General features: G+C 42.2%; 48 protein-coding genes (1 of these 48 cut by a window edge). 39 read left to right on the forward strand and 9 right to left on the reverse strand.

Going from position 1 to position 57,671, the window contains the following annotated elements:
• Positions 1 to 93 precede the first annotated feature (93 nt).
• The 5 genes from G628_RS18295 (at position 94) to G628_RS0113555 (ending at position 6,227) form a co-directional block, all read left to right on the forward strand.
• Positions 94 to 624 carry a hypothetical protein gene (locus G628_RS18295; protein ID WP_051199218.1) on the forward strand — a complete coding sequence of 177 codons (531 nt, stop codon included), beginning with the start codon at positions 94 to 96 and terminating at the stop codon, positions 622 to 624.
• Positions 625 to 655: 31 nt separating this feature from the next.
• Positions 656 to 1,375 carry a response regulator transcription factor gene (locus G628_RS0113540; protein ID WP_026667205.1) on the forward strand — a complete coding sequence of 240 codons (720 nt, stop codon included), beginning with the start codon at positions 656 to 658 and terminating at the stop codon, positions 1,373 to 1,375.
• Between the two features lie 271 nt (positions 1,376 to 1,646).
• Complete coding sequence (locus G628_RS0113545; RefSeq protein ID WP_196803768.1) at positions 1,647 to 2,612, forward strand: sensor histidine kinase; 966 nt, start codon at positions 1,647 to 1,649, stop codon at positions 2,610 to 2,612.
• A 136-nt stretch (positions 2,613 to 2,748) separates the two neighbouring features.
• On the forward strand, positions 2,749 to 4,593 hold the full coding sequence (locus G628_RS0113550) for a diguanylate cyclase domain-containing protein (RefSeq protein WP_026667206.1): 1,845 nt from the start codon (positions 2,749 to 2,751) through the stop codon (positions 4,591 to 4,593).
• Between the two features lie 2 nt (positions 4,594 to 4,595).
• Positions 4,596 to 6,227 carry an alpha-amylase family glycosyl hydrolase gene (locus G628_RS0113555; protein WP_027209361.1) on the forward strand — a complete coding sequence of 544 codons (1,632 nt, stop codon included), beginning with the start codon at positions 4,596 to 4,598 and terminating at the stop codon, positions 6,225 to 6,227.
• Here the strand turns inward: G628_RS0113555 and yihA are convergent.
• On the reverse strand, positions 6,219 to 6,824 hold the full coding sequence (gene yihA / locus G628_RS0113560; RefSeq protein ID WP_026656825.1) for a ribosome biogenesis GTP-binding protein YihA/YsxC: 606 nt from the start codon (positions 6,822 to 6,824) through the stop codon (positions 6,219 to 6,221). The genes G628_RS0113555 and yihA overlap by 9 nt on opposite strands.
• A gap of 210 nt (positions 6,825 to 7,034) precedes the next feature.
• Between yihA and G628_RS0113565 the strand changes: the two genes are divergently transcribed.
• From G628_RS0113565 to clpB, 8 genes are all read left to right on the forward strand, one after another.
• Complete coding sequence (locus tag G628_RS0113565) at positions 7,035 to 7,859, forward strand: hypothetical protein (protein WP_026667209.1); 825 nt, start codon at positions 7,035 to 7,037, stop codon at positions 7,857 to 7,859.
• 118 nt (positions 7,860 to 7,977) lie between these two features.
• The gene (locus G628_RS0113570) at positions 7,978 to 8,187 is read left to right on the forward strand and encodes a hypothetical protein (protein WP_026656827.1); all 210 of its coding nucleotides are present in this window, start codon (positions 7,978 to 7,980) and stop codon (positions 8,185 to 8,187) included.
• A 106-nt stretch (positions 8,188 to 8,293) separates the two neighbouring features.
• Complete coding sequence (locus G628_RS0113575; protein WP_026656828.1) at positions 8,294 to 8,806, forward strand: hypothetical protein; 513 nt, start codon at positions 8,294 to 8,296, stop codon at positions 8,804 to 8,806.
• 686 nt (positions 8,807 to 9,492) lie between these two features.
• Positions 9,493 to 11,976 (forward strand): efflux RND transporter permease subunit, encoded by a 2,484-nt coding sequence (locus G628_RS17545; RefSeq protein ID WP_034500978.1) that lies wholly within the window; start codon positions 9,493 to 9,495, stop codon positions 11,974 to 11,976.
• A gap of 1 nt (position 11,977) precedes the next feature.
• Entirely contained in the window at positions 11,978 to 15,691 is a 3,714-nt protein-coding gene (locus G628_RS0113585) for a GLUG motif-containing protein (protein ID WP_027209362.1), read from the forward strand.
• A gap of 118 nt (positions 15,692 to 15,809) precedes the next feature.
• The gene (locus tag G628_RS0113590; RefSeq protein ID WP_027209363.1) at positions 15,810 to 16,886 is read left to right on the forward strand and encodes a hypothetical protein; all 1,077 of its coding nucleotides are present in this window, start codon (positions 15,810 to 15,812) and stop codon (positions 16,884 to 16,886) included.
• 24 nt (positions 16,887 to 16,910) lie between these two features.
• A complete protein-coding gene (locus G628_RS19210; RefSeq protein ID WP_242827234.1) occupies positions 16,911 to 18,029 on the forward strand; it encodes a cob(I)yrinic acid a,c-diamide adenosyltransferase in 1,119 nt (372 codons plus the stop codon).
• A 327-nt stretch (positions 18,030 to 18,356) separates the two neighbouring features.
• Entirely contained in the window at positions 18,357 to 20,948 is a 2,592-nt protein-coding gene (gene clpB, locus G628_RS0113600; protein WP_027209365.1) for an ATP-dependent chaperone ClpB, read from the forward strand.
• Between the two features lie 812 nt (positions 20,949 to 21,760).
• Here the strand turns inward: clpB and G628_RS0113605 are convergent.
• A complete protein-coding gene (locus G628_RS0113605; RefSeq protein WP_027209366.1) occupies positions 21,761 to 21,943 on the reverse strand; it encodes a DUF4250 domain-containing protein in 183 nt (60 codons plus the stop codon).
• 104 nt (positions 21,944 to 22,047) lie between these two features.
• Between G628_RS0113605 and G628_RS0113610 the strand changes: the two genes are divergently transcribed.
• The 12 genes from G628_RS0113610 to G628_RS0113665 all read left to right on the forward strand — a co-directional run bounded on the left by G628_RS0113610 (position 22,048) and on the right by G628_RS0113665 (position 33,461).
• Positions 22,048 to 23,016 carry a hypothetical protein gene (locus G628_RS0113610; protein WP_027209367.1) on the forward strand — a complete coding sequence of 323 codons (969 nt, stop codon included), beginning with the start codon at positions 22,048 to 22,050 and terminating at the stop codon, positions 23,014 to 23,016.
• A gap of 215 nt (positions 23,017 to 23,231) precedes the next feature.
• Complete coding sequence (locus G628_RS0113615; protein WP_027209368.1) at positions 23,232 to 23,957, forward strand: CpsB/CapC family capsule biosynthesis tyrosine phosphatase; 726 nt, start codon at positions 23,232 to 23,234, stop codon at positions 23,955 to 23,957.
• A 60-nt stretch (positions 23,958 to 24,017) separates the two neighbouring features.
• Entirely contained in the window at positions 24,018 to 24,731 is a 714-nt protein-coding gene (locus G628_RS0113620; protein WP_026656839.1) for a YveK family protein, read from the forward strand.
• 18 nt (positions 24,732 to 24,749) lie between these two features.
• A complete protein-coding gene (locus tag G628_RS0113625) occupies positions 24,750 to 25,583 on the forward strand; it encodes a polysaccharide biosynthesis tyrosine autokinase (protein ID WP_026656840.1) in 834 nt (277 codons plus the stop codon).
• 54 nt (positions 25,584 to 25,637) lie between these two features.
• Complete coding sequence (locus tag G628_RS0113630) at positions 25,638 to 26,099, forward strand: hypothetical protein (RefSeq protein ID WP_026656841.1); 462 nt, start codon at positions 25,638 to 25,640, stop codon at positions 26,097 to 26,099.
• A 54-nt stretch (positions 26,100 to 26,153) separates the two neighbouring features.
• Positions 26,154 to 27,170 (forward strand): LCP family protein, encoded by a 1,017-nt coding sequence (locus G628_RS0113635; RefSeq protein ID WP_242827235.1) that lies wholly within the window; start codon positions 26,154 to 26,156, stop codon positions 27,168 to 27,170.
• Positions 27,145 to 27,951: a class B sortase gene (locus G628_RS18300; RefSeq protein WP_196803769.1), complete on the forward strand. Its 807-nt coding sequence runs from the start codon at positions 27,145 to 27,147 to the stop codon at positions 27,949 to 27,951. Before G628_RS0113635 ends, G628_RS18300 begins: the two co-directional genes overlap by 26 nt.
• A gap of 72 nt (positions 27,952 to 28,023) precedes the next feature.
• Positions 28,024 to 28,923 (forward strand): hypothetical protein, encoded by a 900-nt coding sequence (locus G628_RS0113645; RefSeq protein WP_027209370.1) that lies wholly within the window; start codon positions 28,024 to 28,026, stop codon positions 28,921 to 28,923.
• 178 nt (positions 28,924 to 29,101) lie between these two features.
• Positions 29,102 to 30,157 carry a histidinol-phosphate transaminase gene (gene hisC / locus G628_RS0113650; protein WP_027209371.1) on the forward strand — a complete coding sequence of 352 codons (1,056 nt, stop codon included), beginning with the start codon at positions 29,102 to 29,104 and terminating at the stop codon, positions 30,155 to 30,157.
• Positions 30,158 to 30,203: 46 nt separating this feature from the next.
• Complete coding sequence (locus G628_RS0113655; RefSeq protein ID WP_081670737.1) at positions 30,204 to 30,674, forward strand: small multi-drug export protein; 471 nt, start codon at positions 30,204 to 30,206, stop codon at positions 30,672 to 30,674.
• Between the two features lie 33 nt (positions 30,675 to 30,707).
• A complete protein-coding gene (locus G628_RS0113660; RefSeq protein ID WP_027209373.1) occupies positions 30,708 to 31,643 on the forward strand; it encodes a class I SAM-dependent DNA methyltransferase in 936 nt (311 codons plus the stop codon).
• A gap of 105 nt (positions 31,644 to 31,748) precedes the next feature.
• Positions 31,749 to 33,461 (forward strand): LIC_10190 family membrane protein, encoded by a 1,713-nt coding sequence (locus G628_RS0113665; protein ID WP_027209374.1) that lies wholly within the window; start codon positions 31,749 to 31,751, stop codon positions 33,459 to 33,461.
• Between the two features lie 514 nt (positions 33,462 to 33,975).
• On the opposite strand, the gene dapF is transcribed toward G628_RS0113665, so the two are convergent.
• Positions 33,976 to 34,890 (reverse strand): diaminopimelate epimerase, encoded by a 915-nt coding sequence (gene dapF / locus G628_RS0113670; RefSeq protein WP_026656849.1) that lies wholly within the window; start codon positions 34,888 to 34,890, stop codon positions 33,976 to 33,978.
• A gap of 813 nt (positions 34,891 to 35,703) precedes the next feature.
• On the opposite strand from dapF, the gene G628_RS0113675 reads away from it, so the two are divergent.
• From G628_RS0113675 to G628_RS0113700, 6 genes are all read left to right on the forward strand, one after another.
• Complete coding sequence (locus G628_RS0113675) at positions 35,704 to 36,513, forward strand: hypothetical protein (protein ID WP_027209375.1); 810 nt, start codon at positions 35,704 to 35,706, stop codon at positions 36,511 to 36,513.
• A 115-nt stretch (positions 36,514 to 36,628) separates the two neighbouring features.
• On the forward strand, positions 36,629 to 37,855 hold the full coding sequence (locus G628_RS0113680) for an LL-diaminopimelate aminotransferase (protein ID WP_027209376.1): 1,227 nt from the start codon (positions 36,629 to 36,631) through the stop codon (positions 37,853 to 37,855).
• 47 nt (positions 37,856 to 37,902) lie between these two features.
• Positions 37,903 to 38,661, forward strand: a complete 759-nt coding sequence (locus G628_RS0113685) for a sulfite exporter TauE/SafE family protein (RefSeq protein ID WP_027209377.1) — start codon at positions 37,903 to 37,905, stop codon at positions 38,659 to 38,661.
• A gap of 126 nt (positions 38,662 to 38,787) precedes the next feature.
• Complete coding sequence (locus G628_RS0113690) at positions 38,788 to 39,294, forward strand: SEC-C metal-binding domain-containing protein (RefSeq protein WP_026656853.1); 507 nt, start codon at positions 38,788 to 38,790, stop codon at positions 39,292 to 39,294.
• Between the two features lie 195 nt (positions 39,295 to 39,489).
• The gene (locus G628_RS0113695; RefSeq protein ID WP_026656854.1) at positions 39,490 to 41,373 is read left to right on the forward strand and encodes a threonine--tRNA ligase; all 1,884 of its coding nucleotides are present in this window, start codon (positions 39,490 to 39,492) and stop codon (positions 41,371 to 41,373) included.
• Positions 41,374 to 41,458: 85 nt separating this feature from the next.
• Complete coding sequence (locus G628_RS0113700; RefSeq protein WP_034500984.1) at positions 41,459 to 42,055, forward strand: hypothetical protein; 597 nt, start codon at positions 41,459 to 41,461, stop codon at positions 42,053 to 42,055.
• Positions 42,056 to 42,071: 16 nt separating this feature from the next.
• Here G628_RS0113700 and G628_RS0113705 read toward each other — a convergent pair whose 3' ends face one another.
• The gene (locus tag G628_RS0113705; protein WP_027209379.1) at positions 42,072 to 42,614 is read right to left on the reverse strand and encodes a flavodoxin family protein; all 543 of its coding nucleotides are present in this window, start codon (positions 42,612 to 42,614) and stop codon (positions 42,072 to 42,074) included.
• A 689-nt stretch (positions 42,615 to 43,303) separates the two neighbouring features.
• On the opposite strand from G628_RS0113705, the gene trkA reads away from it, so the two are divergent.
• The 3 genes from trkA (at position 43,304) to G628_RS0113725 (ending at position 46,840) form a co-directional block, all read left to right on the forward strand.
• Positions 43,304 to 44,665, forward strand: coding sequence for a Trk system potassium transporter TrkA (gene trkA / locus G628_RS0113715; protein WP_026656859.1), 1,362 nt, complete (start codon positions 43,304 to 43,306; stop codon positions 44,663 to 44,665).
• A 3-nt stretch (positions 44,666 to 44,668) separates the two neighbouring features.
• Positions 44,669 to 46,114, forward strand: a complete 1,446-nt coding sequence (locus G628_RS0113720; protein WP_026667225.1) for a TrkH family potassium uptake protein — start codon at positions 44,669 to 44,671, stop codon at positions 46,112 to 46,114.
• 138 nt (positions 46,115 to 46,252) lie between these two features.
• Positions 46,253 to 46,840, forward strand: coding sequence for a hypothetical protein (locus G628_RS0113725; protein ID WP_026656861.1), 588 nt, complete (start codon positions 46,253 to 46,255; stop codon positions 46,838 to 46,840).
• Between the two features lies 1 nt (position 46,841).
• On the opposite strand, the gene G628_RS0113730 is transcribed toward G628_RS0113725, so the two are convergent.
• From G628_RS0113730 to G628_RS0113740, 3 genes are read right to left on the reverse strand one after another with little or no spacing between them, the layout of a single operon-like run.
• Positions 46,842 to 47,612, reverse strand: coding sequence for a TraX family protein (locus tag G628_RS0113730; RefSeq protein ID WP_026667226.1), 771 nt, complete (start codon positions 47,610 to 47,612; stop codon positions 46,842 to 46,844).
• 18 nt (positions 47,613 to 47,630) lie between these two features.
• Positions 47,631 to 48,482 (reverse strand): thymidylate synthase, encoded by an 852-nt coding sequence (gene thyA, locus G628_RS0113735; protein ID WP_026656864.1) that lies wholly within the window; start codon positions 48,480 to 48,482, stop codon positions 47,631 to 47,633.
• A gap of 26 nt (positions 48,483 to 48,508) precedes the next feature.
• Positions 48,509 to 50,113, reverse strand: a complete 1,605-nt coding sequence (locus G628_RS0113740) for an MBL fold metallo-hydrolase RNA specificity domain-containing protein (RefSeq protein ID WP_026656865.1) — start codon at positions 50,111 to 50,113, stop codon at positions 48,509 to 48,511.
• 115 nt (positions 50,114 to 50,228) lie between these two features.
• On the opposite strand from G628_RS0113740, the gene G628_RS0113745 reads away from it, so the two are divergent.
• Genes G628_RS0113745 through G628_RS0113755 form a run of 3 tightly spaced genes read left to right on the forward strand, consistent with a single transcriptional unit; the run spans position 50,229 to position 52,829 of the window.
• A complete protein-coding gene (locus G628_RS0113745) occupies positions 50,229 to 51,356 on the forward strand; it encodes a DUF3048 domain-containing protein (RefSeq protein ID WP_081670739.1) in 1,128 nt (375 codons plus the stop codon).
• A 59-nt stretch (positions 51,357 to 51,415) separates the two neighbouring features.
• Positions 51,416 to 51,904: a dihydrofolate reductase gene (locus G628_RS0113750; RefSeq protein ID WP_026667229.1), complete on the forward strand. Its 489-nt coding sequence runs from the start codon at positions 51,416 to 51,418 to the stop codon at positions 51,902 to 51,904.
• A gap of 22 nt (positions 51,905 to 51,926) precedes the next feature.
• Entirely contained in the window at positions 51,927 to 52,829 is a 903-nt protein-coding gene (locus G628_RS0113755; RefSeq protein ID WP_026656868.1) for a diacylglycerol/lipid kinase family protein, read from the forward strand.
• A gap of 167 nt (positions 52,830 to 52,996) precedes the next feature.
• On the opposite strand, the gene araA is transcribed toward G628_RS0113755, so the two are convergent.
• On the reverse strand, positions 52,997 to 54,493 hold the full coding sequence (araA, locus tag G628_RS0113760; protein WP_026656869.1) for an L-arabinose isomerase: 1,497 nt from the start codon (positions 54,491 to 54,493) through the stop codon (positions 52,997 to 52,999).
• Positions 54,494 to 54,648: 155 nt separating this feature from the next.
• Entirely contained in the window at positions 54,649 to 55,737 is a 1,089-nt protein-coding gene (locus tag G628_RS0113765; RefSeq protein ID WP_026667230.1) for a GntR family transcriptional regulator, read from the reverse strand.
• A 167-nt stretch (positions 55,738 to 55,904) separates the two neighbouring features.
• On the opposite strand from G628_RS0113765, the gene G628_RS17555 reads away from it, so the two are divergent.
• Complete coding sequence (locus G628_RS17555) at positions 55,905 to 56,828, forward strand: leucine-rich repeat protein (protein ID WP_207637990.1); 924 nt, start codon at positions 55,905 to 55,907, stop codon at positions 56,826 to 56,828.
• Between the two features lie 15 nt (positions 56,829 to 56,843).
• Positions 56,844 to 57,671 carry the 5' portion of a VWA-like domain-containing protein gene (locus tag G628_RS17560; RefSeq protein WP_034462177.1) on the forward strand. 555 nt of this gene lie beyond the right edge of the window, so the window shows 828 of its 1,383 coding nt (coding positions 1-828); the start codon lies at positions 56,844 to 56,846; its stop codon lies off the right edge, out of view.

Raw genomic sequence — 57,671 nt, forward strand, 5'->3', positions numbered from 1 at the left:
TAATCTTTCTCAAAGGATTGTTTAATTTGGGACCTTTATATTGATTACTGTAAACAAAAGAAAACATTCTTACAAAGAGAAAGGGAATACACCATGGATGAATTTGAAAAGATTGAAAAATTAAGAGCTAGAGCAAACGTAACATATGAAGAGGCTAAGGCGGCACTTGCTGAGGCAAACGGAGACCTTCTTGATGCGATGATCGTTTTGGAAAAAGAGGGCAAGGTTGCAAAGCCTGAGCAGCAGGTACATTCCACAGAATATACACGTGAGCCCGGATATGAGATGGTTCCCGTAGGTGATGGTAAGGACTGCGGTGAGAGTTTTGGAACCAAGTTCAAAGAAATCGTTAAGAAAGTGATCGACTATCTTTCAAACAATCATATGAAAGTTTCGCATCACGATGAGCAGGTGATCGACCTTCCTCTTTGGACGGCGGTTTTGATATTGGTACTCGGCTGGTGGTTTGTATTTGTACTTATTGTAATTTCATTGTTCTTTGACTGGAATTATAAGTTCTATGGAAAAAATAATCTGCAGGGCGCAAATAATGTGATGGATAAGGCGAAAGAGACTGCAGAACAGGTTAAGGAAGAATTTCATCACAATTCTTCGGAATCATAACAGTTTTGACTAAATACGACAGGAGTATTAAATGGCGGCACATTTACTTATAGTTGAAGATGAGGACAAACTTGCAAGGTTTGTCGAACTTGAATTGCAGCATGAAGGGTATGAAGTGAGCAAAGCGGCCGATGGCCGCGAAGGCCTTAGGATGGCAACCGAAGGAAACTACGACCTTATTTTGCTTGATATCATGCTGCCGGGTTTAAACGGACTGGAAGTACTAAGGCGATTGATGCAGGATAATCCGACGCCGACGATTCTTTTGACCGCACGTGACGAAGTCATGGATAAAGTATCGGGACTCGATGGCGGGGCTGTGGACTATATCACAAAGCCTTTTGCCATTGAGGAACTTCTTGCAAGAGTCAGGGTTGCGCTTAAGCTTCACGGAAAGGTGAGCGCTGAGAGCGCAGCTAAAGGCACTTCCGACGCAAATGAAGAAGGCGTTTATACCTGGCAGAAACTAAAACTTGATGAGAAAAAGCGGGAGGTTACTTATGACGGCCATATAATTTCGCTTACAAACCGTGAGTTTTTGATGCTTGAAATGCTTCTAAAGAATAAAGACATTGTGCTTTCGAGGGACACTCTTCTTGAGAAAGTGTGCGGCTATGACTATGTCGGTGAAACCAATATGATCGATGTATATATAAGATATCTGCGCTCAAAGATTGATGATGCGTTTGATGTTAATATGATCACGACCGTGAGGGGAGTAGGCTATGTCATCAAATCCGATGCAGAATAATGTTCGCCCGTCAAAAAAAATGACGTCTATCGCGCATCATATCGTGGGTCAGATAAGCCTGGCAAAGACGAAAGTATATTTAAAAACGGATCTGCTCATGTTCATCCTGCTGAACGCGGGATGGGCATATATGAAAGAGCTGGAGGTTATCGGGGAATTTTCCCTTTTTAATCATAATCGCAGCTTATATTCGGAAACAGGGCATTTGAGCGATATATGCTATCGTGTTTTTTCAACGGACGGGGAAATGCTTATGTCCGCCGAATTTTTTATGATAGCTTTCAGAATAGCTGTCTTTGTGGCGGCACTTTTTGTATTGCAGATGATAGGACTTATGCTTTCGCTTCCGATCGTGTTTAGAAAGGCACATCGCACGCTCAGACCGATAAGAGAGATTGCGGAGAAAGCGGATGAGCTGAACAGACTCGCTTTTTCGGAGGATAAATTCAGGCATATAGAGGATGCGATAGAACATGCGGATCCGGAGGGAACGATAAACCTTAACGACAGGGACCTTCTTGGAATAGAACAGGCGGTTAATCATCTGATAGCGAGACTTCAGGATTCATACAGGCAGCAGGCGCGCTTTGTAAATGACGCGTCACACGAGCTCAGAACTCCTATAGCGGTTATCAGGGGATACGCAGGAATGCTGGAGCGATGGGGCAGGTCTGATGAAAAAGTGCTTGATGAGTCGATCGCGGCTATATCTAATGAAGCCGAGCACATGAACCACCTGGTTGAGCAGCTTCTTTTCCTTGCGAGGGGCGACAGCGGAAAGACCGTATTGCAAAAAGAGAGCATTCTCTTAAATGAACTGATGAAGGAAATATATGAGGAATCATTTTTAATAGATGAAGAGCATCCGTACAGGTTTAGGGATGCTTCGGAACTTATAACGATCGATGCCGACCGTACGCTTCTTAAGCAGGCGGTGCGCATACTTGTGGATAATGCCGCAAAATATACGAATAAAAACGATGAGATAATACTTGGAGTTGGGCGTACCGAAGACGACAGGCCGTATCTGATGGTGCAGGATACTGGTATAGGTATGACTCAAACAGATGTTGAGCATATGTTTGAAAGGTTCTACAGAGCCGATGAAGCCAGAAGTTTTCAGGGGACGGGACTTGGCCTTTCAATAGCAAAATGGATAGTTGACAGGCATGGCGGACACTTTGAAGTTGTTTCAAGAACGGAACTTGGAACAAGGATAATGATAGTTTTGTCTTAAAAATTGACTTAAAAAAGCATAAAGAATGAAATTGCCCTATTTATAATTATTGAAGATGTGTGTTATACTAAGTGTGTCGGCAAAAAGTACATTTGTCTACGAAGTGGCATTTTGATATTTAGGAGAATAAGGGCTTATGAAGAAAGTTGCTCTGGTAATGGAAAGCTGGGGACGATATATCACTAACGCATGGATAAGTGGAATCCTCAGCAAGATCAAGGAAGCGGATGCAGATGTAAACTTATATGTATTTAACGCTTATGCCAATTGGAGCACAGATGAGCTGTACAATCAGGGAGAACACAATATTTTTGGTCTCCCTGATTTTTGTGATTATGACGGAGTGATCGTTGAACTTAATAACACGGAAGAGCCTTCTGTAAGAAATGACGTGATAGAAAGAGTCAGGGCTTCCGGAACACCGGCTATTCTTATCAATGCAAAGGAAGACGGTTTCTATCTTGTTGGTGTAAATAATTATCAGTGCATGTATGATAATATAAGCTTTTTATATAATGAAAAGAACTGCAAGAGCTTTTGGTTTGTCATGGGACCGGAAGGAAATTATGAGAGTCAGAGACGTGCCAAGGCACTTGTTGACTTTGCAAAAGAAAAGGGCCTTAAAAAGAACAAGGATTATGTTCTTGAATTTAGAGGCTTTGATATAAAGGATGGAAGAGAAGCGTTTAGAAGTCTGTATGGGACAAAAAAGAAGATGCCCGATGCGGTGATCTGTGTCAATGACAATCTTGCGGTCGGCGTACTTGCCGAGGCGGAAGAAGAGGGAATTAAATGTCCTGAGGACTTTTATATAACGGGATTTGATGATTTTGACAAGGCAAGATTTTATTCTCCAAGAATCTCTACCGTAAGCTACAAGAGAGAAGATGCCGGAGAGATGGCAATACAGCTTTTCCTTGATCTATGGAGCGGAAAGCCTGTTGAGCAGGAGAATTATATTAAATCCACCAATATATATTGGGACAGTTGCGACTGCGAGTCAGATATTATAGTTGACAGTCGTGCCCAGATGAAAGGCAATATCCTGTGGAATGAGAGCAGCGTAGAGTTTGCAAATGACTTATTAAAGCTTTCTTCAAGGATCACTCATGCAGACAGCATGAAAGAAATGGTTGATGTTATCCGTGATGTCGTCAAAGTATCCAGATGCGAAGATATCATAATGGTCCTCGATCCCAAGTTCTGGGCGCAGTTTGAGACTGCCGAGGAAGAGTGGATATTTGATACGGCTTATATTAATGAAGATTGTATAAAAAATGTTTTTCCGACTTTCGAAGGAACAGGCAGGGGCGATTGCTATCTGTTTATCCCCATTCACTTCAGGGAAAAGAGCGCGGGATATCTTGCAATGAAGAACCCGATATATCTTATGGAGCAGCAGTTCCTTTTTGATCTTATCAATACATTTTTATCAGGAATGGAGATCCTTTATCAGAAAGAATGTCTTGCAAGAGCCAATGAGAAGCTCTCGGATCTTTCTGTAAAAGATGCTCTTACGGGGCTTTATAACAGACTCGGATTTGGTGAATATGCAGAGAAGCTTATCGCTGACGGACACAAAGAAGGAAGACAGATGCTTATCCTTTATTCCGATCTTGATATGCTTAAGTATTTGAATGATACTTATGGCCATGAAGTTGGTGACAAAGCTATAATATGTGCTTCCAATGAGTTAAAAGAGCATGTTACCCCGGAGGGAATGTGCTTTAGACTTGGCGGTGATGAATTCCTTATAATTGATAAATTCATGAGTGAAGAGATTGTAAAGGATTGCATCATTGAGATAAGAGAAAATTTAGTCAGAGATTCCAGAAAGATAGAGCTTCCTGTAGATCTGTCGCTTAGTTTTGGATATGTTGTGACGGAAGGCAAAGGAAAAGTTTCTTTGGATGAGTACATAAGCAGAGCAGATACCTTGATGTATGAGGATAAGAGAAGGAGACGGAAAGGTAGGATATAGCAATGCCCGGTTGGCTTAAGAATGCAGTATTTTACGAGATCTATCCGCAGAGCTTTTATGATACCAACGATGACGGAATAGGAGATATTGGGGGAATCATAGAGAAACTTGATTATATCAAGGACCTTGGGGCAAATGCGCTTTGGATCAATCCGTGGTACGACTCTCCGTTCAAGGATGCGGGCTACGATGTGAGAGATTACAAAAAAGTGGCTTCAAGATACGGAACTAACGAGGATGCAAAGCGCCTTTTTGAGACGGCGCACAAAAAGGGCATCCGCGTACTTTTAGATCTCGTTCCGGGCCATACATCCGAAGAACATGAGTGGTTTAAAGAAAGCGGGAAAGCAATTCCCGTTGTAGACGGAGTGCCCAAGAAAAACGAGCATTCCGACAGATATATCTGGACTGAATACTGGCTGTCAGGTATTGGCGGCCATCCTTACATAAGCGGGGAATGTGACAGAAACGGCGTGTACATGCTGAATTTCTTTAAGTCGCAGCCCGCTCTCAATTATGGTTTTGCCGCTCCGACCGAGAGCTGGCAAATGTCTTACAAAGATCCCGAACCGCAAAAAACGCTGGAACTTATGATGGATGTTATGAGATTCTGGCTTGATATGGGATGCGACGGCTTTAGAGTGGATATGGCTGATTCTCTTGTAAAAGACGATGATGACAGAAAGTCATGCACGTGCTCGCTTTGGAAGAAAGTAAGAGCAATGCTTGATAAAGAATACCCCGAAGCTGCGATGGTCTCTGAGTGGTCAAATCCCGAACTGTCTCTAAATGACGCCGGATTCCACATGGACTTTTACCTTGATCATGCGGGAAACGGATATAACAGACTTTTCCGTGACTACGAGACACTTGAGAAGTATCATGTATTTCCGATTGCAGAAGACAGGAAGAACACCGAAGGCAGGGACAGAAGCTATTTCAGAAAAGACGGTGACAGCGATGCCACGGCTTTTCTTAGTGACTATATTCCAAAGTATGAAAAGACAAAAGATGCGGGTTACATATGCTTTATGACCTGCAATCATGATACGCCAAGACCTGCAAGGACACTGGACGAGACAGAACTTAAGATTGCTTACGCCACGATTTTTACGCTACCCGGAGTTCCGTTTATCTATTACGGTGATGAGATAGGCATGAAATATATTGAGAACCTTCCGACTAAGGAAGGCGGATATACCAGAACAGGCAGCAGGACTCCCATGCAGTGGGACGGAGGTGCTGTTAATATGGGATTTTCCGCCGCATCCAAGGATAAACTCTATCTTCCCGTTGATGAAAACGGTCCGAGCGTTACGGGACAGCAGAATGATAAGACTTCTTTGTATAATGTTGTAAAAGAGATCCTTGCAATCAGGGGAAAAGAAAAAGAGCTGTGCGCAGATGCTTCGTTTGAAGTTCTGTGCAGCGGAAAAGATAAGCCTTTTGTCTATAAGAGAGGCAGTCTTGTGATTATGGTTAATCCCGGTGAAAAAGATATTGAATATACAGCGGACTATCCCGCGATAGAAAACGGCGACTATGAAGAAGTCTATTCAATCGGCAGGATAGAGCGCAGTGGTTCAAAGATTGTGCTGAAGGCACAGAGCTTTGCAATGATCAGATTAAAGTGATGATTCTTTTGCCTCAGCTAAGAGTTCATCCATGAAATCATAAATATCGTCGCGGCCGTCCTTACTTAGGGCTGAGTAAGGGAAAATCCTTACATCATCCGGAAGACCGAGCCCGTTTCTGAGCATGTTCAGGTGCTTTTCGTGCTGGCTTTTCTTGATCTTGTCGGATTTGGTCGCGATTATGACAGGCTGGAATCCCTGATGTACGATCCATTTGTACATCTGAACGTCGTTTGCAGAGGGCTCATGTCTTATATCTATCAAAAGAAAAACTCGAAGGAGCTGTTTGGAAGTGTGAAGGTAGTTCTCTACCATCTTTCCCCACTGCTCCTTTACTTTTTCGGGAACGCGCGCAAAGCCGTAGCCCGGAAGGTCTACGAGATAGAACTCGTTGTTTATGTTGTAGTAGTTTATTGTCTGGGTTTTACCCGGTTCCTGCGAAGTCCTCGCATAATTTTTTCTATTCATTATGCCGTTTATAAGTGAGCTCTTGCCGACATTACTTTTTCCCGCAAAGGCAAATTCGGGGTACGGATTGTCCGGAAGAGTACTTGTGATACCGCATACTGTCTCGAGGTTTACATTCTTTATTACCATCTTGTATTGTCTCCATGATCAATTGAATTCGATTTTTGGTTCCCGTATATTCTACACTATATGCTTCAAACAGGCAAAAAACGCTTGCACATAAGGGAAAACGTCCTTTGCTTAACTTGGAAAAACGGCGACGTATAGTTATAATGGGGGAATAAATATTAACAGAGGATTAATGAAGAAAGGGATTGTTTTATACAGAAGGGAGTTTATATGAAAAAACAGATTGTTGGTTGCATTGCCATGGCGCTTGTGTTGACAGGGTGCATGGCCGGAAAGGATGTGGCATCTGATGATGTCATGGGAACTGCGGAGGTTTCTGCTATTGCAAGTACTGATGTGGCAGGAGAAAGTTCTTCCGAAGAAAGCTTGGGGGCATCAAAAAGTGATAGTGTGTCAAGCGAACCTTATGGTGTATATGCCAGAATAAACAAAGAGGAGCATTATGAGGGAAATGACGTATTTGAACGAGAGTTTATTTATGCTTTACATGAAGATGGAACAGGGCTTGTGCGTGGTAATGATGATTTTAGGATTACATGGGATGATAAAAATATATATTGGGAAGTTCCGACAGAGGAAGGCATTGAATCTCATGAATATAAACTTGAAGGGAATATCCTGAAAGTAAAAGAGGTTGACGGCTGGCAGGAATATACTAAAAAGCCCGGAGACGATCCGATAGAGAATGGCGATTTGGTTGAGTTTGCAGGAGTTTATAGTAAGATAGAAAATTCAGAAGCTGAAAAGGAAAATGCAAAGACGTATGGTGATATGTATTTTAGCTATGGAGGAATGATCGGAGGCGGAGAAGGTTATCCTCAGGTTTGGCCTGATAAGATTACCAAAAATGAAGATGGCTCATATCTTTGCGAATATGATAATTATGACTTTGAGTATACTATCTATCCCAAGGGTGTGATTGGTGAGAAAGAAGCAAGTGATCCGGAGCTTAAAGATAAGCTATATATTAAAGTGGCGATTAAAAAAGACGGCGAAACTAAGGATATTGTGTTTTACAGAAGCGCGCAATTTTGATATAGTACAAAATAAATATAAATTGTTAAAAAAATACTAATAAAATTCATTGCTGTGACTAGAGGGATGGAGTAATATAGGTTATTATTAAATTAACATTCTGAAAGGAAACGAGTAGATGAAAAAGAAGTTTATTTGCATTTTGGCACTTGCTATGGTAATGACCGGATGTTCATCCAAAAATGCAGAATCTGATGCGGAAAAAGAAGCTGCGCTTGAGACTATCAGAACAGGCGGAGAAAGCAGCTTTTCCGAAGAAGATGACCACACTATCACAATAGGTAGTGCAGATAATGCCGACGCTACAGAGAGCGAAATGGCAAACTAATTTTGAAGAGAACACTCGTAAATTACACATAGATATTTGAGTTATGATGATTGTGTTATAATTAACGTTATCGTAACTATTGCTTTGAGAGAAAGGAAATGAGGAGATGAAAAAAAGATTTCTAGGTATTTTAGCACTTGCGCTGGTGTTTACCGGGTGTTCTTTTAATATTCCGGGTTTGGATTCAGATACAGATACGGCCGGTAATCTGGATAGTTTATTTGCAAATGAAGAGGAAATTGATGCCGGATCGGACAGCGCGACAAAGAGCATGTCTTCTGCCGATAATGTAGCAGATGACAGTTCATCAAAGGCTGCTACCAAAGAGAGAAACGGCGCTCCCGGAAGTGACAACGTTGTGAGCGACAAACCTGTAGGTATTTTTTCAAGAGAATACACAGAGGAAATCGAAGGCCAAGAAGTAAAGCAGATCTGTTCCGTTACATTTAATGAAGATGGAACAGGAAGTTTTACACGCCAGGATACAGTAAAAATAACCTGGGCTGATGGCAAGATAACCACAGAAGGTGGCGAAACTTACGAATACGAGTTTAAACCTTCCACCGACGTCCTCAGAATCAAAGAAGAATTCGGATGGGAAGATTACTGCAAAAAGTGATCGAAAGGCATATCGCGATACCGCGGTATGCCTTTACTGTTTCGGGGATAGCAGCCCTTGGGGAGAGGGATATTTGAGCATTGCGCGAGAGCGTAAAGTTTCATGGGAGCCCGAGATCCTTCCTGAAATTCTGCTTTGAGGCTCTTGTTTGACATCCAATCCGCAGGGAATAGGGGGCTACAGGCTTATGTTTTTTCGCAATCACTCCGGCTCACATTTTTATGGGGTTACGACCGTTTTTCTATTATGGCGCATGTTACGACTAAACTCGCATCCCGATGCCTTTATACGCCCGTGTATGCGGGCTATGACACTTCTTATAAAGGCATCGGGATACTCACACAACGTCTCCACATGCGCAGAAAAAACGGTCGTAACCCCATAAAAATGTGGCCTCCCGTGAAATGCTCAAAAACATAAGCCTGTAGCCTCCTATTCCCTGCGGATTGGATGGAGTTTTGAGCCGAAAGAATTTCAGGAAGGATCTCGGGCTCCCCATGAAACTACGCGAAGAAGCAGCTCAAATATCCCTCTCCCCAAGGGTTGCTATCCCCGAAACTGTGGCGGCAAAGGCCTTGGTTGTTAATGATCACTCAGAGGTGTACAATATATAGTGTATATATAAATTAAATAACAAGCAGTGATGCGTGGATATTCATTATGAAGGAATTTTTGAGGGGGCGAAAATGAGTAGTAATGAAAAGGCCGGAAACAGCTTTATGCTTAAGATCTGTACGTTTATCGTGGATAAGCGTAATCTTTTTTTCTTGATATATGCGATCGTGTGCATATTTTCTGTGATATCGAGGGGCTGGGTAGGTGTAGAGAATAAGCTGCCCAAGTATCTTCCGAAAACTTCAGAGACATATAGGGGACTTGAACTAATGGAGGAGCAGTTTACGACTTACGGCTCCGCTAAAGTGATGGTTGCGAACATATCATATGACCAGGCACTTCTGATACAGGAGGATGTTGAGAAAATATCGGGAGTTTTCTCGGCGGAAATTGATGATTCGGATGAGCACTATGCCAACGGGTCTGCGCTCTTTAATATTACCTTTGATTATGATGAGACCAATGATAAATGTCTTGAGCTACTTGATACGGTAAAAGAGTATTTTGAACCGTATGATTATTATTTGACCACGACGCTCGGCGATACGCAGTCTGAACTTATAGATCAGGAGATGAATGTCATCTCGGTTATCGTAGTTATTGTCGTTGTCTTGGTACTTGTGCTTACATCGCAGGCGTATGCCGAGGTTCCGATACTCCTTCTTACATTCGGAAGTGCGGCGCTTGTTCAGATGGGCACGAACTTCCTTCTTGGCACTATTTCTTTTGTCTCCAATTCGGTTACGATAGTTCTTCAGCTTGCACTGTCAGTCGATTATGCGGTCATTTTCCTAAACAGATACAAAGAAGAGCATATGACGCTTGAGCCAAGAGAAGCGTGTATTGTGGCGCTCTCCAAATCAATTCCCGAGATAACGGGAAGTTCCCTGACTACGATCGGCGGCCTTGTTGCCATGCTGTTCATGCAGTTTGGAATCGGCGCGGATATGGGTATAGTTCTTATCAAAGCGATCATTCTCAGCCTTTTGTCGGTATTTCTCTTGATGCCCGGAATCATCATGGTATTTGCGGGACTTCTAGAAAAGACCAAACACAAGAACTTCATTCCGCAGATCCCTTTTGTCGGCAGGTTTGCGTATAAAACAAGATATATCATCGCTCCGCTTTTTGTTGTCGCAATAATTATCGCAAACAGGATCTCTTCGAAAACTCCGTATGTATACGGCTACTCGCAGATCACACCGCCTCTTACCAACGCCGTTCAGAGGGCGGAGAATATCCAGAAGGAGAATTTTGCATCTGATAATATGATGGCGCTTGTTTTTCCGTCAGGTGATTACGACAGGGAAAAGAGGCTGATCGATGAAATACTTTTGGAAGATGATGTTACATCTGTGACAGGTCTTGCAAATACCGAGGCGATGAACGGATATACACTTACGGAGAAGCTTACACCGAGGCAGTTTTCGGAACTTTTAAATATCGACTACGAGGTGGCTGAGCTTGTCTACGCCGCATATGCCGTTAACGATGAGGACTATGCCAAAGCGGTCAACGGTCTTGCCAATTACAAGGTGCCGCTGATCGACATGTTCATGTTTGTGTATAAAGAAATCAAAGAGGGCTACGTCACTCTTGATGACGAGCTGATGAAAAAGCTCGAAGATGCAAACAGGATGATGAACTTTGCGAAGAAACAGCTTGAGAGCGACGAATACTCAAGAATACTTATTTATGTGGATCTTCCTCAGGAGTCGGATGAGACTTTTGATTTTATAGAAAAGCTCCACAGAATAACGGAGAAATATTACGCCGCGAGCAAGATCTATGTGGTGGGAGAATCTGTCAGCCAGTACGATCTTAAGAAGTGCTTTTCAAGGGATAACACGGTGACCGGAGTTATTTCGATACTTGCGGTTCTTGTGGTGCTTCTTTTCACATTCAAATCTGCAGGTATGCCGGTTTTACTTATTGCGGTCATTCAGGGATGTATCTGGATCAACTTTTCGATACCCGCCATCCGGCATGACAATCTCTTTTTCCTCGGATACCTGATAGTAAGCTCCATTCAGATGGGTGCGAATATCGACTATGCCATCGTTATCGCGGGCAGGTACACGGAGCTTAGAGAGAGCATGGGCAAAAGAGATGCGATCATCGATACAATGAATCTTTCATTTCCAACGATAATCACATCGGGAACGATGCTTGCCGTTGCGGGAACACTTATAGGAAATATGACGTCGGACTGCGCGATATACGGTATCGGAAAATGTCTTGGCCGCGGAACTATCATTTCCATTCTTGTCACGATGTTTGTTCTTCCTCAGATACTTCTTGTGGGTGACAGAGTAATAGAGCTCACGGCGTTTGTTATGAATATGCCGCTAAGGCTCAAGCAAAGAACCGGAACCATGCGTATTGACGGATTTATAAGAGGCCGCGTTGAAGGTAATGTGACAGGTGTCATTCACGCCGTTGTAAAGGGCGATGTCAGTGCATATATCGAAAACGGCGATATCACTCCGATGGAGGATGAACCGATTGATGCGGAAGATATTGAATTCTATTACACGGAAGGGGAGGACATCTGATATGAAAAAAAGAGTGTGCATGCTTCTTCCGGGAATAGTTCTTTTTATCAATTCTGCTGTCTGTGTGTACGGAGAGACAGGAAATGACGGGCAGGAGATAATTACGACAGGCACGCAGACGGGAGCTTTGGAAGAGCAAAAAGATGTTGATGCGGATATAAAGGATGATATCGACTTACTCATTCCCGATGATATCGAGGAAATCAAGATCGGAAGCGCTGAAGAATTCCTTAAGTTTGCAGAAAGTTGCAGGCTTGATACATGGTCTGTAAACAAAAAAGTGATCTTATCCAAAGATATATCGCTTGCAGATACTTCTTTTGCGGGAGTGCCGACGTTTGGCGGAGAATTTGACGGTTGCGGACATACGATAAGCGATCTTTCCATAAAGAGTGACATGTCCTACGTGGCTCTTTTTTCCAATGTTCAAAAGACGGGCATTATTAGGAATCTGAACGTGAAAGGAACCGTGATTCCGACGGGGAAACAGGTTATAGTAGGCGGAATCGTTGCGGACAATCACGGGCTTTTGAGTAAGCTGTCATACGAAGGAGTTGTTTCGGGCGATGATTATGTCGGCGGGATTGCGGGCAAAAACGGGCTTGAGGGAAACATAAAGGATTGCACGGCTAAAGGATATATCAAAGGTGTTCATTTTACCGGCGGAATAGCGGGCGAGAACATGGGAAATATATCAGGCTGTGTCAATGAAAGTGCGGTAAATACAACAAATGTCGATTCGCAGATCACCATAGACAGCATGAATACGCTTAATAAAGTTCTTAATATAATAAAGAACGGTGATAAAGGCAGTGATGAAGCAAGTGCTGATATAACAAGCGTGGATATCGGCGGAATTGCCGGAACTTCCATCGGCATCATATCGGGTTGCACAAATAAAGGGCAGGTAGGTTACAAGCACGTCGGATACAACGTGGGAGGAATTGCCGGAAGACAGTCGGGATATGTGTCGAGCTGCATAAATAACGGCGTTATCCGAGGAAGAAAAGATGTCGGAGGAATTGTGGGGCAGGCCGAGCCGTATGTAACGGTCGACCTCAGCAGAGACGTCGCATACCAGCTCAACATAGCGATAAACGATCTCCATAACAAAGTTACAAAGACACTGAAGGACGTCAAATATCAGTCGAATACTATCACGAACAGATTGAATGTGATTCAGGAGTATACGGCGGGAGCCATTGAGGACGTCAGGTTTATTTCTAATGAAACGACGGATTTTGCAAACGGCGTGTCAGGCGCGACATCGGAAGCTTTTTCAAGAGTTCAGTATATTCTTGAAGAGTCTGCCAAGGACGATGGGCTTCTTGATAATACCGATGATGCGATAGAGCACACTTCCGATGCGGTATCAAGTCTTAAAGAAACGGTGAAGGATCTTGATTATGAACAGTATATGTCGGAAGAGGATAAAAAGAAATACGAAAAAGCCAAGGAAACACTTGAGAGTATTGCGAGTCAGTATGCAATCTTAAGTGAACCTGCTTATAAAGCTTATTACAATAAATTTATTGCAGATGCAAAGAATCCGTCGACGTCTGCAGCAGCTCTTTATCCGAATGCTTCGGATCTTGATTATAGCGGAACGTTTGGATCGTATAATCCTTTCACAGATTCGGATACCAAACTTGTTGAATCATACAATGTTCCCGGAGATTGGACACATTTATCCGATGGCAGGGCGTTTCCGGATAAAGAGGATGAGAATGATGTTAATCTGAGTAAGGATGCTTCAAACTATGCAACGGCGCAAGCTGATAATTATGCCAAGAATCATTATCAGAGCGGTGTGGACGGCGGGGAAGGAAGTTTCTATTACACAAGAGATCTTGCGGATGCGAAAGCAGAAATTGAAAGTTTGACAAAGAAGTATATTCGCCTTATGGCAGAAGAGGCAAGAGGTGATGCTCTTGACGCCATGAGTTCTTTGGAAGAGGCAACGGATCATCTGGAAGAAGCCGGAGATCAGGCAAAAGGAATAGTTAGGAATATCGCGGGAAGGGGAGCGATTTCTTTTCCACAGTTCAGCACAGAGTATAAGGCGCATACGGTATCGCTTGCCAACAATATGCAGGGGATGAACGACAACTTCGGGCTCCTTAACAACGAGATGAACAATGCGACGGGGGCAATCGTCGACGACCTTCAGTCTGTGGCGGATCAGTTCAATGTGATAATGAACCTGTATGCGGATGCGATTGACGGTGTTTTGGAAAAAGATTATTCGAATACATTTGAGGATGTGTCTTTGGAGGAGGCTCTTATCTGCACTGATGCGACGATAGATGGATGTATTAACTACGGGGAGGCTTATGGTGACATCGACACATCGGGCATTGCTGGAACGATGGCGATAGAATATGACTTTGATGCAGAGAGCGACATTACGGGAATTAAGGATGCAAAGCTCAATACCTCTTTTATCTCCAAATGCGTTCTGCGCGACAATAAGAACTACAATACCGCGGAAGGTGAAAAGAGCTATATAGGCGGTATCTGCGGACTTCAGGAGATGGGAACCATCATAAACTGCGCAAACTACGGAAATATGAAGTCCAATTCCGGCGAGTATGTCGGAGGCGTATGCGGAAGTTCTTTATCCTACATTGTAAGTTCAAGTTCAAAGGGAATACTTGACGGAATGTCCTATGTTGGCGGTATAGTGGGCGACGGCGCCAATATCAGGGATTGCAGGGCTTTGGTCGATATCAAAGACGCCAACAGCTGGTATGGTGCGATCGCGGGACACGTAAGCGATGAGGGCGAAGTCAGGGGCAACTACTTTGTGAGCGATACACTTGCGGGAATTGACAGGGTAAGCTATTCGTTAAAGGCAGAACCCGTTTCGCATGACAGCAAGGAACTTCCGACTGATTTTGCGGATCTTACGGTTACTTACGAACTTGACGATGATGAAAACGGTGACGGAAAGACAATTGTCAAAAAGAGTAACAAGAAGTATGGCGATAAGCTTGATGAAAAGGGATATCCTATTGTTGAACCCAAGGACGGTTATTATGTTACATGGGATAAATCGTCGATAGATTCGGCTACTTCGGACCAGATCATAACCGCAAAGTATTGCAGATACAGGACAACAATTGCTGAAGAAGATAAAGAGCATGACGACGGCGAGGCTTATCAGAGTGAGCTTCTCGTCGACGGTAAGTTTAAGGCTGAGGACAAACTTGTGGTTGAAAGAAATGACTCTTTTGACGTAAAAAAATTCACCTCGGCAAAAGACTATGATGCGGAAACTCTTAAGAATTATACAACGCTCAAAGTCACCGTTCCCGATGACGGAGAGACTGTTCACACTGTTAGATATAAGCCTTTATCCAAGATAAATGACGCGCTTGGTAGTTTCGAGGTTTACCTCGTAAACGGCGAGGGAGAACAGCTCCTTACAAAGACAGGCGAGATGGGAGAGTACAGCACATACGATATTGAAGGCAATGAGTTTACTTTGAAAGTTAAATTCCCCAAGGCGGGACTTGCGGTATCTAAGTATAAGTACATGGTTATCGCAGCAATCATAATCGGACTTGTATTTATCGCGCTTCTTGTTATTGTCGCTATATGCGGTAGCAAAAAGGCTCCGAAGATATTCAGGCGCATAGCAAGGAAGCTTTCTAAGAGAATCGAAGGCAAAGAGCAGATTTTCTACGACGACAGTGAGGATGATAAGAAATAACATAAACCTGTAAAGAGTTGTAAAAAATGCATCTAACCTGTAAACAGTTGTACAAACCTGTAAAGAGTTATAAAATGATATCAAACCTGTAAATAGTTGTAATGGAGATATAAATATCATGAAGAACCCTTTTACACATACACCGGGCAGAGTTGGAGATGCTAATATTGTCACAACTATCGAAGAAAAAGTGTATGATAATTTTAGATATCAGCAACCGTCAGAATGTGTATATAAGATAACCGGAATTCGAGGATCCGGCAAAACTGTAATATTTGGAAATATATTAAGACATTACAAGACTGCGGATATGAAAGCGGATGGATGGTTGGTTTATGACTTGTCATCTGCCAGAAGGCCTATAAATACGCTTATTTCATATCTTTTGCTTGAGCCTGAAGTAAAGAAAGTATTATTGTCAGAGAAGACCAATTTAAGTGTTTCGATACCGATTGTTGGGATAAGCGCAGGGTTTGATTCTAAAACCGATATCGATGAGGAAGTTCGGCTTGAGCAACTTGTCGGAATACTCATAAAGGCAAAGAAGAAAATTATGATCGGGATAGATGATATCGCAAAGACAGATGAAATGGCGGAGTTCTGTTCAGTATATGCTAAGCTTATAAGAAATGTGATGGATGATGAAATTGCTGCTCCATGGCCTGTATATCTCATATGTTCCGGTGTATATCAGAATTTTTATGAACTCGGAGAAGTTCCGAATCTTACTTTCTTTAAGCGTGCAGTGGAACTAAAAACAGAGGCCTTCCCAATGCCTGCTATGGCTATAAAATATGAGGATAAGACGGGAATGGAAGAAGATATGGCTATTTCTTTTGCTAAAATGACAAAAGGATTTGCATATGCATATCAAGTGTTTGGAAGCGCGTATTTTGAGTATAAAGATAAAGGCGAAGAATATGTGGTAAAGCAGGCAAAAAGCGAGTTGTTTTCGCAATGCTACGAAAAAATCTGGAAAGAGCTGCCTGAAGGTGAACGTGAGATATTGAAGATAGTATCTTCAGGCCCAAAGAAACGTAAAGATGTTATTGCAGAGATGGATGGAAAGGGAAATTACCAGGTGAACAGCAACGCGCTTAAGAAAATGGGGCTTCTTGCAGATAGTGCACAGTCTTATGGAATTGCTGAAATCACCTTGCCTTTTTTTGGCGAATACATTCAAAAATATTGTTGATAGTGTTATTGTGAAAGAAAAAATATGACTTTTGAACCATTATCGGTAGCTCTTGATGAGAGCGGGATTAAGAGCTTCATCAAGCGCTACCATTTTAAAGCAAGTGAGAAAAAAGATATCGTGATGCTCTACAGGCAGCTTCACCCAAGAGTTCATGCAAGCTTTCATCATGTAATCGAGGGTGATACCGTCTATGCTGTCGTGACGCTCGGAGATGCGTTTGACAGCTTTCAGGACAGTTTTTTGCAAAGAGGCGAGATACAGAAAGCCTTCATAATAGACTGCCTCGGAACGGAGATGCTCTCTATTGCTTATGAAGAAGTAGATAAAAAGATATTTGAAGAGACTGGGCTATATGTAGGAAGCTACGTTTTTGCCGGAAGCGACAAGATGCCGCTTGAAGAGCTTGCGGCGGTTATGGCTAAGCTTGGGCAGAAGATCGTAAAGTGCAATGAGTCTTTTGTTCTTGTTCCGAAAAAGAGTGTTGTGTTCTCGGCTAAGCTTCATAAGGAGAGAACCGAGAAGCATTCTGACTGCGCAAGTTGCAGCGCGGTGAGTTGTCCTATGAGGAAAGAACCGCAGAAGAAAAAGAGCGCGTCAAAGCAGGGAACTAAGCGCCAAAAGGGGCTGATACATCTTTATACCGGAGAAGGAAAAGGTAAGACTACCGCTGCAATCGGGCTTGCCGTGAGGGCAGCAGGCGCGGGTCGGAAGGTTGTCTTTTCACAATTCATGAAAGGAAGACAGACTTCCGAGTTAAATAGTCTTTCGCTTATTCCGGGAATTACGATTGTCAGAAGCGACAAGGAACTTGGATGGCTGCACCGTGATGATGACGAGCAGTGTGAGGCTTTTCGCGTTGTGCATAATGAAATCCTTGAAAGAATCTTGGAACTTATTCAGGCGGGAGAATGCGATGTTCTCATAATGGATGAGATCACTTACCCGTACAACTACGGAGTTATTGATAAAAAGAGGCTTGAAGAGCTGATAGATAATAAGCCGTCAGGCATGGAGATTGTCATGACGGGAAGAAATGCCGACGATCTCCTTGCAGACAGGGCGGATTATATAACTTATATGGAAAAAATCCGTCATCCTTATGACAAGGGGATTGAAGCCAGAGAAGGGATAGAGTACTGATACGTTTAGCGAAGGAATATGCAGATTGGCTTGGCAAGTATTGAGTGTATTGGCAATCCGTACGCCCGGCCGCAAAGGTATATATTCGGAAATGCGCTGTGTACGGCTGCGCAGTGATTTTCATACTATAATAAAACCCGAAGATGCTTCCTATCACGTTGTTTAGAGAAGTCAGCATCTTCGGGTTTTTGGCATCGCGGGAGTTGACAATAGAAAATAACGTGTTATAGTTGTAGTAGAACAACTAGAATTATGAAAAATAGTTCCGAAATTTGCGAATAATTATCGGAACTTCCTTGTAAGTGTGCGTTACATGAGGAGGGAATTATGAATATCCAGAAGTTTACACAAAAGTCCATAGAGGCTGTGAGCGGATGCGAGAAGATTGCGGTTGAATACGGCAATCAGGAGATAGAACAGGAACATCTTCTCTATGCCCTTATGACAATAGAAGATAGTCTTATTTCAAGACTTGTGGAAAAGATGGGCGTTGATACTGCATCTTTTATCACAAGGATTGAACAGGGAATCGGCAAGAGAACCAAAGTGCAGGGCGGACAGCCATATATAGGCGCGCAGCTTAATAAAGCTCTTTTATCCGCTGAGGACGAGGCCAAGGCGCTCGGAGATTCGTACGTTTCTGTCGAGCATATTTTTCTGGCTCTTTTAAAGCATCCAAATAAAGAGGTAAAAGAGATCTTTGCTCAATTTGGAATCGACAGGAACAGATTTCTTCAGGTTCTGTCGGAGGTAAGAGGTAACAGGAATGTTACGACCGACAATCCCGAGGCAACATACGATACGCTCAGCAAATACGGCACGGAGCTTGTCGAGAAGGCAAAGCAGCAAAAGCTGGATCCCGTTATCGGACGTGATACCGAGATTCGAAACGTAATAAGGATTCTTTCAAGAAAGAGCAAGAATAATCCCGTTCTCATAGGTGAACCGGGTGTCGGTAAGACTGCGGTTGTTGAGGCGCTTGCGCAGCGAATTGCGAGCGGGGATGTGCCTTCGGCTCTTAAGGATAAAAAGATCTTTTCACTCGACATGGGAGCTCTTGTTGCGGGAGCTAAGTACAGAGGCGAGTTTGAAGAGAGACTTAAGGCTGTACTTGAGGATGTAAAAGGGTCTGACGGTGAGATAATTCTTTTCATCGATGAGCTTCATTTGATAGTCGGCGCAGGTAAGACTGACGGTGCAATGGATGCGGGCAACATGCTTAAGCCCATGCTTGCAAGAGGCGAGCTGCACTGTATCGGTGCGACAACGCTCAATGAGTACAGACAGTATATAGAAAAAGATGCAGCTCTTGAGAGACGTTTCCAGCCTGTCATGGTGGATGAGCCCACGGTTGAAGATACAATCAGTATTCTGCGCGGATTGAAGGAGAGATATGAAGTCTTCCACGGCGTTAAGATTATGGACAGCGCGCTTGTAAGTGCGGCGGTTCTTTCAAACAGGTATATTTCGGACCGTTTCCTTCCCGATAAGGCAATCGACCTTGTGGATGAGGCGTGCGCTCTGATAAAGACCGAGATGGATTCTATGCCTGCAGAGCTTGATGAGCTTAACCGCAAGATCATGCAGATGCAGATTGAGGAAGCGGCACTTAAGAAAGAGGATGATTCTCTTAGTGCAGAGAGACTTGCCAATTTGCAAAAAGAGCTCGCAGATCTAAAGGAAGATTTTGATACCAGAAAGGCTCAGTGGGAGAATGAAAAGCAGGCAGTTGACAGACTTGCCGCCATGCGTGAGCAGATAGATACGATCAATTCCGAGATTGCAATCGCACAGAGAAACGGTGATTACGAGAAGGCCGGAGAACTTCAGTACGGTAAGCTTCCTGCTCTTAAGAAAGAACTTGAAGAAGCGGAGGAACTTGCACATCAAAAAGAAGCAGACACAACGCTTGTTCATGAGAGAGTTTCAGATGAAGAAATCGCGGGAATCATCAGCAGATGGACGGGAATTCCTGTAAATAAGCTGACTGAGAGTGAGAGAAACAAGACACTTCATCTTGCGGATGAACTCCATCAGAGAGTTATCGGACAGAATGATGCGGTAACACTTGTTTCAGAAGCGATAATGAGATCAAAAGCGGGAATAAAAGATCCCGGAAAGCCCATAGGATCGTTTCTTTTCCTCGGACCTACAGGTGTCGGAAAGACAGAGCTTGCAAAGAGTCTTGCTCAGGCACTTTTTGACGATGAGAACAACATGGTCCGTATCGATATGAGTGAGTACATGGAGAAGTACAGCGTGTCACGTCTTATCGGTGCGCCTCCCGGATACGTTGGTTACGAGGAGGGCGGTCAGCTCACGGAAGCAGTGAGAAGAAAACCTTATGCGGTAGTTCTTTTTGATGAGATTGAGAAAGCGCATCCCGATGTGTTCAATATCCTGCTGCAGGTTCTGGACGACGGACGAATTACTGATTCTCAGGGCAGAACCGTAGACTTTAAGAACACGATTCTTATCATGACTTCAAATATAGGTGCGCAGTATCTTCTTGACGGAATAGACGGCGCCGGAAATATCAACGAAGAAGCACAAAAAGCGACGATGGAGGACTTAAGAAGCCACTTTAGACCTGAGTTCCTCAACAGACTTGATGAGACTATCATGTTCAAGCCTCTTACAAAAGATAACATCGGCGGAATCATCAAACTTATCGTTGATGATCTCAACAGCAGACTTTCAGAGCGCGAGATCTCGATAAGACTGACTGATGCGGCGCAGAACTATATAATTGATGAGGCATACGATCCGATCTACGGCGCAAGACCTCTTAAGAGATATGTGCAAAAGTATGTTGAGACCTTGTCCGCAAAGCTCATCCTCGAAGACAGAGTAAAACCTCACGACACCATCGAATTTGATGTGCAAGGCGGCGAACTTATCGCTTCGGCGAAACACTGATGCAAAGAACCACAGTCCTGCTATAAGGGGAGTTTTCGCAGCATTTACATATGTTGATATATTCAAGAGTAATAAAAAAGATGTGCTTTTCATTCTGTTTTTGCTCCAACTGTTTGAGCCCATTAATGGGCGAGTTTTTGGAGCAAAGAACGAAAAGCACATCTTTTTTATACCTTGAATATCAACATATGTAACCGGCAAAAAAACTCCCCTTATAGCAGGACTGTGGTTTTTGATTTATCTATTTAATGATAGCGTCATAACCCAGATAGATTTTGCGGAAGATAGAAGGTTTATCTGTGGATTTAAGGTCTGTTCATGTAAAAAAGCGATGAAACCCAGATAGATTTTGCAGAAGATAGAAGATTTATCTGTGGATTTAAGGTCTGTTCATGTAAAAAAAGCGATGAAACCCAGATAGATTTTGCGGAAGATAGAAGGTTTATCTGTGGATTTAAGGTCTGTTCATAGAAAAAGAGCATGAAATTCCAGATAAGCTGGGTATAAGCTGCTTATCTTATCTGTATTTTTGCGATATGGGTTGAAAAAATAGCCCAAAATCGCAGATAAAAAAGGATAAATGATAAGTTTATCTGGAAAATAGGCAAAATATATCCAATCGCTACAGAGCAGTTCTAATACACTTAGCAATGGCGACTGATAAAAATCTATGCATTCTTGAACATGAAGTTTAAGAATGCATCAACCAAGCCAATTTGAATCGACTTCGTCGATAGGGCTTGGCTGACTCCTGATTCATGTTCTCACAAAATCCGCAGCAAGTGCGGATTTCTGTAATTTCATTTAAGATGTCATGCAAATTGATTTCTTTCAGAATCATACTTATATCCGATTCCTTCGAGCTTGCCTATGATTTCGGCAAGCTCTTCATTATTAATTTCAAGATCGTCGCAGAGCGCATCGAGGCTTGAATATTTGTCTCTCAGTTTCATATTCATATAACTTAATAGCATAACAGGATCTTTCGGTAACATAGTGAACCTCCCGGAGAATGTGCTTTCGCACTGTTAATAGTATTAATTACATGATACGATATTTGAGTTTGAAAACAAGATACAACATGGCAAGGAGACGAAATATGTTTAGAAGAGAGAAACTAATATTGGCAGCAACGGTGTGTTTTTTGCTTACTGCCTGTGGAGAGGCTAAGGCTGATGCAGAGAAGATTTTAGAAAAGACAAAGGTAGGCAACGAATTATTTACTGATGAAAAAGAACAAGGTGATAGTAGTGTTTCAACTTCGATAGAGGGTGAGTCTGACGGTGAATCATCTGCTATTGCAGATACTACGAGTGATGATGCGGCTCTTGATAGTGAATCATCTTCTTTTTCAGATACTGCAATCAATAGTACGGCTTCCGGCAGTGAGACAATAGCTTTATATGGAAAAGAAGGTTCTGCTGACGAGATGTATGATGCATATAAAAAAGCACTCAGAGATTTTGTGGCAAAAGGGAAATGGCTGTGTGAGGAAGAAGAGAATTATATGCATGATATAGATTCATATTCAGATAGTTTTGTTGCAGATTTTAGTGTGTTTGATCTTGACGGAGATGGGTATGATGAATTGATTTTCAGATATAATGCTAGCATTTCTGCCTCTAAGTATGAACAAGTTATTGGATATGATTTTACAAAACATGAATTATATGAAGAATATCATGGATATTATGGGCTTGAATTTTATGAGAACGGTGCTATTGAAGACGGCCTGTCTCATGGTGCTCTGTATACAGGTGATTTTTGGCCTTATAATTTATATGTGTTTAACAAAAATACAGGCAAATATGACAGGGTCGGTTATGCTGAGGCATTATGGTCTGAAGCTTGGCCATCAGATGAAACATCATTTCTCTCAAGTGTGGATAAAGACGGAAATGGTTATGTCTATTTTATTGATTCTTATTATTCTAGTGATAATTTGAAATTTGCAGTAGATGATGATAAATATCAGGCGTGGCTTAAGTGCTATACAAATGGAACTGAGAAATTGGATATTGATTATCACGATTTAACCGAGGAAGAGATATCAAAAATCGGGAAATAATGATAAATCGTCCACCTAAAAATTATGCATTCTTGAACATCAATAATGCATAATTCAGCACATTATGTTGAAAGTGCCTATTTTGTTGGTGTATAATTTAATGTGATATAAGAGTTTATTTTATTTGATTATATCTGATATATTAGCTTTCCTGTTTTGTGTACTTTAATCATATAAGCGGGAAAATTAAGTGATTATTACTGAAAGCGAATGATATGCAAAAATCAATCGATATTCATTGTCATATAATGCCGGGGGTGGATGATGGCTCAAGGGATATTGAGACAAGTCTTAAGATGCTTAAGATTGCGGAAAAGAATGGGATAACTCATGTTATACTTACGCCGCATCATAAGCCCATGCACCATAATGTGAGCCCTTTGCATAACAGAAGTTATACGGAACAGCTCCGGCAGGAAGCATCCAAACTTGGAATAAATATCAGTCTGTATCCCGGGAATGAAGTATATTACAGCGATGAGACTCAAGAAGAACTTGAATCCGGCAAGATAACAACACTTGCAGATTCTGAGTACGTACTTGTGGAGTTTCATCCGACCAATACTTTTAAAGCAATACACAATGCGGTATACAGGATCCAGTGTGCCGGATATATGCCGATACTAGCTCATGTTGAACGATACAGCGATGTTGTTTCACATCCTTCTTATGTGGAAGAACTTCGTGATATGGGATGCTACATCCAGGTTAATTCATCAAGTATTATGGGCAAGTACGGCTTTGGAATAGGTCTTTTTACCAAAAAGCTTCTCAAAAAGGGGCTTATACACTTCGTTGCGACCGATGCTCACGATACGGCAAAGAGAGCGCCTGATATTCTTGATTGCAGAAACTTTGTGGACAGGAAATTTGGGGAGGAATACGGGAGAAAGATTTTTTATGATAATCCCATGAGTGTCATAAACAATGAGGTTATATGAGGGAATACGGATGTAATCGACGGTTCCCTTAATATGAAAAAATGTTTGTTGGAGTAATTGATGGATAAAAGAGACGACATCGTTGAAATTAATCTTGGGGAACTTTTTTCAATCCTTTTAGGGAGAGCGTTTCTCATAATCAGCGCAGGATTGTTTTTTGCCCTGGTAGGACTGTTTGTGAGTAAATTTGTTATTCATCCCGTTTTTGAATCTACGACCAAGATTTACATACTTAATAAAGAGGAAAATCAGACGGTGACATATTCCGATGTTCAGATATCTACGCAGCTTACTTCGGATTATGCGGAACTTATAAAGAGCAGATATGTTTTGGAGGAAGCCATACAGAGGCTTAATCTTGTAGACACAACCTATGAGGACCTTGCAAAAGTAGTCAAGGTTGATACACCTTCCGATACCAGAATCGTTGCCATTACAGCCAAGGATGAAGATCCGCTTATGGCAATGGAGATAGCAAACTGTATCAGAGAAGTTTCAAGTGAACACATTACAAACGTTATGGATATAGACGCCATCAACGTTGCGGAGACGGCCAATGTTCCGACCAAAAAAGCAAGCCCGAGCGTCTTTAGATGGACGATTGTTTCGGGATTTGCGGGAACGGTTATTGTAGCGTTTTTCGTAGTACTGGGATTCCTTATGGATGACACCATTAAGAGTAACGACGATGTCGAGAGATATCTGGGGCTCAGTACCATCGGACTTATCCCTCTTTCTTCGGATGAACAGGGAAAAAAGAAAAAGAAAAAATAAATTTAGAATGGAGATTTTATGCAGACCGCAAAACTTCATTTCAGTCAGGCAGAAAATAATTATCAGGTAAAAGAAGCATATAAGACACTTCGAAGTAACGTAGAGTTCAGTGGACAGAACGTGAGAGTCATCTCTGTTACAAGCTGTACTCCGGGTGAGGGAAAAACAACAGTTGCTATGGCGCTTGCGAGGGCATTTGCCGAGGCGGGCAAGAAGACGATTCTTGTCGATGCCGATATGCGTAAGTCTGTCCTTGTAGGAAGATACAGGACAGGTTCTGTAAGGCTCGGCCTTACGCATTGTCTTGTCGGAAGAGAACGCCTATCAAGTGTTATTTGTGAGACGGATACACCTAATCTCTACGTGATATTCAGCGGCCCTGTTCCGCCGAACCCCAGTGAACTTCTGGGTGGCAGGATATTTGCCAAGGCACTTGAAAATATGAAACAGGTCTTTGACTACATAATCGTTGATACGCCTCCTCTCGGAAGCGTTATCGATGCGGCTGTCGTTGCCAAGCAGTGCGACGGAACAGTTATGGTAATTGAGAGCAATTCAATAAGCTACAGATTTGCACAGAGGGTAAAAGATCAGCTTGATAAGGCGGGGGCAAAGATGCTCGGAGTTGTCCTTAACAAGGTTGATATAAACGGCAAAGGCTATTACGGCCATTACGGTCATTACTACGGCAAATATTACGGTAAGTATTACGGCAAGTATTATGGCAAGTACGGAGAAGGCGAAGCTATGCAGGTGACTCGTCCAAAGACGCAGGAAACTGTTCCGGAGCCTGATGATGACGATCTTGACGAGCTTAATTACCTTGCCGGAGTTACCAGAAAAGACAGATAAGAATTATTACTATCGGCAGCAAAAAGGCTGCATGCAGCACATTCGGAGGAAGAAGTGAGAGGAAATATACTCGGTATATTTTTTACCATATTGAGCGGAGTGATGATCGCTCTTATAGTTTTGGCATACGGAAGGAGCGACAAGATGGCTCCCGAGTTCAGGTTTTCGGCACTTGATCTTATTTATGATTCGGAGACAAAAGACAAAGACCTTATCGTAGGGATCAATGCATATGATGCCAAGGACGGTGACATCACGGACAGAATAGTTGTTGAGAAGGTGGTTCTTAACAAAGATGCGGAAACAGCGGTAGTTTACTATGCAGTGGCCGATCACAGCGGAAACGTAACAAAACAGTCGAGAGTTTTTCCGGCAAATATTGCTGATATAGAATTTAACGGTGATTCCTCTGATAAGATAGAGGACGGTGTGCACCCCAAGCTTTCTTTTGAAGACGGGGACAGCACGACAGCGGCATCATCAGCCGACAGTGAAGAAGAAACAAACGGTAACTAGGAGTCAAGGATGAGGGGAAAAGGAAAGATTTTTCTCATTATATGGGCAGTGCTTATGACGATTATATCGGGGGCGCTACTTGGATTTGAAATAATGAGAGGTTTCGGAAGAGCAAATCTTGATTCGAAATCGGCAACAACAGCACCTGTGATGGCGAAGTCTGCTCTTTATGAGGGCAATACAACAGGCAGTACCAAGTGGCAGGACGACTGGATCAGATATAACGGTGCTGTTTATGATTACAATGAAGATATAATCACTTTTTTAATAATGGGTATCGACAAGGACGATGAGATCGTTACCAAGGTGGCAGAGGGAACCGATGGAGGCCAGGCGGATGCATTGTTTTTGCTTGCTCTTAACCCGCACACTCAGTCGATCAGCATTATCGGCATCAACAGAAATACAATGACCGATGTCGATGTTTACGATGAGTATGGAAGATATCAGACAACCGCTAAGGCTCAGGTTTCGTTGCAGCATGGATTTGGCGATGGAATGGAAGAGTCCTGTGAGTATCAGGTGAAGGCAGTGTCGAATCTTTTTCACCAACTTCCGATTCACGGATATGCGGCTATAAATATGAGTGCGATTCCTACGATAAACGATCAGGTAGGCGGCGTGGACGTTGTTGTGCTTGAGGATCTTACCAAGTTTGATAAAAAGCTTAAAAAAGGCGCAAGGGTTCATCTTGAGGGAGAGACGGCATTTCATTATGTGAAGAGCAGAGATATTTATATTCCAAATTCGAACGGCTCGAGACTTGAGAGACAGCGCCAGTACATAAATTCTTTTATAAACTCCGCAAGGACCATATGCAGGGAGAATAACAATGCGGCGGTGGAACTGTTTACCTCTATCGGAGACAAGATGGTAACAAATATTTCTGCCGATGAGATTTCTTATCTGGCTCCGTATCTGGTTTCATACAAGTTTGATATGGACGATATCGTGACGATTGACGGAGAGACTACAAAAAACGGCAAGTATGAAGAATTTTATGCGGATGAAGATAGTCTGTATGAAGCTATAGTAAATGTTTTTTATGAAAAAATTGATGACGCAAACTAATGTAAGGTATAAAATAAGACGATATATAGATAAGACAGCCGTAAAAGGATTACTTTTTCTGCTGATTGTATTTTCACTTACCGGATGTTCCCAAAAAGCTGGGAATGCCGTAGGAAAAACAGGGTATGAATCAAGTACTTTGCCTACCGATACGGAAAGCGGATTTGACAGTGTTAAAAGAATGAATTCCGACGCTTTTGCGTGGCTGTACATTCCCGACACGAATATCAACTATCCGATACTTCAAAATGCAGAAGGGGATGACACTTTTTATCAGGGGCATAACGAGTTAAAAGAGCCTGATGCAGAAGGCGCCATATATATTGAGGCAGCCAATCTGAATGATATGTGTGACTTTAACGAAGTTATCCACGGGGCGTCACCTGCGGATGGCAACAGGTTTGCAGAGCTTAATAATTTTTTGGACAAAGCTTATTTTGATGAGCACCAATATGCATACGTATATATGGAGGATAACTCCCTTACATATTACATAATCGCCGCTTATACGCGCGATAATACAAGGCTTCTTGAGCAATATGATTTCTCGTATGCTTCGGGATGTTCTGAGTTTATTGATGAGATTTACAGTAAAGCCGGCATGAATGGGATTATCAGAGAAGGTTGTGAAAGCGGGCTTTCTCCCGAGCATTTTCTTATTACGCTTACTACAGACAGTAAGGTAGAACCCGGTAAACAGACGGTGGTTGTAGGATGTCTTGTAGGTGATGCGGCAGGGAAGATAAACCGCGAGATTGATTACGGAAATGAAGAATACTAATGCTTTGATATAAGGCTGAATAGTTGCAGATAAATCAGTAATGTTTAATAAAGGAACGGAGGCAAAAAAATTATGAAAAAGATTCTGGCACTTGCAGTTGCAGGTACACTTATGATGACGAGTTCCGTATGTGTATTTGCTACGGAGGGTATTGGTATTACCGAGGGGAATACAGACACAAATACAAGCGGGGGAAGTACTGCGATTCCAAGCAGACCGACGGTGGATTTACAGGAGCAGCTTAATACTGCCAATCAGAACATAGGAAGACTTGAGTCTGAAAAAGAGAGGCAGGCAGAGGAAATTGCAAATCTTAAGGCTGAGCTTCAGTCTCAGAACGCTAGAAATGAAAGTACGATCAAGACTCTTCAGCAGCAGTTTGAAGCTTTCAGACAGGCACAGGAAAAGAATTATGAAACACTTTCAAACGAAAAAAATTCTCTTTCAAAGCAGCTTGCAAATACTCAGAAGAGCCTTAATGATGCAATAACTGTAAGAGACAAATATCAGGAAAAATATAAAAATGCGACAAAGCACGGTAAGAACGAAGCTCCTTCAAGAGCTGCTCAGCTTAGCAGAAACAATGCGATAGGTGACGGATACGGCGGATATATTGCTCAGGGCGGACACGTTCAGATTAACGGAGGAAAGAGCAATGTGACATTTACACTCGCTGCTCCGACAGCAGGTGTTTTGAGTTCTGCAAGTCAGTATGCAAACAGTGTCGGCGGTACACTTCTTCACTGCGTAACAACAAGCTCACCCGGAGTTTCATTTAAAACTGCGACAGTAAACTTCACTGTTACCGGCGTATATGCGAACGACACTATCGCTGTATATCAGCTCCAGGGCAAAAACTGGGTACAGGTACTTGTTTCATCCGTAACGGATAATCATGTAACCGTAAATCTTACACAGCACGGACCTCTTGCATTTGTGAGAGTTGCAGCGGTTGCCACAGCAACACACTGATAAGATTTTGAAAAAGAATAAAAGATTTAAGGGCGTTTATGCAAAGAAAACTGCATAGGCGCTTTTTAATAAATGGGGAATACGTTCAATGTGCAACGAGTTGCTATGCAACTCGTTGTTCTGTTATAATAGCGTTGCTGTGCATATGTATAAATGCGCATGGCAAGATGAGGAGAATATTATGAGTTGGGAAGAAAATGTACGCAAGGTTGTTCCGTATACACCCGGTGAGCAGCCCAAGATTAAGAATATAATCAAGCTTAATACAAATGAGAATCCTTATCCTCCGGCTCCTGCGGTTGTGGAAGCGCTTAAGAATATGGATTCCGATAGTTTTAAGAAATATCCCGATCCGACATGTGATGTGCTTGTGGAAGCTATAGCTGATTTTTACGAGGTTGATAAGGAGAATGTCTTTGTCGGAGTTGGTTCCGATGATGTGCTTGCAATGGCTTTTATGACATTCTTTAATTCGGATAAGCCGGTTCTTTTCCCGGATATAACATATTCGTTCTATGATGTCTGGGCAGAGCTTTTTAGAATTCCGTACAAGCAGATTCCTCTACTTGATGATTTTTCTGTAAGAATAGAGGATTACTTTGTTGAGAACGGCGGTGTGGTTCTTGCTAATCCCAACGCACCCACGGGCGCACAGCTTCCGATAGATGCCGTTGAAGAAGTTATAAAAAGAAATCCCGACGTGGTTGTCATTGTTGATGAAGCTTACGCTGATTTTGGCGGACAGTCGGTTCTGCCTTTGATAGACAAGTACGATAACCTTTTGGTTGTTCAGACTTTCTCAAAGTCGCGTTCAATGGCTGGAATGAGAATCGGTTACGCATTTGGATGCAAGAAGATCATCAAATACCTTCTTGACGTGAAATTTGCGTATAACTCATATACAATGAATATGCCTGCACTTGAGCTTGGTTCTCTTGCAATAAAGGACAGAGCTTACTTTGAGAAGACTGTGAGTATGATCGTCAACACGAGAGAGCGCGTTAAGAAAGAGCTTCGCGAGCTTGGCTTTGAGTTTGCGGATTCCAAGACTAACTTTGTCTTTGCAAAGCACAAAGAGAAGTCGGGAAAAGAGATTTTTGATTACCTCAGGGCAAACAACATAGTCGTAAGACGCTGGGATGCGCCCAGGATCAAGGATCACCTCAGAATATCAATCGGAACGGATGAGGAGATGGATATCCTTATTGCAAAGCTTAAAGAGTTTCTGGGATGAGATGTATTTTGTAGATTGATTTGATAAGGAGTGTTATTAGTTTATTATGTTGAATTATATAATTGTTTTTTTGATTTCTATGGTTCCGTTGGTAGAACTTAGAGGTGCAGTGCCTTACGCTATCACGATGGGACTTCCTGTACTTCCAAGCTATATTATCGCAATTATAGGTAATATGCTTCCGATGCCTTTTATTTTCTTCTTTGCAAGAAAAGTTCTTGAATGGGGAAAAGATAAGCCGGTAATCGGTGGTTTCTTTACTTTTTGTCTTGAGAAGGGACATAAGGGCGGAGAAAAATTAAAAGAGAAAGCCGGAAATAGCTTATACTTGGCACTTTTCTTATTTGTGGGTATTCCGATTCCCGGAACAGGTGCCTGGACAGGTACGCTTGCTGCTTCAATCCTCGATATGGATTTTAAAAAGAGCGTTAAAGCAGTTATTAGTGGTGTAATACTTGCAGGTATTATTATGGGACTTGGAACAAAGGTAGTACTACTTATAGGCAACTTGTTCTGATTCTGATCATTTAGTTGTGACAAAGGATTAAACATGGAAGCATACACAGATTTTGCAAATGTATATGACACATTCATGGATGAAACCCCATACGACGTATGGGGTGATTTTGTAGTGGAGCTTTTGAATAAATACGGAGTCACTAAGCCTGTGAAGAATGCAGGATGTCCGACATGTTCAAATGATGAAGCTAATAATACAGATGACAATGATATTCCTGAACAGTCTGCAAATGACAAGGTGCAGAATGAAAATGAATGCGTTACATGTGAATATACAACTGAGGAAGATACCGAGCAGGCGCTTGAAGAAGAGAAGAATCTTATCGTGGAACTTGGTTGCGGGACAGGTTCTTTTACCCTGAATATGGCAAAGCGCGGCTATGATATAATCGGGATAGATATGTCACCCGATATGCTGGATATTGCGAGAAAAAAGACTGCGGCCGAAGGACTTAATGTCATGTATCTTGAGCAGGATATGAGAGAGCTTGATCTTTACTGTACCTGCGGAACGGTGCTTAGCGTGTGCGACAGCGTCAATTACCTTCTTGAGGATGAGGATGTTATCGAGACTTTTAAGCTTGTGAATAATTTTCTTTTCCCAAAAGGAGTTTTCATATTTGATTTCAACACGCTTCACAAATACAGAGATGTCATCGGTGATGTGACGATAGCGGAGAACCGCGAGGATTGCAGTTTTATCTGGGATAATTATTATCACGACGAAGAGCATATCAATGAATATGACCTTACGATATTTGCTAAGTGCGGCGAGGGAGATGTGTTCAAGCGCTCTGTTGAGACTCATTATCAGAGAGGATATACGCTCGATGAGATGAAGTCTTTTGTTGAAAAAGCGGGACTTAAGTTTATTTCATGCTACGATGCCGATACACACGAGGCTCCGACGGAGGAGAGTGAGAGGATTTATATTGTTGCGGGTGAAAACGGCAAAGATTCGATGTAAGTGCATAAAAAATTTCGGTAAAAGTAGTGAGCCTGTTCCCACATTAAAGAGATTTATAGAAGTATTGATAAGCAAAGATAAATGCATAACAGAGAGGATTAATATATGGTTGTAGTATTACTCAGCTATATTTATATATTTTTAATCTGCCTTATTGCGGGAGTGGCGATAAGAAAAGCTCTTTCAAGGTTTATTCCCATTCCAAGCGAAGAGAGAATCGGTATTACAGGCATCGTTACCACCGGCATTGTGACGCTAACCGTATATGCCGAGTGTTTCAGTATCTTCTACAAGGTAGGAGCGGTATGTCATGCCTTGATGCTCACGATTCTTGCGATCGGAGCTTATAAGTGTCGCAAGGAAGTAAGCGCGCTTCTTATAAAAGTAAAAAAGAGATTCAGGTCAAAAGAGGGCGTTGTTTGTCTTATAATCGTGCTTATATCCGCTTTTTATGCGTCGAGAGGCGTTTTCCACAGGGATACGGGCATCTATCATGCTCAGGCAATCAGGATAATTGAAGAGTATGGTGTCATAAAGGGTATCGGTAATTTCCAGTTGCATTTTGCATATAACAGCTCGTATCTTGCGCTTTGTGCGCTGTTTACGATGAGCTTTATATTGCCGTTTGCACTTCATACGATGACAGGCTTTATAATGGCTCTTTTCACCTGTTATGCCGCTTGCGGCCTTATGAAATGGACATCTCGCGTAAGTCATACGGCTGATATGGCGAGACTTGCGATAATCATCTACGGCATTACGGTGCTTGAATATCTGCAGTCGCCTGCAACGGACTACGGTGCGATGTACATGGTGCTATATATCATGTGTGCGTGGATCACGCAGGCGGTTGAGAAAAAAGATGATGCCGATGATATTCCTGTCTACGGGTATCTTGCGGTTCTTTCTATATTTACGGTCAGCATGAAGCTTTCCGCGGCAGCGCTTGTTGTGCTTGCAGTTCTTCCTTTTATTCTTCTGGTAAAAAAGAAGATGACAAAAGAGACGATTTCTTTTATCGTGATAGGTTTTTTGTCCTTCCTTCCGTATCTTGTAAGGAACGTGATAATCTCCGGATGGCTCTTGTACCCTGCGGAAGCGATAGATTTGTTTAATGTTGTATGGAAGGTTCCTGCAGAATATATGAAGTTTGATGCCAATCAGATCAAGGTTTGGGGCAGAGAGCTTCAAGATATCACAAGTGTAGAGGAAGGCATAACGGTTGGTATATCCGAGTGGCTTCCAATTTGGTGGGAAAAGAAAAGGTTTTATGAGAAACTTCTTCTCGCGTTTCAGGTGGCGGGAGCGGGGGCGGTGCTTCTTAATCTTATCATCAGGAAAGTTAGAAAAAAGATCCGCGCGGATGTAGCAATGTTCTATATCGCCGTGTTTATCAACATTGCCATGTGGTTTTTTACCGCGCCTTTTATCAGGTACGGACTGGCATTTCTGATGCTTCTTCCGATTTGTGCGGCAATGGATCTTGCAGAGAATATATTTAAGGGGAAAGCGTTCCTTAGATTTGCAATGGTAGCTATCGCAGTTGTATGTTTCGGAAACTGGACGGCTCATTATCTTAAGGTTGATAAGAATCGTTTTTCTGAACATGTGAAAGACGGCTATTATGTAACGCCGATTCCGTTTCCTGATTCTGAGACGGAAAGAATTGATATGAACGGAATAATCGTTTACAACACCGTTCATGAAGACGATGAAGTAAACAGTTATTATAATTGCCCGAGTTCATGCTACGGCGACATGATGAATCGAAGTGAGCCGATAGGTACAACTTTGAAAGAGGGATTTAAAGCAAAGTGACGCGGCGGCACAGCCTTGAGTTAAAGCGAAAGGGCTGAAATAGAACAATACGGGCGTAGAGTGACTAAAACAGACAAAGAAGCATGATTTAGTCACTCAACAGAAGCACGCGAAGAGCAAAATACAGTCGTAGAGTGACTAAATCGAATAAAAAAGTAAGATTTAGTCACTTAACTGAAGCCGCGTGAAGAGCAAATACAGTTGTAGAGTGACTAAAACAGACAAAGAAGCATGATTTAGTCACTCAACAGAAGCACGCGAAGAGCAAAATATAGTCGTAGAGTGACTAAATCAGACAAAAGAGCGCTATTTAGTCACTTGATGAAAATAGCTGTGACTTTAACATGGTGAAAAAAATGACTAAACTCATTAAAAGATGGTGGTTTAGTCATTTTTTGTCTGAAGCAGAATATTTTGGGGTTTATGTAAACTACAGTTTCAATTAAAACTTAAAGTCGAATTATATCTCAAAGTCGCATTAAATCTCAAAATCAAATTAAAACTCAAAGTCGCGTTATATCTCAATCTCACCCTCAAACACAGTAGTTGCGGGGCCTTCCATGATCACGGGAGATTCGGGCTTTTTATCCCAGGAGCACTTGATGTCGCCGCCGAGAACGTGTACGGTAACTTCCGTGTCTGTAAGACCGTTAAGTATGCAGGCAACTGTTGTGGCGCAGCAACCTGTACCGCAGGCAAGAGTCTCGCCTGTTCCGCGTTCCCAGACTCTCATGTGTACGTTGTTTTTGTCATCAATCTTTACAAATTCTGTGTTGGTGCGGTTAGGGAATGCTTTGTGATTTTCGAACAGAGGTCCGACAGCTTCAATCTCAAAAGAAGCAAGATCTTCGCCTTCAGGAAGGAATACAACGCAGTGGGGGTTACCCATTGATACGCATGTCATGTGCCATGTTTTTCCGGCAACTTCAATCGGAACATCTACAGCGAGCCTTCCGTATTTCGGTGAAAGAGCTTCATGTTTTTTATTATCATTCGAAAGAAGTTCATCTGATACTGAAACAGGAACACTTGCAGCATCAAGGATCGGAGCACCCATATCAACTTTGACAGTCTCTACAAGTCCGTCGGATCCGATCTTAAGGTCGATGTATTTCTTTTTACCTGCACTTACTATTGTAAGGGTGGTCTTATCTGTGAGTTTCTTGTCATAGACGTATTTTGCAACGCATCTGATGCCGTTTCCGCACATCTCAGAGCGGGAGCCGTCAGCATTGTACATTTCCATTTCAAAATCAATATCATCGTCCGCAACTGGATTTATGAAGATAATACCGTCAGAGCCGATTCCGAAGTGACGGTCTGAAACCATTTGTGCCACCTTAGATTTTTTCTCGGAAGGAACGTTTTCTTTTCCTCCGTCTACATATACATAATCGTTGCCGCAGCCGTGCATCTTGGTAAATTTCATATTGGGTACCTCGCATTCTGTGTATTATAAAGTAAACCGCAAATGTATTGGCGCTTACTATAGTGCTATCTACATTGTATTATAAGTTCAAAAAGTATGGAATTGGTGCTTTTTATTTTGTAAACGTTGATTAGTGTGCTTTTGTGTGAAGATTGTTTATCAAGAGCAGTGTAGCAGTTTAAGAAAATGCGGGGCATCATCGTAAGATAGAGCAGTGTATCAATATAAGACTGAGTAGTGTATCAGTCGAAGAAAGAGCTTTACTTTTTTGGATTTTTATAGTACATTTTCTCTGTTATTTGTCTTTTTTGAATAATCTAATATGATATCAGGAATGTTGCTTGTTCTTAAGCAGCTATATATTCCCACAATTATAACCTATAATGAACAAATTGTTTAAAATGTCTTTGCGTTGCCAAACTAATGAGTTTAAACGCTTTTATAAAAGCTGAACAGTGGTAATCTCATTGGCGGTTACATAATGAGAAAATTATCTGCTCGCATTTTCAGAAGCTTAGTGATGTATAAAGCATATAAAGTTTGAATACGCAACAGACTTATATGCTACTTGGTAAAAAAATAAAGTGAAGAGCAATAAAATGTATAGGAATTGCGGTTTTTATATGCTTTTCTGAGGTGGGAGTAAGGGAGGATAGCATATAACTTTTTTCATGCTTAGGCTTTTTATATGCCTATTGAATGTGGGAACAGAGGTGAAAAGCATATAACAATGGCAAATCAATTTTGAATTATATGTTTTGTGCGCTTGAATAGGGCGTAATAGGGCAAAGAAGTCTCAAAATCGGAGGAAATATGAAAAGGATAGAAGAGATAGATCAGCAGGAGCAGCTGTTGGAATTGCTTAAAAAAAGAAAAGAAATGTTGAAATACCTGATAAGCGAAAAGGAAAAGGCATTGAAATCAGCGCCGGAAGGGACTCTCAGAGTGCTTAAAAGACCGAATGGATGGCAGTATTACCGAAGGACTGATCCAAAAGATACGAATGGTATTTACATTCCAAAGAAAAGGCAACGGACTGCGCGTGAGCTGGCGCAGAAGGGATATGACAGAAAGGTTTTGGACTTGGCAAAAGAAGAGTTGGAAGTAATTAAGCATTATGAGGACTTCATAAATACAAAATCTATTAAAGATTTATTTGCTTTAATGATGCCCGGTAGAAAGGAACTTATAACTCCGGTATTTGTTACCGACAAGGAATATATAGAAGCCTGGAGAGGGGAGATATATAAACCTATGGGCTTTGAAGGGGATATGTCGGTATATTGTTCAAATGGTGGAGTAAGACTTAGGTCCAAGTCGGAAATAATCATCGCTAACATGCTTGAACAATTCAAAGTTCCATATCGCTATGAATATCCGATAACACTAAAGGGGATTGGAACGGTTCGCCCGGATTTTATGTGTCTTAATATACGAACCAGAAAAGAGTTTATATGGGAACATTTCGGAATGATGGATAACATTGCCTATGCCAATAAGAATATTGCGAAGATAAATGCTTATGAACAGAGTGGGTTTTATCAGGGGAAAAACATGATCATGACATTTGAAACTTCGCAGTATGCTATTAGCTCTTATGTAATAAAGAATATGATAGAGTAGTATCTTCTATAGCGAATTGTAAATAGCTGATTTCATTCCGAAAAGAAAAATGTATACAATTATACAAAAAAGTAGTAAACTTTTTTTATATTCGCATGAAAGTGAGGACGAATCAATGTTTAGACCTAACAGTGACTATTTGAAACTTCCCGGAAGCTACCTTTTTAGCACAATTGCGAAGAAGGTTAATGCTTATCAGCAGGCTAATCCGGATAAAAAAATAATCAGACTCGGAATCGGAGATGTTACACAGCCTCTTTGCCCGGCAGTAATCGAGGCGCTTCACAAGGCTGTTGACGAGCAGGCCGTAGCCGAGACATTCAGAGGATATGCTCCCGATCTTGGATATGATTTCCTTCGCCACGTAATGGCCGAGAATGATTTCAGAAGCAGAGGATGCGATATCGCCGACGATGAGATCTTTATTTCAGATGGAGCCAAGAGCGATTCCGGCAACATTCAGGAGATCTTTTCACAGGATGCAAAGATTGCGGTTTGCGATCCCGTATATCCCGTTTACGTTGATTCTAACGTAATGGCAGGCCGTACAGGTAATTATGATGAGAATACAGGAATCTGGAGCAATGTGATCTACATGCCTTGCACAGCAGAGAACGGATTTGCGCCTGAACTTCCCAAGGAGACACCGGATCTTATTTATCTGTGCTTCCCCAACAATCCTACAGGTAGCGCGATCACTAAGGATCAGCTTCAGGTTTGGGTTGACTACGCAAACAAAGTCGGCGCTGTTATCATATTTGATGCAGCTTACGAGGCATATATTTCAGAGGACAACGTCCCTCATTCAATCTATGAGTGTGAGGGCGCCAAGACTTGTGCTATAGAGCTCAGATCTTTTTCAAAGAACGCAGGATTTACGGGACTTCGCCTTGGAGCAACGATTATTCCTCATGATCTTACAGTTGATTTTGAGGGCAAAAAAGTTCAGATGCACAGCCTTTGGGCAAGAAGACACGGAACAAAGTACAACGGAGCTCCTTACATCGTTCAGAGAGCCGGAGAAGCTTGCTACTCGGATGCAGGAAAGGCTCAGATAAAAGATATGGTCGCACGCTATATGAAGAATGCGAACTATATTCTTAACGGACTTAAAGAGGCAGGATACGACGTTTCAGGCGGTGTAAACTCACCTTACGTATGGCTTCGTACACCCGATAACATGACAAGCTGGGAGTTCTTTGACCACCTTCTTGAGAAGGCAAATGTGGTAGGTACACCCGGATCGGGATTTGGTCCCAGCGGAGAGCACTACTTCAGACTTACTGCTTTCGGAAGCTACGAGAACAGCGTGGAAGCGCTTGAGAGAATCAAAAAGCTCTGATCTGTCAGGAAAAAGAGCTGCGAAAAGGAAAGGCATTATTTTTAGCAATGCTCACTAAGTATTTGATAATATGCCCGCTTATCTTCATTGCGGGATTTATAGATGCGGTAGCGGGAGGCGGCGGACTTGTGTCGCTTCCCGCTTATATGATTACGGGAATTCCCGTACATAACTGCATAGCTACCAACAAAATGAGTTCATTTATGGGAACATCGGTAACTACGGCAAAATATGCGCGAAAAGGTTTTATTCCGTGGAAGATAGGAATAGTATGCGTTCCGTGCGCACTCGCCGGATCTGCGCTTGGAGCAAAGGCCTCACTTCTTGTTCCCGACAATATTCTTAAGACAATCCTTATGATAATCATCCCGCTCACGGGAATCTATGTTATTACACGCAAAGGAAATCTGGAAACAAATACGGTCCGTTCCGACAAAGCGGCCTTATTTATAAGTGCTTTTGTGGCTTTTTTCATCGGTGCATACGACGGCTTCTACGGCCCCGGAACCGGTGTGTTTTTGATACTTCTTTTGACCTACTTTGCGGGAATGAAGCTTACAACAGCCAACGGACTTACCAAAGTGATAAACTTATCCACCAATATCGCTGCACTTGTGGTGTTTCTGATCGATGGACAGGTACTTCTTCCTCTTGGTGCAGTAGCAGGCCTTTTCAACATTGCAGGCAATTATATCGGAGCTACTTGCTTTGAGAAGAACAGCTCCAAGATCGTCAAACCTGTCATGATTGCGGTATTGTCGATTTTCTTTGTTAAGCTGATGCTTGAGACGGCGTTTTTTGATTGAAAAGAAGTATTCTCAATTTTTGACACCCTACTGATAATACGATAGAATAAATTTTACGTATAAAAGTCAGTGGCATTACTATGCCCTGATCACGAATTTTATTATGAAAAAACAGGAGTAACGGATATGGCATTATTGAAAAAATGGCATGATATGGCTTATTCAGAGACTACAGATAAGGGTACCCTCCAGAAATTATGGACAGAGTACTTCCAGAAAGAGCGCGACATCTATGCGCAGCTTTTGAAGAACCCTGATGAGGTTGTTAAGGGAACAGTTAAAGAGCTCGCAGAGAAGTACAAAGTTGACCTTATGACTATGGTTGGCTTCCTTGACGGAATCAACGACAGCCTTAAGGTGCAGAACCCTATTGAAGAGATGGAGGAGGATACTGAGGTTAACCTTGGTTTCGAGAAAGAACTCCTTTACAAGAATATGGTAAATGCCGGCGCAGACTGGCTCTACAACCTTCCTGAATGGGAAGAGATCTTTGATGAGGATAAGAGAAAGGCCCTCTACAAAGAAGAGAAGGCTTCTCACACAATCAGAAAAGAAGTCAAGATCTACCCCAACGATCCCTGCCCGTGCGGAAGCGGAAAGAAATACAAGAAGTGCTGCGGCAAGAACGCATAATACACATTCAAAAATATAATCAATCCATTTGGGGAATGATAAAGAAGTAGTAGATGGCGAAAAGGACCGCTCTGTGGTCATAAGGCAATAATGTGCAAGATTTTGCACATTATGCCGTGACCACAGAGCAGGCCTTTTCGCCTAACAATAAAAAAAGCATGGCTGTACCCGGTAGGTATAGCAGAAGGAGCTGAAATGACAAAAGAAGAATATTTAGAAGTTTACCGCCATTCATTGGCACACATTCTCGCTAAGGCTGTTATCGAGCTTTACGGAAAAGAAGTACAGTACGCAATCGGACCTCAGATTGATGACGGTTGCTACTACGATTTTGTACTTCCCAAGGCTGTGACACAGGATGATTTCAAGACCATCGAAGATAAGATGCGCGAGATCATCAAGAGAAGAGAAGATTTTACACGCAAGGAAGTTTCAAGAGCAGAAGCACTTGAAATGTTCAAAGACCAGAAATTCAAGACCGAGCTTATTCAGGACCTTCCTGAAGATGAGATTTTGACGGTTTACTATACAGGCGATGATTATGTTGATCTTTGCCGCGGACCTCACGTAGGTAACTCGCAGGAGCTTATGAACGCAGCTTATCAGATCAAGGCTGTTTCAGGCGCGTATTGGAGAGGTGATGAGAAGAGAGATCAGCTCTCAAGAATCTATCTCTATGCATTCCCAAGCAAGGATGAGCTTAAAAAGCACATCAAGATGATCCAGGAGGCAATGGAGCGCGATCACAAGAAGATCGGTGCACAGCTTGACCTCTTTATGTTTGATGAGACTGCACCCGGTATGCCTTACTGGCTTCCCAGAGGCTGGAAGATGTATCAGGCACTTCTTAAATATTCAAGAGAAGTACAGGAGAGACACGGATATACAGAAATCGCAGCTCCTCTTGTAAATAATAAAAAGCTTTGGCTTATAAGCGGACACTGGGCTCATTACGTAAATAACATGTTCATGGTTCCCGGTGTTTCGGGATGGCTCAAGGCAGATGCCGAGATTCCCGGAGTTCTTGAGAATATCAACGAACCTACAGAAGAGCCTAAGAATATTAAGATTCAGGCAGGTTCTGTTGTTTATAACCGTGAGCAGGACGACACAATGGCTGCAAAGCCTATGAACTGCCCTAATGCGATGATGACATATAAGAGAACAAATCATTCTTATAAAGAGCTTCCTATCCGTTACAGTGAATATGATGTTCTTCATCGTAAAGAAAAGTCAGGCCAGATGAACGGTCTTTTCCGTGTTCAGGAGTTTCGTCAGGATGATGACCATACATTCGTAATGGAGTCACAGATAAAAGAAGAGATTGCCGATGTTATCGCAATCGCTGATGAGATCTACTCAACATTCGGTGTTACTTACAGAGCCGAGTTCTCAACAAGACCTGAAGACTTCATGGGTGATATTGAAGTATGGAACAGAGCAGAAGCTGCTCTTAAGGAAATCCTCGATGAGAAGTACGGCGAGGGTGGATATGAGATCAACGAAGGTGACGGTGCGTTCTACGGACCTAAGATCGACCTTCAGATCAAGGATGCGCTCGGAAGAGAGTGGCAGTGCGGTACTGTACAGCTTGACTTCCAGCTTCCTCATAACTTTGGCCTTACATACCAGGCGCAGGACGGAACGATGCAGATGCCTGTAGTTATTCACAGAGCTATCTACGGTTCACTTGAGAGATTCATAGGTATCATTATTGAGAACTTCAAGGGAGTATTCCCGTTCTGGCTCAGCCCTTATCAGGTTGGTATCGTACCCATCCGTGTTGAGCACAATGAGTATGCCAAGAAGGTTGAAACTGCTCTTATGAATGCAGGAATTCGTGTTGAGGCTGATTACTCAGACAACAACATGAAAGAGAAGATCAAAAAGTTCAAGAACTACAAAGACCCGTACATCATCGTTGTCGGTGATAAGGAAGCGCAGGAGAATACTGTATCTATCAATGTTCGCGGTTCCAACAAGCAGGTTCAGAATGTTCCTCTCGATGCGCTCGTTGAGATGTGCAAGAAGATGAACGAAGAACATACTCTTGAGCTTATTGACAGTTATGAGGCTTGATAGTTTACATTTTTGGTAAAAGATATTTTGAAGACCTGGCCATGTAATGTGGTCAGGTCATTTAGTGAAACGGGGCGTCATGTTTATGAATAAAAAGAAAATTTTATTCAATGTAATACTTGCGGCATCAATGGCATTTGCTATTTTTGTTACTAACGCTCTATGCCTTGAACTGGCGGCAGGAGAGGAACTTAAGGAAGCGACCGGCTGTACTTTTGTCCTTAATCCCGAATTTGTTCCGGCCGGAGTTAAAGGCTATTATGTAAATAAGTACAGACCTATGGAATCATCTTCCGTAAGCTATGTTGTTCACAATAACAGCAACGATTTTATGCTTACAAACAGGGAAAAAGCTGAGCAGGCAAGCGGCGAAAAGATTATAGACAGCTTGGCTAAGCTTGATAAGCATAAGTACGAAACTCTTGTTTCGGCCGGTTATGCGGCACAATATGGAGGAGATGTAGGTTTTAAAGTGGAATCTTTTGAACGCATAGAAATAGACGGCTATCCCGGTTACAAGATAGACGCCCACTATGAACCCGAAGGCTCTCAAGCTGTTTATCAGACTGTGTATATTATCAGATCCAAGTATCGTACGTTCACAATAACCTATCAGAGAGCTGCCGACGATGAATGCGAAGAAAGCTTTCAGATAAGCGCAAGTACGATAAGAGTTCACTAATATACTCTAGAAAAAATCAGATATAAGCCGCAGTATAATTCTCGGCTTTCACAAGTATTTCATCCGTGAAAAGTCTTACCTGCAAAAGATCCCGGTTATCGGGATGATTTGATGCATCGTCAAGCATACTAAGCATTATATCTATCTGAACATCTTCGCATGTTCCGCGAAGAGACTCATATTTGCTTCTGATTTCCTGACGCATTTTTCCAAGACAAAAGAATGAACCCAGAAAATTATTGTCAGCAGCGAGCCATGCTCTGGCATTTTGCTCAAGAACTTTATGGTACGCGTAGCTGTCACCCAAACCACATGTGCCGAAGAAAACAACGTTTTTGCCATGCAGAGAGGAGATAAGGTCAATTATCTCCAGGCTGCATGAACCTCTGTTAATCCAGAAACCTATAAAATAAAGCTCTGCATCCAGAGTCCCGTTCCATGATCTTATGTCCACAAGCGCTTTATCATCTTTTGGACAAGCTATGGCATTATAAATTTCTTTTGCCAGCATAAGGGTGTTTCCTGTTTCACTGGCGTAAACTACCAGATATTTTTTCATGTTAAGCTTTCTTCTTAAATTCTGTCATACATTTGGGACATCGAACCATAATGTTTCCGGCGCCCCTTGGTATGCGTATCTTTTGTTTGCACTGCGGGCAGGTATAAATGTGATAGTGTCTGTACTGTATAATTTTGTTGTGTTTCTTTCCGAAGAATAAACGGATCTTTTGTTCGGCCTTGATAAAACTCTCATTTTCTTTGTATCTCTTAGTGATATTTTTCGATAAAAGCCTGAAATATGAGTAGATCAATAACGCAAAGGCAACATAGTATAAGAAACCAAATGGTGAACAAAGCGAGACGATCAAAGCTATTACTGACAATATCAAAAGAAACCTTGTGAGTTTGTCCATTCCGTAGGAACCGTAACGTCCTTGGAAAAATTGGGAGAAAATATTTCTCATTTTCGGTCTCCTTATTATGAAATTATATACAAAAGTCGGTGTAAAAAAACTTCACCGACATCATAATTGTACTGTCAGAATGCTATATATACAATGAACTTAAGGGGAAATTATTATAAAAAAACGATAAAACAGCGACTTTCAGGACCTTTATGTTCAAGAAAACCATGTTTTAGCGCTTTTTGCGCAGGTTGATTATTATCTGATTAAACAATATAATAATAGAGGTTGCTCAGGTTTTTTTGTTGGAGCAACCTTTTAGTCTTTTATATGGAGGAATTATATGCAAATCATAGTAGTTGGCTGTGGAAATGTCGGCCAGACGCTTACTCAACAACTTAGCAAGGAGGGACATGATATAACGGTCATAGAGGAGAACAGCAATGTTCTTCAGTATGTGGTTAACAGTTATGATGTCATGGGAATAGTGGGTAATGGTGCCAGCTATTCCATAATGAAGGACGCAGGTATTGAGTCGGCGGATCTTATGATTGCTGTTACGGAGTCGGATGAACTTAATCTTCTTTGCTGTCTTATAGCAAAGAAAGCAGGTAACTGCCATACAATAGCCAGAGTTCGTAATCCGATCTATAAAAAAGAGATCAATTTCATCAAAGAAGAACTTGGTCTTTCAATGGTAATCAATCCCGAGGAAGCGGCGGCGGGAGAAGCGGACAGACTTCTTAAGTTCCCGTCTGCAACGAAGGTTGAAACTTTTTCAAGGGGAAGAGCGGAGCTCGTAAAGTTTATCGTTACCAAGAATCTAAGAATTTGCGATAAGGCTTTGAAAGATATCCCCGACGACCTTAAGAAACAGGTCATTATCTCCGTGGTATCACGTGACAATGAAGTATTCATTCCCGATGGTAACTTTATATTAAGGGCAGGGGATGAGATAACAATTTTCGGATCCGGCAGAAATACACTTGCTTTCTTTAGAAAGCTCGGGCTTCCGACAGCAAAGGTTCCTTCGACGATAATCGTAGGCGGAGGAGAGACAGGTTTTTATCTGGCAAAAGAGCTCATGTCTATCGGAATCAAAGTTACGCTCTTTGAAAAAGACCCTGTAAGATGCAAGGAGCTTTCAGAGCTTCTTCCTCAGGCGCTTATAATAAACGGAGACGGAACAGACAAAGATATGCTTCTTGAAGAGGGTATTACTTCTGTCGGTTCTTTTGTAGCTCTTACAAATCTTGATGAGGAGAATATTATGCTCTCAATGTATGTTAAGAGCATAAATCCCAAGGCAAAGATCATTACCAAGGTTCATAGGGTAAATTATGGCGATATAATCGGTTCACTTGATATAGGAAGTGTCATCTATCCCAAGAATATTACGGCGGACAGGATTGTTCAGTTCGTAAGAGGAATGTCTGCTTCCCAAGACAGTAATATCGAGACACTTTACAAGCTCAACGATGAGCGTGTAGAAGCACTTGAGTTTATTGTCAGAAACGGAAGCCCTGTAATAGGAGTTCCTCTTGCACAGCTTAATCTTAAGAAAGGTATTCTTATTGCCTGCATTAATCACTACGGAGAGATCATATCTCCAACAGGTGCAAGTGTGATAAAGGACAGAGATTCTGTTATCGTTGTTACGACACAAACAGGATTAAAAGACATAAATGATATTTTGGAGAACTAAAAAATGAATTATTCAATGATCAGATACATTCTCTTCAGACTTATGAGAGTCATGGGATGTCTGTTTATGTTGCCGTTCGTGGTGGCAATAATCTATAAGGAATACGACAGCGCAGTGTCTTTCCTGGCGCTTGCGGCAGTTGCCATGATTGTCGGAGTCATTGGCTCTCGTAAAAAACCTTCAAACAAGGTTATCTATGCAAAAGAAGGCTTTTCCATTACGGCCGTGGCATGGATACTTATGAGTCTTTTGGGCGCGGTTCCTTTTGTTATTACCGGAGCTATTCCCAATTACATTGATGCTGTGTTTGAGACAATATCAGGTCTTACGACAACCGGAGGAAGTATTCTCACGAGTCTTGACGGTATCGAATACAGTGTACAGTTTTGGAGGACATTTACTCACTGGATCGGTGGAATGGGAGTTTTGGTATTCCTTCTTGCAATCGTTCCGATGGCGGACGGCTACAGTATGCACCTTATGCGTGCGGAAAGCCCGGGGCCTGTTGTAGGTAAGATTGTTCCCAAGGTAAAAGATACTGCTAAAATTCTTTATCTTATATATTTCGGAATCACGGTTGTTGAGATCATATGCCTGTTCCTTTCGGGAATGCCGCTTTACGATGCGATAACAATATCTTTTTCAACCGTTGGTACAGGCGGATTTGCTGTTAATAACGCCGGTGTGGGCGGATATTCCGTATTAAGCCAGGCCATAATCATTGTATTCATGGCACTTTGCGGAGTAAACTTCACCGTTTACTATTTTCTTTTGAACAAGAAGCCGAAAGAGGCTTTTGCAATAGACGAAGTAAAATTCTACTTCGGAACAATGTTTATAGCGGCGGCACTTATTGCTGTGAATATTTACAGAGCGGGAGTTCTTAATAACGCAGGACTTTCGTTCCACCATTCGCTCTTTGCGGTTGTTTCCGTTATGACTACGACAGGTTTCGGAACACTTGACTTTGACAAGTGGCCGATGTTTTCCAAGATGATCCTGTGTATCTTGTCGCTTGTCGGAGCGTGTGCCGGTTCGACGGGCGGTGGTTTCAAATTCTCGAGAGCCATTATCGTAGTAAGGAACTTTAGGAATGAACTTAACTTTATTGTTCATCCCAAAGCTATCAAGAGAGTATATATGGACGGACATACGGTTGAAGGTACCACGGTCAAGTCTGTTTCTGCGTATCTTGGCCTGTATGTTATGACATTTATTGTTTCAACAATAATCGTTGCACTTGATAATTTTGATTTTCAGACCACAGTAACCTCAGTTGCGGCTACTCTTAACAATATAGGACCCGGACTTGGAATGGTAGGTCCCATGGGCAATTATTCAGAGTTCTCTGCTTTGTCCAAATTGGTTCTTATGTTTGATATGTTGGCGGGAAGACTCGAACTTTTGCCGATATTTATTATCATGAAACCTAAAACATGGCGTAGATAAGGCATTTGTAGAGAAATTGAATAAAATTTGCAATATTTTTGAAAAAATCTATTGGAATCTGTGTCCAAATTGTGATAAACTTTAGTTTATTCTGTGAAATAAAGGTTAAAAAAGTATAAAGTTTGTTTTGAGGTGAAGATGAAAAGAGCAAGATGGGTGGTTATTGTTCTTGCTGTGGTATTTGTAGCTGTTTTGTCAGCCGTATGTCTGCATGTTTATAACAGACACGGTTCGAATCAGCAGGCAGCTGATAACGAAGATGCATACTATGCCGCAGAAGAAACACTTCTTAAGTATTTGGGCGTCGATGAAAAAAAGGATGATGCTTCCAATAGCGACGAAGAAATAGTTGCAGATTTGTCTACAAACAGCAGGTTTACTCAGAGGGTAACGGTTAAAGACGATAATGATGAGATGCTCCCATACAGCGGAACGATAACAAAAGATACGGATTCATTTTATCCGGGAACATATGAGATATCATTTAATCAGAATGATCTATTGCCAAACAAGGCTACCGTTGAAGTTGAGATGGATGTATTAAAGGGCGATGAGGTCTATATACTTACCGGAGATAAGGATTCGGGTTATACGGAATATGCGGTTGTTACCGTAGATAAGTATAATACTGTCAGATTTTCAACGGATATGTTGCAGACATATACTCTGTCTACAACGAATATTGCTGCAGCACAGGAAGCTATGGCTGGCATTGCAGGTAATTGAATCAGTTTGAAAGTGCACCGGCGATAAGGAGCCTTATCACGTATAAAATGATGAGATGAACAGGGTAGAAAGCGTAGAACAGATATTTATATCTGCCAAGCTTTTTACCTTGTTTTTGATTATACAGACATATGAGGAGAAAGGCGGGAAAGCTTTGCCATTCTGTGTTGTATGAAGCAATAACAAAATATGCGGCAAGTACATTTAAAGGGAAAAGAGGCTTAAAGAAGCAGAATATCACTGCAAGAAAGACCCCATAGCATTTGTAGTCACTCTGCATGAAAGCGGCAGCGCCGGATGTGAGCAGGATAATGATGATGCCTGCGACCATTGCATAAGTGGCATTCAGATTCTTTTTTTGAAAATAATTACTTACGGCATCTACACTCCATAACGTGATAAGCGCAATAAAAAGAGTTATGCATACGTTATTGTTTTCAAGATGTAGTCCGCTGTAAAAGGCATAGTCGTAAGGAATCTCTGATATTAATGCAAAAACAAGCAGACTAATTGCGTATTTTAGTCTGCTTGAAGTATGTAGGAATCCTTCTGCGATGAGAAAGATAAAGAGAGGGAAAGAAGTCCTTCCTATAAATCTCATCGCCTTATATATCGTGTTAAGGGTATCAAAAGACATCCCCACGGGTAAAATGTCATCTTCTACCAGTGGAGCAATTATAGCTGCACCTATGTGGTCTATAAGCATTGTCACGCAAGCTATTATTTTTAGTGTGTTTCCTGATAATTTGCGGAAACTTGCAAAATTGTCCATTAGTTTAAGTCAGCCTCGTCAGATTGCAATAGGAATGTCTTTGAGCTGCTCTCCGGCAACCTCGTAGTTTTCAAGTGACACGTCATTTCTTGTAAATTCGTAGAAATCTTTTATGTCCGGATTTAATGTGAATTTAGGAGCGGGAAGAGGAGTTCTCTTAATAAGCTCTTTTACAAGAGGAATGTGTCTGTCGTAGATGTGCGCATCTGCGATAACGTGTACAAGTTCGCCGACGTTCATATCACAGACTTGAGCCAACATATGAACAAGAACTGCATACTGAACAACATTCCAGTTGTTTGCGGCAAGCACGTCTTGTGAGCGCTGATTGAGTACAGCGTTGAGCGTAAGTCTGTCTTCGCCCTTTTTCTGGGTGACATTGTAAGTTACGCTGTAAGCGCATGGGTACAGGTTCATTTCGTGAAGATCTGAGAACACGTAAGTGTTTGTCATGATACGTCTGCTGAATGGATTGTTTTTTAGGTCATAGATGACTCTGTCGATCTGGTCGAACTCGCCTTCTCTGTATATGCTTTTTTGAGCAATCTGGTAGCCGTAGGCTTTTCCGATTGAGCCTGTTTCATCGGCCCATTCATCCCAGATATGGCTGTGAAGATCGTTTATGTTGTTGCTCTTTTTCTGGTAGATCCAAAGTATCTCGTCGGTTGCGCTTTTAAGTGCGGTTTTTCTGAGAGTCATGATAGGAAACTCTTTGGAAAGATCGTATCTGTTCACGACACCGAATTTCTTTATGGTATAAGCGGAAGTTCCGTCCGGCCAGTGGGGGCGAACCTTCTCGCCTTCTGTTGATGTTCCGTTTTCCATGATATCGTTGCACATGGAAATAAAAATTTCATCGGCTTTTGACATACCGTTCCTCCTAAATTTATATAACGTTATTTTCCCCATTTGTCGCATAATGCGATTATCTGATCTGCAAATTTTGCTTTATCTTTGTTTGTCATGCCTTCGCTCTTTGCGATTATGCCGACAAGTCTTGCACCGGCTGCTTTGAGTCTTGCATAGACATCGGATACGAGAGTGGCTTCCTTTGTCTTCTTGGGAATGGGAACAGCTTCTTTTATGAATGTTCCGGACACAAGGTCAAACTCGGTTCCGCTGTAAGGTGCATATGTATCGAATCCGTACTCGTCTCGTAGGAGTTTGGCAAAAGAGTTGCATACGCTGTCTTCACCGTGTACGACAAATACTTTTTTGGGACGCTTTTTGCTAAATCCGTTTATCCATTCAATAAGTCCGTTTTTATCGGCATGTCCCGAAAGTCCTTCAAGCTTGCAGATATCTGCCTTGACATCAACAGTTTCGCCAAAGAGTTTTATCTGTTCGGCGCCGTCAATGATAGTTCTTCCCGTTGTGCCGATCGATTGGTAGCCGACAAACAAAATCGTGCATTCTTCACGCCAGAGGTTGTGCTTTAAGTGGTGCCTTACACGGCCTGCCTCGCACATGCCTGATGCAGAGATGATAACCTTTGGCTCAGGATCCTCGTTGATGGCTCGTGATTCTTCTGTTGTGATGGCAAGATTAAGTCCCGGAAAAGTTATGGGATTTATCTTGCGCTTTACAAGTTCCATAGCCTCTTCATCGTAGCATTCGTAGCGGTTTTCATCGAATATCTCAGTTGCTTCAACGGCGAGCGGACTGTCTACAAATACCGGGAAATTCGGGAAGGATCTTACGAGTCCGTCCTTTTTTATTTTCCTGATAAAGTATAGCATTTCCTGAGTTCTTCCGACGGCAAAAGAGGGGATGACAACATTTCCGCCTCTTGCAAAAGTTCTGTCAAGAATTTCCGACAGTTCTTTTATGTAATCGGGTTTCTCAGTTCCGTGCAGTCTGTCACCGTAGGTTGATTCTATCAGAACATAGTCTGCGGAATCTGTAAGCTGTGGATTCTTTATCAGTGGCTGATCTTTGTTTCCGATGTCGCCGGAAAAGACAATTTTCTTGCTGATATTTTTTTCCGTAATCCATACTTCAATGCTGGCCGAACCGAGAAGGTGGCCGATGTCGGTGAAGCGTATCTTTATACCGTCGCAGACAGATATCTCATCTCCGTATTTACATGGGATAAAAGACTTGATCGTCTTTTCTGCATCTTCCATGGAATAGGTGGGCTCCATCCGCGTTATTTCTTTATTTCGCTTAGCTTTTCTGTTACGCCATTCGGCTTCCTGCATCTGAATATGTGCGCAGTCTCTGAGCATAATGTTGCACAGATCGCAGGTTGCGTCGGTTGAGTATATTTTTCCCCTGAATCCTTTGGCGTATAAAAGAGGAAGATTTCCCGAATGATCCACGTGAGCGTGGGTGAGAAATACATAATCGATTTCGGGAGCTGAAACGGGAATCGGAACATTTTCGAAATAATCTTTGCCCTGTTCCATTCCGTAATCTATAAGAATATTTTTTCCACAAGCGGAAAGTAAATGGCAACTGCCCGTTACTTCGTGGTCAGCGCCGATAAAGGTAAGTTTCATGGCGTTTCCCCCTTTCAAATAGCATATCATAATTTCTTTGTGGAAAAAATAGGCGATATTTGGTAAAATAATTGCATTGACTTAATTAGTTAAGAAAAATTGGGAGATGTTTACTATGAAAAAAAGGGAAAAATTTATTGCGATTGCAATGTGCACAGCTATGGCCTTTTCCGTTGTAGCTTGTGGAAAAGATAAGGGAGCTGATGATTCATCACTCTCAGTTTCGGTTGAGGATGTTACAACTGAGGCTTCTTCAGAGGCTTCTACAGAAGAGGCAGAGAACTTTGAAGTTCCTGAAGGAATGTACCTCAGTGAGATCACAGGTGAGCCTATCAGTGAAGAACTTAAAGATCAGCGTCCCGTCGCTGTAATGGTTGATAATGAGAAGACAGCGCTTCCTCATTTCGGAACATCGGAAGCAGACGTTGTTTATGAGCTTATGAACAGCACACAGAATGACAGAATTACCAGACTTATGTGTATCGTTAAGGACTGGGATAAGATTGAACAGATGGGAAGCGTAAGAAGTACACGTCCTACTAATATTCTTCTTGCAGCTGAGTGGAATGCGGTACTTTGCCATGACGGCGGACCTTTCTATATCGATGAGTATTTGAAGAATCCTTGGGCACAGCATTTCTCAGGCACATTTTCCAGAGTAAAGAACGGAAAGCCCAGAGAATTTACAGAGTATGTTTGCAAGGGAGATCTTGATGAGAACTTCTCAAATACAGCAAGCAAAACAGGATATTCAAAAACATACACTGAGTATAAGAATGACGGTAGTCACTTCAACTTTGCTCCTTATGGCAAAGAAGTAGACCTTACAAAAGTATATGACAGAACATATCCTGCAACAGAGATTGCACTTCCTTTCTGGCATAATACTTCAACTCTTAAGTACAACGATCAGACTAAAGAATATGAGTATTATGAGTATGGATCACGTCATGAGGATGCTGAGGACAATGAACCTCTCAGCTTCAAGAACGTAATTATCCAGAAATGTGATTTCCATCAGTATGATGATCACGGTTATCTTATTTATAACTGTATCGCAGCAGGACAGCCCGGATGGTATATCACAAACGGTGTTGCCAAGGACATTACATGGGTTAAGGACGGAGAGACACATGTAACTAAGTACTATGACGATAAGGGTGAAGAGATTCAGATCAACACTGGTAAGACATATATCACACTTGTTCCGGCTGATACATGGGATTCACTTACTGTAAAGTAATAAAATAATAGACTATGAGGGCTGCAATATTTTGCAGCCCTTCTATTTTGGAGGAGAATATGAAAGCAATAGTAGCAGTGGATAAGAATTGGGCAATCGGATATCAGGGACGCCTTTTGGTGAGCATCAGAGCCGATCAGCAGAATTTTAAGAATTTAACAATGGGAAAGACTATCGTGTATGGTCGTAAGACTCTTGAGACTTTTCCTCGAGGGGTAGTGCTTCCCGGAAGAAATAACATTATCCTTTCAACAAGAAAAGACTATGAAGTAAAGGATGCTGTTGTTGCGCACAATAAGGAAGAGCTTGCTGAGCTTTTAAAAGGTGTTCCTTCTGATGATATATTTATCATTGGTGGAGCAAGCGTGTATAATGAATTTATTGATGAGTGTGATACAGCGATTGTCACTTTTATCGATAAGGAATATCAGGCAGACAGTTTTTTCCCTAATCTTGATGAAAACACTGCCTGGGAACTTGTAGAAGAGAGTGAGGAACAGGTTTATTTCGACATAACATATACGTACAGGACATACAAAAAGAAATAAAGATACAACGGGGGTAACGCATATGGAGAAAAGAGTTCTTATTTTGATAAATAAAACTGCGGGGGTTGGAAAAGCAGGAAATTATACTTTGGACATAGTTACGAGGTTTGCGAAGGCAGGATATGAGCCGGTTGTATTCCCTATTTTGCCTGAGGATGATATTACCTCGGAAACTATCATTTATCAGTATGACGGTCGTGTTGACGCCATACTGTGCAGCGGCGGAGACGGTACGCTCAATCATGTTGTAAATGCAATAATGCGTATGTGCAATAAGCCTGTTTTGTCGTATATACCGGCGGGAAGTACCAATGATTTTGCAAAGGGACTGGGAATACCGGGAGTCAGAGCAAGGGCAATCGAGGCCGCGGTAGACGGAAAGCCGTTCAAGTATGATGTAGGAAAGATGAATGGCACGTATTTTAATTATGTTGCGGCGTTCGGAGCTTTTTCTAAAGTAAGTTATGCAACGGATCAGGAACTTAAAAATGTTCTTGGTTATGCGGCATACTTACTCAGTGCGGTTGCAGAACTTCCGCAGAATATCGGATACAGCTGTCATATGGAAATTGAAGCGGACGGAGTAAAAGAGAGCGGTGACTACGTTTTCGGAGCAGTGAGCAACTCATCATCTGTTGCGGGAATGACGCTCTTTGGAGATGAGCTGATACAGCAGGATGACGGACAGATGGAGCTTATTCTTATACACGCGCCCAAGAATCTTGCTGAATTTAATTCAATAATCTCGGCACTTGCGATGAAGCAGCCCGATAACCCGTACCTTACATATAAGCAGGTTAAGCATGTTACGTTCAAGGCTTCGGAAGAAGTAGAATGGACTTTGGACGGCGAATATGGCGGATCCTACAAGGAAACGGATGTATCTGTTATCGAGAAAGCCATAACTATAAGGACAAAGAATTAATTTAATAAAGCAAAAGGCTGACGCTATGGGGGTACCTAAGCGTCAGCCTTTTGCATAAGTCGTGCAATTTTGGGAAGCGCTGATGAAGCGTTTTTGCGCATCCCGCGAAGTGGTTAAGGAAATACTGTAATGGTCGGTATTTCCCTGAAAAAAAGAGGTTTGTGGGGTTATCTATAGAATACTTCACCGAGTTTAAGGTCTCTCTTAAACGCCGGTATAGAAGTGTTCTTATCAATTATTACAGATTCAATTCCCATGATCTCAGCCCAGTCAGCCATCTGGTCTACTGTGAGGTCATAAGAGAATGCTGTGTGGTGTGCGCCGCCTGCAAGAATCCATGCTTCAGCACCTGTGTAAAGATCCGGATACGGTGTCCAGTATGCTGTTGCAACCGGAAGATTAGGCATGGGCTTTTCTGTCTTTTTACATTCAACTTCGTTGATAATAAGACGGAATCTGTTTCCGAGGTCAACAAGTGATGTGGCAACACCCTTTCCTTCTTTTGATGTAAATACAAGTCTTGCGGGATCTTCCCTGTCACCCATTGAAAGAGGTTTAACCCTGATACTGATAGGGCCGTCTGCGATAGTAGGGCATATCTCAAGCATGTGAGCTTCGAGTATTCCTTCTTTTCCTCTTACAAGGTTATATGTGTAATCCTCAAGCATTGAAGTACCCTTAGCGTCTTTCATGCCTGCGGTCATTATCTTCATAAGACGAACCATTGCGGCAACTTTCCAGTCACCCTCTGCGCCAAATCCGTAGCCTTTTTCCATAAGTCTCTGGATTGCAAGTCCGGGAAGCTGGCCGAGTGAACCGAGGTCTCCGAAGTGAGTTACGATTGCCTGATAGTTCTTTTCCTCAAGAAATCTCTCAAAACCAAGTTCTATCTGAGCCTGAACGGCTACGTGTTTCTTGAATTCATCGGGATCTCTTCCGTCGAGAATGATCTCGTACTTGTCATAATATTCATCGAGCAGTGCGCTTACGTCGGCAGCATTTACAGCTGCTACGCTGTCTGCAATTTCATTTACGGGATAAGTATCAACTTCCCAGCCAAACTTGATCTGAGCTTCAACCTTATCACCTTCTGTAACCGCAACATTTCTCATGTTGTCGGCAACTCTCATAACTCTGATGTGGCTTGATTCCATGACGCCGACAGCGGTTCTCATCCAGGATGCGATCCTGCTTCTTACTTCGGTGTCTTTCCAATATCCTGCGATAACCTTGCGCTCAATACGCATTCTGCTGACGATGTGACCGTATTCTCTGTCGCCGTGTGCAGCCTGGTTCTCGTTCATGAAGTCCATATCAATTGTATCGTAAGGAATTTCTTCATTGTACTGAGTGTGCAAGTGAAGGAGAGGCTTTCTGAACTCCTGAAGTCCGATTATCCAGGACTTTGCAGGTGAAAATGTGTGCATCCATGTGATGACGCCTGCGCATGTTTCGTCAGCATTTGCCTCGTTGAAAGTTTGTCTGATGAGCCGGTTTGTTATAAGAACCGGTTTCCATACAACTTCGTACGGTAACATTCCGGATTTGTTGAGCTCTTCAACAATTTCTTTTGAATGATCGGCAACGTGTCTCAGGACTTCATCCCCATAAAGATCCTGAGAGCCCGTGCAAAACCAAAACTTGTATGACTTTGTTTTGATCATGTGTAACCCTCCTTAAAAATATAGCGTTATTACCCCATGTATTGCTTTCCCTTCTCACAAAAAAGACAATACGTTATAATCTGATTTTCAAACTTGTACGTACGAGTGGTCAAGTTGTAAACATTCTGTGCGGGTTACCGTTTAGGGGTTAATTTTTACATGCTTTTGCAGGAGTTGCCAACGATGAGCTTGGGTTCTATGACAATTGTTTTGTCGACTTCTTCGCCGTGGATCATTTTAAGGAGTGCCTCTGCGGCAATCTTGCCGAGTTCCTGCTGGGGGTGGGCTATGGTTGTGAGGGTAATGTCTGTGTTACTTGCAGTTTGCGAGTTGTCATATCCTGTGATTGAAATGTCCTCAGGAACCTTAAGGCCGAGCTCGCGTATAGCTTTGATGAGGTGAAAGGCTATCTGATCGTTGTAGGCTACGATGGCGTCGACTTTTTTACCGCTTTTGATCATCTTCTGCAGAGTGGTGTAGGGGTGCACGGCTCTGTCTTCTGTGTAGAACCATATGACATTTTCCGGATCATATGTGATTCCTGCTTTGGCGAGAGCCTTGGCATAACCTTTGTGCCTGTTTTGCCCCTGCGTGTCATCGCTTTTAAATACCCCGAGGATATTCCTGTGTCCAAGATTGATCAGGTGCTCTGTCAAAAGATATGTGCCTTTCTCGTCATTCATGATGACATGCGGTTTGTCTTCCATAACGGAGTATGCGCCCTGAATGAAGATATAGGGGATTCCGTAAGAATCAAGCTTGTCATACAGATACTTGTGCTTGCAAAAAACGTTACTCTTACTGGGTTCTATGATTATGCCGTCGATATTTTTTTCAATAAGCTCTTCCAGACACTTTATTTCTCTTGTCCTTGAGTTGTTTGTATTTTTGAGCACAATACTGTACCCGTTTTCAGAAAGAACGGAATCGATACCGCTTATGACTTTCGGGAAAATGTAGTCCGAAAGGTACGTCATCACAACGGCGATATCCTTTGAGTCTTTTTTAAATCTTGAAGCATCGGAGCAGTAAGTGCCGCTTCCCTGAACCGCATATACAAAGCCTTCATTTATCAGGTTGGAGATGGCTTTTCTGACTGTCTGACGGCTTACGCCATACTTTGCGGTAAGCACGTTCTCGGACGGCATTTTTTTTCCGGGTTTTATCTTTTCCTCCAGGATGAGTTGCTTTAGTTCTTCCTCTATTTGCTGATATTTAAGCGATGTTGATTTTGGGTTATCCATGATTGCTCCCCTTTATAATAAGCTTGAGATAATATATGTATTTTATCACCGATTAAACGTAAGTTGTATATACAAGTTTTAAAGCGTTGTGACCACAATGTTGCGCCGAGGTAGTGGTTTTGGTAAACTTCGAGTAGTGCAGGAAGGAACTTTAAAGCGAAATGTTTTTGTATGAGAAAAAGAATCATAAAAAAGACGGACATGAGTATATTGCGATAACGGGATATGAGGGCAGCATCAGGAAACTTGTGATACCTCATAAGATTGACGGCGCCTTGGTTGAGGAAATAGGAAATCACTCTTTTTCAGGAAGAGACGATATCGAAAGTGTTGTACTTCCCAAGAGTATTAAGACTGTTTTCGGATTTGCTTTTCACAACTGTAAGTCGCTTAAAGAGATAAGCGTGTACGATGGAATAATCGATTATTACGACGGCGTTTTGAGGCAGTGCGACAGTCTCAGAAAAATAGATGTGACTATAAAAAGCGGAAGATACGAGATAATTCGAAATTTTCTCGCGGATGTGGACAGGACACTGAGCTTTTGGATAAAGATTCATCAGGAGGATGGAAACGTTGAAGAAGCTCTTTTGACCTTTCCTGAGTTTCTTTATGATTTCAATGAGAATACAATGGCGAGGACGATCCAGTTCTCTATAGGCGGATCGGGCTATGCGTACAGGGAGTGCGTTGACAGGAGTTTCATCAATTTCAGGGAGTATGACAAGCTCTTTGAAAAGGCGATAATAGACGGAAGCGAGATCGCTGAGGATATAGCTATGGGGAGGCTTTTGTATCCGCTTAAACTTGAAGACAGATTCAGAGAAAAGTATGAGGAGTATGTTTCCGATAATTTTGGAAGCATTTTTAACAGATTGATAGATGAGGCATCTGAGACGGAAGAGAATCTTGAGTATATCGGTAAGCTCCTTGATTACAGGATGGGTGCGACCGGAGCTCTTTTCCTTGATGAGCATATCGAAGAGGGGATAAAAAGAGCTACGGATGCCGGAAAGACTTTGCTGTGCGCGGTTATTGTCGAGCGGAGCAGAAAGCCCGGTGGGAATTTCGAGGAATTCAATCTTTTGTAAAAGGCGGAGGCTGAGATGGAGAAAGACATGGATCAAGGTACTTCCGGAAGTGCGAAAAGAAGGGAGCTTGAGGCTGTAGGTGTAAAGGCACTTGAGGCTTCGAGAACGGAACTATATATTGCTATGAGATTCATGGGGGCAGCGCTTATGAGCCTTCGGTATGAGATGGATCTTTCGACGGTTACAGTAGGTACGGATGCGGTGAACATCAGGTACAATCCTTCGTATATATTAAAGCTCTTTGTCGAGGAGCCGGGGAAGCTTAACAGAACGTATCTGCACATGATACTTCACTGCATATTCAGGCATATGTACACCTCAGCGTTCTATGAGGATGAGAGACTCTTTGATCTGTGCGCCGATATCGTGGTCGAATCGATTCTCGACGGTATGGACTATCCTTGCATCTACAGGGTTACGTCGGATTACAGGGACAGGATGTATGCGCTTTTAGAGGATGAACTCAAGGTTTTGACTGTGGAGAAGTTATACAGATTTTTTTCTGTTGAGGGAAAAGAACTTTCGATAGATGAGCTTGAACGGGCAGAGCGGGAGTTTAAGCTTGATGATCACGGTTTTTTCAGAAGGATTCCGAAGGATGAGCCGGAGAAAGAAAACGACGAAGATGAGAAGCTTAAGGAAAAGCTGATAAGTCCGCTTGTTTTAAGGGAGATTAAGGATAAAGAAAAAGACTGGGAGAAAGAGGCAAAACGTCTTCAGAGCGAGATAGATGCGCTTTCAAGCAGGGCGTCGGATAAGGTCGGGAAGCTCTCTTTTCTTCTGCAGATACAGAATACGTCAAGGACGGATTACCGGGAATTTTTAAAGAGGTTTATGATACTT

The organism is Butyrivibrio hungatei NK4A153 (genome assembly GCF_000424465.1).
GTDB classification, from domain to species: Bacteria; Bacillota; Clostridia; order Lachnospirales; family Lachnospiraceae; genus Butyrivibrio; species Butyrivibrio hungatei_A.

Bases quoted from the DNA above. Each gene is read 5' to 3' on its own strand.
- dapF (WP_026656849.1), bottom strand. From the start codon at position 34,890: ATGAAATTTACCAAGATGCACGGCTGCGGCAACGATTATGTATATGTA.
- G628_RS0113545 (WP_196803768.1), top strand. From the start codon at position 1,647: ATGATAGCTTTCAGAATAGCTGTCTTTGTGGCGGCACTTTTTGTATTG.
- G628_RS0113665 (WP_027209374.1), top strand. From the start codon at position 31,749: ATGGTTGTAGTATTACTCAGCTATATTTATATATTTTTAATCTGCCTT.
- G628_RS0113565 (WP_026667209.1), top strand. From the start codon at position 7,035: ATGAAAAAACAGATTGTTGGTTGCATTGCCATGGCGCTTGTGTTGACA.
- G628_RS0113750 (WP_026667229.1), top strand. From the start codon at position 51,416: ATGAAAGCAATAGTAGCAGTGGATAAGAATTGGGCAATCGGATATCAG.
- G628_RS0113605 (WP_027209366.1), bottom strand. From the start codon at position 21,943: ATGTTACCGAAAGATCCTGTTATGCTATTAAGTTATATGAATATGAAA.
- G628_RS0113680 (WP_027209376.1), top strand. From the start codon at position 36,629: ATGTTTAGACCTAACAGTGACTATTTGAAACTTCCCGGAAGCTACCTT.
- G628_RS0113585 (WP_027209362.1), top strand. From the start codon at position 11,978: ATGAAAAAAAGAGTGTGCATGCTTCTTCCGGGAATAGTTCTTTTTATC.
- G628_RS0113645 (WP_027209370.1), top strand. From the start codon at position 28,024: ATGAAAAAGATTCTGGCACTTGCAGTTGCAGGTACACTTATGATGACG.
- G628_RS0113660 (WP_027209373.1), top strand. From the start codon at position 30,708: ATGGAAGCATACACAGATTTTGCAAATGTATATGACACATTCATGGAT.
- G628_RS0113550 (WP_026667206.1), top strand. From the start codon at position 2,749: ATGAAGAAAGTTGCTCTGGTAATGGAAAGCTGGGGACGATATATCACT.
- G628_RS0113755 (WP_026656868.1), top strand. From the start codon at position 51,927: ATGGAGAAAAGAGTTCTTATTTTGATAAATAAAACTGCGGGGGTTGGA.
- G628_RS0113725 (WP_026656861.1), top strand. From the start codon at position 46,253: ATGAAAAGAGCAAGATGGGTGGTTATTGTTCTTGCTGTGGTATTTGTA.
- G628_RS0113740 (WP_026656865.1), bottom strand. From the start codon at position 50,113: ATGAAACTTACCTTTATCGGCGCTGACCACGAAGTAACGGGCAGTTGC.
- G628_RS0113655 (WP_081670737.1), top strand. From the start codon at position 30,204: ATGTTGAATTATATAATTGTTTTTTTGATTTCTATGGTTCCGTTGGTA.
- G628_RS18295 (WP_051199218.1), top strand. From the start codon at position 94: ATGGATGAATTTGAAAAGATTGAAAAATTAAGAGCTAGAGCAAACGTA.
- G628_RS0113635 (WP_242827235.1), top strand. From the start codon at position 26,154: ATGACGATTATATCGGGGGCGCTACTTGGATTTGAAATAATGAGAGGT.
- G628_RS0113765 (WP_026667230.1), bottom strand. From the start codon at position 55,737: ATGGATAACCCAAAATCAACATCGCTTAAATATCAGCAAATAGAGGAA.
- G628_RS18300 (WP_196803769.1), top strand. From the start codon at position 27,145: ATGAAAAAATTGATGACGCAAACTAATGTAAGGTATAAAATAAGACGA.
- G628_RS0113620 (WP_026656839.1), top strand. From the start codon at position 24,018: ATGGATAAAAGAGACGACATCGTTGAAATTAATCTTGGGGAACTTTTT.
- G628_RS0113555 (WP_027209361.1), top strand. From the start codon at position 4,596: ATGCCCGGTTGGCTTAAGAATGCAGTATTTTACGAGATCTATCCGCAG.
- G628_RS0113570 (WP_026656827.1), top strand. From the start codon at position 7,978: ATGAAAAAGAAGTTTATTTGCATTTTGGCACTTGCTATGGTAATGACC.
- G628_RS17545 (WP_034500978.1), top strand. From the start codon at position 9,493: ATGAGTAGTAATGAAAAGGCCGGAAACAGCTTTATGCTTAAGATCTGT.
- G628_RS0113705 (WP_027209379.1), bottom strand. From the start codon at position 42,614: ATGAAAAAATATCTGGTAGTTTACGCCAGTGAAACAGGAAACACCCTT.
- G628_RS0113730 (WP_026667226.1), bottom strand. From the start codon at position 47,612: ATGGACAATTTTGCAAGTTTCCGCAAATTATCAGGAAACACACTAAAA.
- G628_RS0113700 (WP_034500984.1), top strand. From the start codon at position 41,459: ATGAATAAAAAGAAAATTTTATTCAATGTAATACTTGCGGCATCAATG.
- G628_RS0113720 (WP_026667225.1), top strand. From the start codon at position 44,669: ATGAATTATTCAATGATCAGATACATTCTCTTCAGACTTATGAGAGTC.
- G628_RS0113590 (WP_027209363.1), top strand. From the start codon at position 15,810: ATGAAGAACCCTTTTACACATACACCGGGCAGAGTTGGAGATGCTAAT.
- araA (WP_026656869.1), bottom strand. From the start codon at position 54,493: ATGATCAAAACAAAGTCATACAAGTTTTGGTTTTGCACGGGCTCTCAG.
- G628_RS0113625 (WP_026656840.1), top strand. From the start codon at position 24,750: ATGCAGACCGCAAAACTTCATTTCAGTCAGGCAGAAAATAATTATCAG.
- thyA (WP_026656864.1), bottom strand. From the start codon at position 48,482: ATGTCAAAAGCCGATGAAATTTTTATTTCCATGTGCAACGATATCATG.
- G628_RS0113690 (WP_026656853.1), top strand. From the start codon at position 38,788: ATGGCATTATTGAAAAAATGGCATGATATGGCTTATTCAGAGACTACA.
- G628_RS0113675 (WP_027209375.1), top strand. From the start codon at position 35,704: ATGAAAAGGATAGAAGAGATAGATCAGCAGGAGCAGCTGTTGGAATTG.
- G628_RS0113745 (WP_081670739.1), top strand. From the start codon at position 50,229: ATGAAAAAAAGGGAAAAATTTATTGCGATTGCAATGTGCACAGCTATG.
- G628_RS0113575 (WP_026656828.1), top strand. From the start codon at position 8,294: ATGAAAAAAAGATTTCTAGGTATTTTAGCACTTGCGCTGGTGTTTACC.
- G628_RS0113610 (WP_027209367.1), top strand. From the start codon at position 22,048: ATGTTTAGAAGAGAGAAACTAATATTGGCAGCAACGGTGTGTTTTTTG.
- G628_RS0113540 (WP_026667205.1), top strand. From the start codon at position 656: ATGGCGGCACATTTACTTATAGTTGAAGATGAGGACAAACTTGCAAGG.
- G628_RS0113695 (WP_026656854.1), top strand. From the start codon at position 39,490: ATGACAAAAGAAGAATATTTAGAAGTTTACCGCCATTCATTGGCACAC.
- trkA (WP_026656859.1), top strand. From the start codon at position 43,304: ATGCAAATCATAGTAGTTGGCTGTGGAAATGTCGGCCAGACGCTTACT.
- yihA (WP_026656825.1), bottom strand. From the start codon at position 6,824: ATGGTAATAAAGAATGTAAACCTCGAGACAGTATGCGGTATCACAAGT.
- G628_RS0113685 (WP_027209377.1), top strand. From the start codon at position 37,903: ATGCTCACTAAGTATTTGATAATATGCCCGCTTATCTTCATTGCGGGA.
- G628_RS19210 (WP_242827234.1), top strand. From the start codon at position 16,911: ATGACTTTTGAACCATTATCGGTAGCTCTTGATGAGAGCGGGATTAAG.
- G628_RS0113615 (WP_027209368.1), top strand. From the start codon at position 23,232: ATGCAAAAATCAATCGATATTCATTGTCATATAATGCCGGGGGTGGAT.
- clpB (WP_027209365.1), top strand. From the start codon at position 18,357: ATGAATATCCAGAAGTTTACACAAAAGTCCATAGAGGCTGTGAGCGGA.